At 63.4% G+C, this 56171-nt stretch carries 51 protein-coding genes and 1 tRNA gene (2 of these 52 only partly in view); 17 read left to right on the plus strand and 35 right to left on the minus strand.

Annotation, left to right across the window (positions count from 1 at the left end; translation table 11 throughout):
* Together katG and GOW72_RS00040 are read right to left on the minus strand one after the other, a co-directional pair.
* Positions 1–981 carry the 5' portion of a catalase/peroxidase HPI gene (gene katG / locus GOW72_RS00035; protein WP_170364241.1) on the minus strand. 1227 nt of this gene lie to the left of the window's left edge, so 981 of the gene's 2208 nt are visible here — the first part of the coding sequence; the start codon lies at positions 979–981; the stop codon falls past the left edge of the window.
* Between the two features lie 60 nt (positions 982–1041).
* A complete protein-coding gene (locus GOW72_RS00040; RefSeq protein ID WP_170364243.1) occupies positions 1042–1287 on the minus strand; it encodes a hypothetical protein in 246 nt (81 codons plus the stop codon).
* Between GOW72_RS00040 and GOW72_RS00045 the strand changes: the two genes are divergently transcribed.
* Positions 1286–2905, plus strand: coding sequence for a GMC family oxidoreductase (locus tag GOW72_RS00045; RefSeq protein WP_170364245.1), 1620 nt, complete (start codon positions 1286–1288; stop codon positions 2903–2905). The two genes, GOW72_RS00040 and GOW72_RS00045, sit on opposite strands and share 2 nt — an antisense overlap.
* Here the strand turns inward: GOW72_RS00045 and GOW72_RS00050 are convergent, their stop codons facing one another.
* Complete coding sequence (locus GOW72_RS00050) at positions 2906–3766, minus strand: SDR family oxidoreductase (protein ID WP_170364247.1); 861 nt, start codon at positions 3764–3766, stop codon at positions 2906–2908.
* An 87-nt stretch (positions 3767–3853) separates the two neighbouring features.
* On the opposite strand from GOW72_RS00050, the gene GOW72_RS00055 reads away from it, so the two are divergent.
* Complete coding sequence (locus GOW72_RS00055; protein WP_170364249.1) at positions 3854–4489, plus strand: class I SAM-dependent DNA methyltransferase; 636 nt, start codon at positions 3854–3856, stop codon at positions 4487–4489.
* Positions 4490–4495: 6 nt separating this feature from the next.
* Here GOW72_RS00055 and GOW72_RS00060 read toward each other — a convergent pair whose 3' ends face one another.
* Genes GOW72_RS00060 through GOW72_RS00070 form a run of 3 tightly spaced genes read right to left on the minus strand, consistent with a single transcriptional unit; the run spans position 4496 to position 8498 of the window.
* Positions 4496–5275 carry a carnitinyl-CoA dehydratase gene (locus GOW72_RS00060; protein WP_425328538.1) on the minus strand — a complete coding sequence of 260 codons (780 nt, stop codon included), beginning with the start codon at positions 5273–5275 and terminating at the stop codon, positions 4496–4498.
* Positions 5276–5277: 2 nt separating this feature from the next.
* Positions 5278–7341: an acetate--CoA ligase family protein gene (locus tag GOW72_RS00065; protein WP_170364253.1), complete on the minus strand. Its 2064-nt coding sequence runs from the start codon at positions 7339–7341 to the stop codon at positions 5278–5280.
* On the minus strand, positions 7338–8498 hold the full coding sequence (locus GOW72_RS00070; protein ID WP_170364256.1) for an acyl-CoA dehydrogenase family protein: 1161 nt from the start codon (positions 8496–8498) through the stop codon (positions 7338–7340). The genes GOW72_RS00065 and GOW72_RS00070 overlap by 4 nt, the downstream gene beginning before the upstream one ends.
* 78 nt (positions 8499–8576) lie before the next feature.
* Here GOW72_RS00070 and GOW72_RS00075 point away from each other — a divergent pair, with 78 nt between their 5' ends.
* Complete coding sequence (locus tag GOW72_RS00075) at positions 8577–9524, plus strand: GlxA family transcriptional regulator (protein ID WP_170340569.1); 948 nt, start codon at positions 8577–8579, stop codon at positions 9522–9524.
* Here the strand turns inward: GOW72_RS00075 and GOW72_RS00080 are convergent.
* Together GOW72_RS00080 and GOW72_RS00085 are read right to left on the minus strand one after the other, a co-directional pair.
* Positions 9521–10510 carry a sterol desaturase family protein gene (locus GOW72_RS00080; protein ID WP_170364258.1) on the minus strand — a complete coding sequence of 330 codons (990 nt, stop codon included), beginning with the start codon at positions 10508–10510 and terminating at the stop codon, positions 9521–9523. The two genes, GOW72_RS00075 and GOW72_RS00080, sit on opposite strands and share 4 nt — an antisense overlap.
* Positions 10511–10521: 11 nt before the next feature.
* On the minus strand, positions 10522–11277 hold the full coding sequence (locus tag GOW72_RS00085; RefSeq protein WP_170360988.1) for a class II aldolase and adducin N-terminal domain-containing protein: 756 nt from the start codon (positions 11275–11277) through the stop codon (positions 10522–10524).
* A 114-nt stretch (positions 11278–11391) separates the two neighbouring features.
* Between GOW72_RS00085 and GOW72_RS00090 the strand changes: the two genes are divergently transcribed.
* A complete protein-coding gene (locus GOW72_RS00090) occupies positions 11392–12276 on the plus strand; it encodes a LysR substrate-binding domain-containing protein (RefSeq protein WP_170342477.1) in 885 nt (294 codons plus the stop codon).
* A 2-nt stretch (positions 12277–12278) separates the two neighbouring features.
* Here GOW72_RS00090 and GOW72_RS00095 read toward each other — a convergent pair whose 3' ends face one another.
* Positions 12279–12704, minus strand: coding sequence for a VOC family protein (locus tag GOW72_RS00095; protein WP_170364260.1), 426 nt, complete (start codon positions 12702–12704; stop codon positions 12279–12281).
* A 127-nt stretch (positions 12705–12831) separates the two neighbouring features.
* Between GOW72_RS00095 and ade the strand changes: the two genes are divergently transcribed.
* The 3 genes from ade (at position 12832) to GOW72_RS00110 (ending at position 16512) form a co-directional block, all read left to right on the plus strand.
* Positions 12832–14634: an adenine deaminase gene (ade, locus tag GOW72_RS00100; protein ID WP_170364262.1), complete on the plus strand. Its 1803-nt coding sequence runs from the start codon at positions 12832–12834 to the stop codon at positions 14632–14634.
* Positions 14631–16094 (plus strand): AMP nucleosidase, encoded by a 1464-nt coding sequence (locus GOW72_RS00105; RefSeq protein ID WP_170364264.1) that lies wholly within the window; start codon positions 14631–14633, stop codon positions 16092–16094. The genes ade and GOW72_RS00105 overlap by 4 nt, the downstream gene beginning before the upstream one ends.
* 130 nt (positions 16095–16224) lie before the next feature.
* Positions 16225–16512, plus strand: a complete 288-nt coding sequence (locus tag GOW72_RS00110; RefSeq protein WP_170340577.1) for an HU family DNA-binding protein — start codon at positions 16225–16227, stop codon at positions 16510–16512.
* Positions 16513–16598: 86 nt separating this feature from the next.
* Here GOW72_RS00110 and GOW72_RS00115 read toward each other — a convergent pair whose 3' ends face one another.
* Positions 16599–17795 (minus strand): BCCT family transporter, encoded by a 1197-nt coding sequence (locus tag GOW72_RS00115; RefSeq protein ID WP_170365941.1) that lies wholly within the window; start codon positions 17793–17795, stop codon positions 16599–16601.
* Between the two features lie 184 nt (positions 17796–17979).
* Between GOW72_RS00115 and GOW72_RS00120 the strand changes: the two genes are divergently transcribed.
* Positions 17980–18867 carry a DMT family transporter gene (locus tag GOW72_RS00120; RefSeq protein ID WP_170364266.1) on the plus strand — a complete coding sequence of 296 codons (888 nt, stop codon included), beginning with the start codon at positions 17980–17982 and terminating at the stop codon, positions 18865–18867.
* Here GOW72_RS00120 and GOW72_RS00125 read toward each other — a convergent pair.
* Positions 18843–19364 carry a glutathione peroxidase gene (locus GOW72_RS00125; RefSeq protein WP_170363901.1) on the minus strand — a complete coding sequence of 174 codons (522 nt, stop codon included), beginning with the start codon at positions 19362–19364 and terminating at the stop codon, positions 18843–18845. The genes GOW72_RS00120 and GOW72_RS00125 overlap by 25 nt on opposite strands.
* A gap of 145 nt (positions 19365–19509) precedes the next feature.
* Between GOW72_RS00125 and msrB the strand changes: the two genes are divergently transcribed.
* Together msrB and msrA are read left to right on the plus strand one after the other, a co-directional pair.
* Positions 19510–19959, plus strand: a complete 450-nt coding sequence (gene msrB, locus GOW72_RS00130; protein ID WP_170360999.1) for a peptide-methionine (R)-S-oxide reductase MsrB — start codon at positions 19510–19512, stop codon at positions 19957–19959.
* A complete protein-coding gene (msrA, locus tag GOW72_RS00135; protein ID WP_005979692.1) occupies positions 19956–20468 on the plus strand; it encodes a peptide-methionine (S)-S-oxide reductase MsrA in 513 nt (170 codons plus the stop codon). Before msrB ends, msrA begins: the two co-directional genes overlap by 4 nt.
* A gap of 3 nt (positions 20469–20471) precedes the next feature.
* Here the strand turns inward: msrA and GOW72_RS00140 are convergent, their stop codons facing one another.
* The 8 genes from GOW72_RS00140 to GOW72_RS00175 all read right to left on the minus strand — a co-directional run bounded on the left by GOW72_RS00140 (position 20472) and on the right by GOW72_RS00175 (position 32689).
* Positions 20472–22475 (minus strand): hydantoinase/oxoprolinase N-terminal domain-containing protein, encoded by a 2004-nt coding sequence (locus GOW72_RS00140; protein WP_170365943.1) that lies wholly within the window; start codon positions 22473–22475, stop codon positions 20472–20474.
* A gap of 71 nt (positions 22476–22546) precedes the next feature.
* On the minus strand, positions 22547–23584 hold the full coding sequence (gene queG, locus GOW72_RS00145; protein WP_170361004.1) for a tRNA epoxyqueuosine(34) reductase QueG: 1038 nt from the start codon (positions 23582–23584) through the stop codon (positions 22547–22549).
* 75 nt (positions 23585–23659) lie between these two features.
* Positions 23660–24325 (minus strand): FtsZ-binding protein FzlA, encoded by a 666-nt coding sequence (fzlA, locus tag GOW72_RS00150; protein ID WP_170364267.1) that lies wholly within the window; start codon positions 24323–24325, stop codon positions 23660–23662.
* Positions 24326–24384: 59 nt separating this feature from the next.
* Positions 24385–25125 carry a monofunctional biosynthetic peptidoglycan transglycosylase gene (gene mtgA, locus GOW72_RS00155; RefSeq protein WP_170364270.1) on the minus strand — a complete coding sequence of 247 codons (741 nt, stop codon included), beginning with the start codon at positions 25123–25125 and terminating at the stop codon, positions 24385–24387.
* A gap of 40 nt (positions 25126–25165) precedes the next feature.
* Positions 25166–26083: a Hint domain-containing protein gene (locus tag GOW72_RS00160; protein ID WP_170364272.1), complete on the minus strand. Its 918-nt coding sequence runs from the start codon at positions 26081–26083 to the stop codon at positions 25166–25168.
* 176 nt (positions 26084–26259) lie between these two features.
* Complete coding sequence (gene gltB / locus GOW72_RS00165; RefSeq protein WP_170364274.1) at positions 26260–30792, minus strand: glutamate synthase large subunit; 4533 nt, start codon at positions 30790–30792, stop codon at positions 26260–26262.
* A complete protein-coding gene (locus tag GOW72_RS00170) occupies positions 30789–31226 on the minus strand; it encodes a GFA family protein (RefSeq protein ID WP_005979708.1) in 438 nt (145 codons plus the stop codon). The genes gltB and GOW72_RS00170 overlap by 4 nt, the downstream gene beginning before the upstream one ends.
* A 29-nt stretch (positions 31227–31255) precedes the next feature.
* A complete protein-coding gene (locus GOW72_RS00175) occupies positions 31256–32689 on the minus strand; it encodes an FAD-dependent oxidoreductase (protein ID WP_170361015.1) in 1434 nt (477 codons plus the stop codon).
* A 228-nt stretch (positions 32690–32917) separates the two neighbouring features.
* Between GOW72_RS00175 and GOW72_RS00180 the strand changes: the two genes are divergently transcribed.
* Positions 32918–33721: an undecaprenyl-diphosphate phosphatase gene (locus GOW72_RS00180; RefSeq protein WP_170361017.1), complete on the plus strand. Its 804-nt coding sequence runs from the start codon at positions 32918–32920 to the stop codon at positions 33719–33721.
* Here GOW72_RS00180 and GOW72_RS00185 read toward each other — a convergent pair whose 3' ends face one another.
* On the minus strand, positions 33722–34705 hold the full coding sequence (locus tag GOW72_RS00185) for a complex I NDUFA9 subunit family protein (RefSeq protein WP_170364276.1): 984 nt from the start codon (positions 34703–34705) through the stop codon (positions 33722–33724).
* Positions 34706–34916: 211 nt separating this feature from the next.
* On the opposite strand from GOW72_RS00185, the gene GOW72_RS00190 reads away from it, so the two are divergent.
* A tRNA-Leu gene (locus tag GOW72_RS00190) sits at positions 34917–35003 on the plus strand.
* A gap of 56 nt (positions 35004–35059) precedes the next feature.
* Here GOW72_RS00190 and GOW72_RS00195 read toward each other — a convergent pair.
* From GOW72_RS00195 to GOW72_RS00250, 12 genes are all read right to left on the minus strand, one after another.
* Positions 35060–36040 carry a hypothetical protein gene (locus tag GOW72_RS00195; RefSeq protein ID WP_170364278.1) on the minus strand — a complete coding sequence of 327 codons (981 nt, stop codon included), beginning with the start codon at positions 36038–36040 and terminating at the stop codon, positions 35060–35062.
* 91 nt (positions 36041–36131) lie between these two features.
* Positions 36132–36584, minus strand: coding sequence for an SRPBCC family protein (locus GOW72_RS00200; RefSeq protein ID WP_093963846.1), 453 nt, complete (start codon positions 36582–36584; stop codon positions 36132–36134).
* A 106-nt stretch (positions 36585–36690) separates the two neighbouring features.
* Complete coding sequence (locus GOW72_RS00205) at positions 36691–37503, minus strand: XdhC family protein (protein ID WP_170364280.1); 813 nt, start codon at positions 37501–37503, stop codon at positions 36691–36693.
* A gap of 12 nt (positions 37504–37515) precedes the next feature.
* Positions 37516–38706 carry a vWA domain-containing protein gene (locus GOW72_RS00210; RefSeq protein ID WP_170365945.1) on the minus strand — a complete coding sequence of 397 codons (1191 nt, stop codon included), beginning with the start codon at positions 38704–38706 and terminating at the stop codon, positions 37516–37518.
* Complete coding sequence (locus tag GOW72_RS00215; protein ID WP_244952329.1) at positions 38706–39506, minus strand: AAA family ATPase; 801 nt, start codon at positions 39504–39506, stop codon at positions 38706–38708. The genes GOW72_RS00210 and GOW72_RS00215 overlap by 1 nt, the downstream gene beginning before the upstream one ends.
* Before the next feature lie 168 nt (positions 39507–39674).
* Positions 39675–42092, minus strand: a complete 2418-nt coding sequence (locus GOW72_RS00220; protein ID WP_170361027.1) for an aerobic carbon-monoxide dehydrogenase large subunit — start codon at positions 42090–42092, stop codon at positions 39675–39677.
* A complete protein-coding gene (locus GOW72_RS00225) occupies positions 42089–42583 on the minus strand; it encodes a (2Fe-2S)-binding protein (protein WP_170361029.1) in 495 nt (164 codons plus the stop codon). Before GOW72_RS00225 ends, GOW72_RS00220 begins: the two co-directional genes overlap by 4 nt.
* Before the next feature lie 14 nt (positions 42584–42597).
* On the minus strand, positions 42598–43431 hold the full coding sequence (locus tag GOW72_RS00230; protein WP_170364284.1) for an FAD binding domain-containing protein: 834 nt from the start codon (positions 43429–43431) through the stop codon (positions 42598–42600).
* Between the two features lie 133 nt (positions 43432–43564).
* Entirely contained in the window at positions 43565–44641 is a 1077-nt protein-coding gene (locus GOW72_RS00235) for an MHYT domain-containing protein (protein ID WP_170365947.1), read from the minus strand.
* A gap of 141 nt (positions 44642–44782) precedes the next feature.
* A complete protein-coding gene (locus GOW72_RS00240; protein WP_170361033.1) occupies positions 44783–46321 on the minus strand; it encodes a tripartite tricarboxylate transporter permease in 1539 nt (512 codons plus the stop codon).
* Between the two features lie 9 nt (positions 46322–46330).
* Positions 46331–46762, minus strand: a complete 432-nt coding sequence (locus GOW72_RS00245) for a tripartite tricarboxylate transporter TctB family protein (RefSeq protein ID WP_170340610.1) — start codon at positions 46760–46762, stop codon at positions 46331–46333.
* Positions 46763–46840: 78 nt separating this feature from the next.
* Positions 46841–47809 (minus strand): Bug family tripartite tricarboxylate transporter substrate binding protein, encoded by a 969-nt coding sequence (locus GOW72_RS00250; protein WP_170361035.1) that lies wholly within the window; start codon positions 47807–47809, stop codon positions 46841–46843.
* A 157-nt stretch (positions 47810–47966) separates the two neighbouring features.
* On the opposite strand from GOW72_RS00250, the gene GOW72_RS00255 reads away from it, so the two are divergent.
* The 3 genes from GOW72_RS00255 to GOW72_RS00265 are packed head-to-tail and all read left to right on the plus strand — an operon-like array spanning position 47967 to position 51065.
* A complete protein-coding gene (locus GOW72_RS00255; RefSeq protein WP_093963855.1) occupies positions 47967–48638 on the plus strand; it encodes a response regulator transcription factor in 672 nt (223 codons plus the stop codon).
* Positions 48631–50028, plus strand: coding sequence for a sensor histidine kinase (locus tag GOW72_RS00260; RefSeq protein ID WP_170364286.1), 1398 nt, complete (start codon positions 48631–48633; stop codon positions 50026–50028). Before GOW72_RS00255 ends, GOW72_RS00260 begins: the two co-directional genes overlap by 8 nt.
* A complete protein-coding gene (locus GOW72_RS00265) occupies positions 50025–51065 on the plus strand; it encodes an ABC transporter substrate-binding protein (protein ID WP_170364288.1) in 1041 nt (346 codons plus the stop codon). The genes GOW72_RS00260 and GOW72_RS00265 overlap by 4 nt, the downstream gene beginning before the upstream one ends.
* Here the strand turns inward: GOW72_RS00265 and GOW72_RS00270 are convergent.
* From GOW72_RS00270 to GOW72_RS00280, 3 genes are read right to left on the minus strand one after another with little or no spacing between them, the layout of a single operon-like run.
* Complete coding sequence (locus GOW72_RS00270) at positions 51062–52570, minus strand: heme biosynthesis protein HemY (protein WP_170364300.1); 1509 nt, start codon at positions 52568–52570, stop codon at positions 51062–51064. The genes GOW72_RS00265 and GOW72_RS00270 overlap by 4 nt on opposite strands.
* Positions 52571–52580: 10 nt before the next feature.
* Positions 52581–53798, minus strand: coding sequence for a COG4223 family protein (locus GOW72_RS00275; RefSeq protein WP_170364303.1), 1218 nt, complete (start codon positions 53796–53798; stop codon positions 52581–52583).
* A 53-nt stretch (positions 53799–53851) separates the two neighbouring features.
* Positions 53852–54643: a uroporphyrinogen-III synthase gene (locus tag GOW72_RS00280; protein ID WP_244952292.1), complete on the minus strand. Its 792-nt coding sequence runs from the start codon at positions 54641–54643 to the stop codon at positions 53852–53854.
* 19 nt (positions 54644–54662) lie between these two features.
* On the opposite strand from GOW72_RS00280, the gene tsaD reads away from it, so the two are divergent.
* Together tsaD and GOW72_RS00290 are read left to right on the plus strand one after the other, a co-directional pair.
* Complete coding sequence (tsaD, locus tag GOW72_RS00285; protein ID WP_170364306.1) at positions 54663–55760, plus strand: tRNA (adenosine(37)-N6)-threonylcarbamoyltransferase complex transferase subunit TsaD; 1098 nt, start codon at positions 54663–54665, stop codon at positions 55758–55760.
* Positions 55757–56171: the 5' end (the start) of an NAD(P)H-dependent glycerol-3-phosphate dehydrogenase gene (locus GOW72_RS00290; protein WP_170364308.1), read on the plus strand. Its footprint extends 548 nt past the window's final position; the window shows 415 of its 963 coding nt (coding positions 1–415); its start codon is at positions 55757–55759; the stop codon falls past the right edge of the window. The genes tsaD and GOW72_RS00290 overlap by 4 nt, the downstream gene beginning before the upstream one ends.

The raw sequence follows: 56171 nt of genomic DNA on the forward strand, positions 1-56171 counted from the left end.
GAAATAGCCATTGTCCCACTTGATCGGGTTCGCGGTCCAGGCGCCCTCGATCCCGCTGGTCGTGGTGTCGTCACCCTTGCCTGTGCCGAATTTGTTGATCCAGCCAAAGCCCATCTCTTCGATCGGCGCGGCCTCGGGTTCGGGGCCGACCAGCGCCGGGTCCCCGGCACCATGCGCCTTGCCGAATGTGTGGCCACCGGCAACCAGTGCGACGGTCTCTTCATCGTTCATTGCCATCCGGGCAAAGGTGTCGCGAATGTCACGGCCCGAGGCCAGCACGTCCGGCTCTCCGTCCGGGCCTTCGGGGTTCACATAGATCAGGCCCATCTGCACGGCGGCCAGCGGATCTTCCAGATCGCGCTCGCCCGAGTAGCGGCTGTGCGGGTTTTCGGTCGGGGCCAGCCATTCGGTCTCGGCACCCCAATAGATGTCTTCCTCGGGCGCCCAGATATCTTCCCGGCCGCCGGCAAAGCCGAAGGTCTTGCCGCCCATCGATTCAATGGCGCAGTTGCCGGCCAGAATCATCAGGTCGGCCCACGAAATCTGGTTGCCGTACTTCTGCTTGATCGGCCACAGCAGACGACGGGCCTTGTCGAGGTTGCCGTTGTCCGGCCAGCTGTTGAGCGGCGCGAACCGCTGGTTCCCGGTCGAGGCGCCGCCCCGCCCGTCAGCCGTCCGGTAGGTGCCGGCGCTGTGCCAGGCCATGCGGATGAACAGACCGCCATAATGGCCGTAATCCGCCGGCCACCAGTCCTGCGAATCCGTCATCAGGTCATACAAGTCCTGTTTCAACGCGTCATAGTCGATCTTCTTGAACGCGTCGGCATAGTTGAACTCGGCCCCCAGCGGATTGCCGGCCGGCTGGTGCTGGTGCAGGATCGCCAGGTTCAGCTGGTTGGGCCACCAGTCCCGGTTCGATCGGGTTCCGGCGCCGTGCATGATGGGGCATTTGCCCGTGTTGGGGTTGTCGCTTCCGTCCATCTTAATCTCCGATCCTGGCTGGTGTCTGTCTGTTTGCGAGGCAACCGTGCGTATGGCACGTCAAAAAGGGGCGGACCGCAGTCCGCTGGAATACCCCGAGTCATAGCAAATCCCTGTCATGAGAAAAAATTTTGTTTTCGGATTGATTTGATAGGTATTGATTATGGCTCTGCCGTGATCTTTCAAACCGATCCCCATCCACATGACGCGGCGTTCCCCGCCGCCCCGATTGCGTTTTGCCGCCGGTGCTTCAAACTGCGGGCCGTGACGCGCGACACCGCGCGGGCCACAGGGGAGGATCGCCATGCAATTCGACTACGTCATCGTCGGCGGAGGGTCCGCGGGATGTGTGCTGGCCAACCGTCTGAGCGCCAATCCGGGCACGCGGGTCTGCCTGCTTGAGGCGGGCGGGGGTGGGAACAGTATTCTGGTGCGGATGCCTGCCGCTGTGGTCGCCATGCTGCCGGGGCGACCCAAGATCAACAACTGGGCCTTTGAAACGGTGCCGCAACCGGGGTTGAATGGGCGCACGGGCTATCAGCCGCGCGGCCGCGCCTTGGGCGGGTCCAGCGCGATCAACGCAATGCTTTATGTGCGCGGGCAGCGGCAGGATTATGACGGCTGGGCCGATCTGGGCTGCGAGGGCTGGGACTGGGACAGCGTTCTGCCCTATTTCAAACGGTCCGAGAACAACGAACGCGGTGCGGATGACCTGCATGGCGCCGACGGCCCGCTTCAGGTGTCCGACCAGAAAGAAGAACGCCCGATCACGCGCGCCTTCGTCGAGGCCGCCGCCCAGTTGCAACACAAGGTGACTGACGATTTCAATCGCGGCGACAACGAAGGCGCGGGACTGTACCAGGTCACCCAGTTCCACGACCCCGCCAAAAACGGCGAGCGGTGCTCGGCCGCCGCGGCCTATCTGTTTCCTGTCATGGACCGGCCTAACCTGACGGTCATCACCGGGGCTCAGGCGCGCGAGATCACCTTTGACGGCCACCGCGCCACGGGCGTGATCTATCGCCAGGGCGGCAAGGGCGCCGATCTCACCGTCACCGCCGCGCGCGAGGTTCTGGTCTGCTCGGGCGCGCTGAAATCGCCGCAACTGCTGCAGATGTCGGGCATCGGCGACCCCGAGGACCTGAGCCCGCATGGAATCGCCGTCCGCCACGCGCTGCCGGGCGTGGGTAAGAACCTGCAGGATCACCTGGATTTCATCCTGGCCTACAAGACAAAGGACACCGACAATTTCGGCATCGGCGCCGCCGGTACGGTGGGGCTGGTCAAACACCTTTTGCGGTGGCGCAAGACCGGTGTGTCGATGGCGGCCACCCCCTTTGCGGAAGGCGCGGCCTTTCTGAAGACCTCTCCCGATCTGGACCGCCCCGACATCCAACTGCATTTCACCATCGCGCTGGTAGATGACCACGCGCGCAAACTGCACCTGGGCTACGGGTTCAGCTGCCATATCTGCAAACTGCGCCCCGAAAGCCGCGGCACCGTTTCGCTGCACAGCGCCGACCCCTTTGCCGCCCCGGCGATCGACCCGGCCTTTCTGTCCGACCCGCGCGATTTGGACACGATGATCAAGGGCGCGCGGATGACGCGCGAAATCCTCGAGGCACCGGCCCTCGCCAAATACCGCCACAAGGAAATGTTCGGAACCGACACCGCCCGGACCGACCCGGATTGGGAAGGCCATATCCGCGCGCGGGCCGATACGATCTATCACTCCGTGGGCACCTGCAAGATGGGGGTGGACGATTTGGCAGTGGTCGATCCGCAGCTGCGCGTGCGTGGGCTGCAGGGGCTGCGGGTGGTCGATGCCTCGGTCATGCCGACGCTGGTCTCGGGCAACACCAACGCCCCCACGATCATGATCGCGGAAAAGGCCGCCGACATGATCCTGGCGGATGTGGTCTGATCAGTCGCCGTTCAACGTCTGATCCGCGTGCAGCGCCTCAAGGCCCACGCGGTAGTTGGGATATTTCAACGTCACGCCCAGATCGGTCTTGATCCGGTCGTTCCGAACGCGCTTATTCTCGTTGTAGAAACTGCGGGCCATCGGCGTCAGGTCGGCCGTGTCGAAATCCACCGCAGGCGGCAGCGGCAGGCCCTGAAGTTGCGCGGCATAGCCGATCACGTCCTGTGGCGGCACCGGTTCGTCATCGCATACATTGTAGATCGCGCCCGGATCAGGACGTCGCATCGACGCCTCGAGCACCTGCGCAATGTCTTCGACATGAATACGAGAAAACACCTGCCCCGGCTTGATGATCCGCCGCAGACCGCCTTTTTTCAGCTTGGAAAACGGCCCCCGGCCCGGCCCGTAGATGCCCGCAAGGCGAAAAATGTGCAGCGGCAGGCCGGGGATCGCGGCCCAGTCCTGCTCGGCCCGCAACCGCCAGCGCCCGCGCTCGGCCGTGGGTGTCGCCGGCGTGGTTTCATCGACCCAGTCCCCCTGGTGGTCGCCATAGACGGCGGTGGTCGACAGGTACCCGACCCAGTCGAACTGACCGGCGCGCGCGGCAATCTCATCCCGCAGGGCGGCCAGAACCGGATCTCCCTTGGCCGTGGGCGCGGTCGAGATCAGCAGATGCGTGACCCCGTCCAGATCGGGGGCCTCGCCCGGCCAGACCAGCGGTTCGGCCCCGGCGGCGCGGATGGCGTCCTTCTCGGCGGCATCGCGGGTGGTTCCGACGATGCGCCAACCCTTGGGGGCCAGCCGGCGCGACAGGGCGCGGGCGGTATAGCCGTGCCCGAATGAAAAAAGCGTTCCAGTCATGGCCCCTTGATGATCGCGCCGCGGGCGGGATGCAAGCGCCGGATGGCCGCACTTGATTCGAATCCCCGCCTGCGCCTTCATGGTGTCATGAGTGATGACAAACCCAGCCTGCACGCGGCCTATGCGCTGAAAACTCCGGCAGACAACAAACGGCTCTATGCCGAATGGGCCGGAGATTACGATCGCGGTTTCGCCGCGCGCGAGGATTACCAGCTGCATATCCACACCGCCCGCGCCTTTGTCGGCGCCGGGGGACAGGGTCCGGTGCTGGATGTGGGCGCGGGAACCGGCCTGTGCGGCGCCGTTCTGGCCGATCTGGGCGTGGGGCCGATCGACGCCACCGACATCAGCGCCGAGATGCTGGACAAGGCGATGCGCAAGGACATCTACCGCGACGCGATCGAGGCTGACCTGAACGAAGGCATCCCGGTTCCGCGCGACAGTTATTCGGGCATCGTGTCGTCGGGCACCTTCACCCACGGCCATCTGGGCCCCGAGGTTCTGCCCGCCCTGCTGCGGGTGGCCCGGCCCGGGGCGCAATTCGCCCTGTCGATCAACGCCAAACACTTCGAGGCGCTGGGATTCGCAACCGCCTTCGACAAGCTGCAGGCCGAGGGCCGGATAGAACATCTGACCCTGACCCCGGTTCGCATCTATGGCGATCTGGCCGCCGGCCCCAACAAGGACGACACCGCGCTGATCGCCCTGTTCGAGAAATCCTGATCCGCCTCAGCGGCCCTTCCAGACCGGGTCGCGTTTCTCGGCGAAAGCGCGAGCCCCTTCCAGATTGTCATCGGAGCCATAGAGCACATCGACCGTGCGCAGCTGGCGTTTGGTGATGCGGTTCATGATGTCTTGGAACTTGGAATCCTCGGCCTCGCGGACGATCTCCTTGATCGAGGCATAGACCAACGGCGGGCCGCTCGCCAGCAGGCGCGCCAGCTCCCACGCCCGGTCCATCAACTGGTCCGCCGGGACGATCTCATTCACCAAGCCCCAGCGGTGCGCTTCTTCGGCGTCGAACCAGCGGCCGGTCAGCAGCAGTTCCATCGCAATGTGATAGGGGATGCGCTTGGGCAGCTTGACACTGGCCGCATCCGCCACTGTGCCCGAACGGATTTCCGGCAGGGCAAAGGTGGCGTGATCGGCGGCCAGGATCATGTCGGCGCTCAGGGCCAGCTCCAGCCCGCCGCCACAGGCGATGCCGTTCACGGCGGCAATCACCGGCTTGTTCATGTCGCGCAACTCCTGCAAGCCACCGAAACCGCCGACGCCGTAATCGCCGTCCACCGCATCGCCCTCGGCCGCGGCCTTCAGGTCCCAGCCGGGGCAGAAGAATTTTTCGCCGCCCCCCGTCAGGATCGCCACGCGCAGGTCAGGATCATCGCGAAAGTCGCGGAACACTTCGCCCATGACACGGCTGGTCGCCAAGTCGATCGCGTTCGCCTTGGGCCGGTCCAACGTGACCTGAAGGATTGCACCATCGCGGTAGGTTTTGATCGGGTTCATGGTCATGCCTTTCGGATCAGGGCATCAACGGCGACCACACTGTCGGCCGCGCAGATGAGAGGGTTGATTTCAACTTCGTCCACGACCGCCGCGTTGGCAATGACGTAGTTCTGCACCGCCATGGCCACCCGCACGACCGCATCGATATCCACGCCGGGCTTGCCCCGATATCCGCTCAACACGGGCGCACAGGCCAGCTTGCCCAGCGCGTCGCGGACCGCAGACGGCGTGGACGGGATCAGGATTGAGGTCGAGTCGCGCAGGATCTCGGTCAGAACCCCGCCCGCCCCAAGGGTCAGCACATAGCCATGCGCCGGGTCGCGGGTGACGCCGATCAATAGCTCGACAATCCCGGCCGGGGCCATTTCCTCGATCAGAACCTCATCGGTGCCGATTGATCTCGCGACCTCGGGCAGATCTTGTCCAGAAACGCCCAGCCGCACCGCGCCATGTTCGGATTTGTGCGCCAGGCCAACGCCTTTCACCGCAAAGGGTCCGCTCAGACCGTCCACCGCCATTTCCGCCCGATCCGCCCGCGCGACGACCGAGCGGGGAACCGGCACGCCGCAAGCGGCCAGTTCGGCCTTGGCCTGGGCCTCGGTCAGAGCGGTTGTGGCCGCATTGGCGGCGGGCAGCAAAACCGGCTCCTGCGGTTCGGGATGCGGGCGTGCTGCAGCGCGTGTCGCCGCCAGCGCCTCACGCAGCCCGGCAAAAGGCACAACACCGCCCGCCATCAACCGCTCGGCCACGTCCTCGGGCATCAGTTCCGGCAAGGTCGCGGCCACGGCAAAGGGCCTGCCGGTTTCGCGCGCGCAGGTCAACGCCGCACGGGTGGCGCAGTCCCAATCGGTGGGATCGGTGTGAGGGTAGTCAACGATCGAGATCGTCATCGCCACATGCGGCCCCGTCATCGCCGACCAAGCCCGCGCCATCGCGTCAGCGTCGCGCCAGATATAGGTGTGGTAGTCCAGTGGATTGGCCAGCGCCACCATCGGCCCCAGCGCCGCGCGCAGGCCCGAAACCTGATCTACGGTGAGCGGCGGAAAGTGCAGGCCGGTTCCCTCGGCCATGTCGGCGGCCAGGCTGGCCTCGCCACCGGAACAGCTGATCGTCGCCACTCCGGTCCCGTCCAGCGGCCCGGTGACATGCAACAGCTTCAGTGTTTCCAGAAACGCGGGCACGTCGTTCAGCCGCGCGATTCCCAACCGATCCAGAAATGCTTGCGCCCCGGCATCACCCCCCGCCAGCGACGCAGTGTGCGAAATGGTCGCCGCCTGCGCCTGTGCTGACCGCCCCACCTTGAGGGCCACGATCGGTACGCCCCGGTCACGCGCCTTGGCCGCCAGCGCGTCCCATTTGCGTAGGTCGCCGAAGCCCTCGACATGCAGGCCGATGGCGGTGATCCGGTCATCCTCCAGCAGCGCCATGGCGATTTCGGCCTGATGGGTTTGCGCTTGATTCCCGCAGGTCAGCATGAAGGCCAGCGGCAGCGCCCGGCGCTGCATGGTCATGTTGATGGCAATGTTCGAGCTTTGCGTCAGAATCGCGACGCCCCTTTCCACCGGGCGCATCCCGTGCTGGTCGGGCCAGATCGCCACCCCGTCCAACCCGTTGACGAAGCCGTAACAGTTGGGGCCGAGGATCGGCATGTCCCCCGCTGCAGTTACAAGCTGCACCTGCAAGTCGGCCCCATCGGCGTCCTCGGCCTGCGCCTCGGTAAAGCCCGAGGCGAAACACACCGCCCCGCCCGCGCCGATGCGGGACAGAACCTCGACCGCCTCGATGGTGGCGCGGCGATTGATGCCGACAAAGGCCGCGTCGGGCGCTTGGGGCAGGTCCTCGATCGTGGCAAAGACGCGCTCGCCTGCCACCGCGCCGGCCTTGGGATGCACCGGCCAGACCGGGCCCGTGAAGCCCAGTTTCCGCACCTGCCGGATGACCTCGGCGCACCATGCGCCCCCGCCGATCACCGCCAGCGAACGGAACCCCAGCATCCGCCTCAGCGCGGCGAGTTTTCCCGGCGCGAGCGCATCCGCCGCGCCGATCAGGCCCGGCGCCACGTTCATGCCCCCAACGCGCGCAGCAGGTCGCGGCTGATGATGTGGCGCTGGATCTCGCTGGTGCCGTCCCAGATCCGTTCCACCCGCGCATCCCGCCAGAACCGTTCCAGCGGATAGTCATCCATCAGACCCATCCCGCCATGCACCTGGATCGCCGCATCGGTCACCCGCGCCAGCATTTCCGAGGCATAGAGCTTGGCCGAGGCGATCTCGCGGTTGGCGGGCAGGCCCTTGTCCAGCCGGTCGGCGGCGGCCAGGGTCAGCAGGTCGGCGGCGTCGATCTCGGTGATCATGTCGGCGACCTGAAAGCTGACGCCCTGAAACTTGCCGATCTTCTGGCCAAACTGTTCGCGGGTGGCGGCATAGTCCAGCGCATAATCGAAAGCCCGCCGCGCCCGACCCACGCACATGGCCGCCACGGTGATGCGGGTGGCATACAGCCAGGTGTTCATCACCTCGAACCCGCCATCGACCTCGCCCAGCACCTGTGCATCCGGCAGGCGGCAGTCGTCGAAGTCCAGCACCATATTCTTGTAACCGCGATGGCTGACCGACTTGTAGCCGTCGCGGATGGTGAAGCCCGGCGTGCCGCGATCGACCAGAAAGGCGGTGATGCGCTTTTTGGGGCCTTTCGGCGTCTGATCCTCGCCCGTGGCGATGAAGACGATGATGAAATCGGCATGTTCCGCGCCCGAGATGAAATGCTTGGTGCCATTTACCACCCAATCGCCGCCATCGCGCACGGCCGAGCATTTCATGCCCCGCACGTCCGAACCCGCGCCCGGTTCGGTCATCGCCAGCGCGTCCATCTTTTCGCCACGCACGGCGGGCATCAGATAGCGTTCGATCTGATCGCCCTGACAGGCCATCAGGATGTTCTGCGGCCGCCCGAAGAAATGGTTCAGTGCCATCGACCCGCGCCCCAACTCGCGCTCGACCAGCGCGAATTCCAAGTGGTTCAATCCGGCACAGCCGACGCTTTCGGGGAAGTTGCAGGCATAGAAGCCCAGCTCGATCGTCTTGCGCTTGATCTCGTCAGCGATCTCTTTCGGCACCTCGCCGGTGCGTTCAACCAGCTCTTCGTGGGGATAGATTTCCTTTTCCACAAAGCTGCGGACGGTCGAGACGATCATCTCCTGCTCGTCGGTCAGGCCATATTGCATCGCGGGTCTCCGGTTTCTGGGCGTGCGATAATCCTGACGCAGCTTGAGGTCTCAATAATGCAGAACTAGACTTCGATCATGCAGAAATGGAGCAAATCACCCGCCGCACCGCAGCGATTCGGGGTACTTCTGTTCGACGGGTTCTCGAACCATTGCCTGGCCAACACGGTCGAGCCGCTGCGCGCGGCCAACACGCTGTCGGGGCAGCGACTGTATGACTGGCAATTCCTGTCACTGGATCCGAGGCCGGTCACGTCATCCTCAGGGTTGCAGGTGGCGCCCCACGCGGCGCTTACGGATGCGGATGGGGATATGCTGCTGGTGATGCCCTCCTACGGGTTTCAGGCACATGGAGGTTGGCGCACCCAGGCGGGGTTGCGTGCGGCGACGCGGCGCTTTCGCACCCTCGCCGGGCTGGACACCGGCAGTTGGCTGCTGGCCCAGGCCGGATTGCTGAACGGCCATCGCGCCACGATCCATTGGGAGGAGCTGACCGCGTTCACCGAGCGATTCCCCGAAGTCGAGACCTGCCGCGAGCGATATGTCATCGACGGTGACCGCATCACCTGCTCGGGCGCGATGGCCGCCTTCGATCTGGTGATGCACCTGATCGGGCAGGATCACGGTCAGGCGCTGGCACTGGAAGTCGCGCAGCTGTTCATGACCCGCGACTCCGCTCGGTCACATTCCGGCGGCGCTGGCTCGGCCAGTTCGCATGTCAACAAAGCGCTGGCACTGATGCAGGAAAATCTCGAGACCCCTCTGCCGATCCCCGAGATTGCCCGACGCGTGGGACGGTCGCAAAAAGCGCTGGAATCCCGAATGCGGGCGGACCTGGGGGCCGGGCCGGCCAAGGTCTATCGTCGGATGCGTTTGAACCTTGCGCGCAAGCTGGCCGCGGAAACCGACCTGAGTGTTGCCGAAATCGCTCTGCGCGCGGGTTATGAGGACCCCAGCGCGCTGACCCGCGCCTTTCGGGCCGAGTTCGGTCTCAGTCCACGAGCCCTGCGCAGCCGGGCCCGCTAGGTATACATCTGTTTCTTGTAGGCGCGCGTCCGCGTCGTCGCCTCGGCCGACCCGTCGTGGTAGGTGCCGAACCACTTGTCGAACGGGATCTCGGACGTGCCGTAGTTGCACTCGAAATACCGGTGGTGCAGCTGGTGAAAGAAATCGCCGGCCCGCGCGGCGTCCGTATCCCCCGCTTTCAGCTTCTCGAACCCCGAATGGGACAAGACCGGGCTGATCTGCTGGAAATAGACATGAAACAGCAGATGCAACGGGTTTGAGGGCACGATCAGGTGGATGAAATAGGTCGTGAAATACAGCAGATTCTCGTACCAGTGGTTCGAGATGCCCGACCACGGCCCAACATTGACGTTGCGGTGATGAACGGCGTGCACATGCTTGTACAGTTTCGGGTGATGCTCCAGCCGGTGCACCCAATAGAAATGCAGACCCGACCACATCGGAATGAACAGCATCCAGACCACGCACCAGACCGGCGCGCTGGCCCAAGTGACCGTTGGCGCATACCCGTTGGCCATCGCCCAGTAGATACCCCATTGATAGACGGTCGCCACCGTCATGGCGCTGCCCAGGGTCCACCAGATGTTGTCCCAGACCTGATTGCGGAAGGTGAAGGTTCCGTTGTCGCGGGTCAGGTCGCGGCGATCGAACTTTTTGTACATACCCTGCCCCTTGCGCATGTAGAGCCACCAATGCAGCCCACCCGCAACAAGGATCTGAGGCACCATGTTCAGCAGCCAGACGCGGAACATCCAGCCGGGCGCAAAGCTTTGCATCGCCTCGAGCGGCGGCAGGAACAGCACATAAGCAATCACGGCCAGCCCCATGCACAGGGTCAGCGCTGTGATCGACAGCCACGCCCCGGAATACCATTTCAAAACGGCGATCGGGCGCGGTGGCCAACTGAACAAAGGGTTCAACGCAACAGGGTCAGACGGCCGATAGTGCCAGCGGGCGGCTTCGGGATCATGCGGGGCATCGGTCATGACAAAACCCTCTAGGTGGCGTAGTCCGAGCCTTCCGCATCCAGAACGGCCTTTATTTCGCGCAGATGCGCCTCGGCCTGCCCCGGGTAGTCATCCAGCTCCTGCGCGGTCTTTTCGGCGATCTCGTCCGAAAGCACCCGCAACGGCCGGCCCGTCTGAAGGGCGCGTACATAGGTCTCGGCGGCGCGCTCGAAATAATAGAGTCTGTTAAAGGCATCCGCTGCATTGTTGCCAATCACCAGCACACCGTGGTTGCCCATGATCATGACCTTCTTTTTCGGGTCTTGCAGCATTGTCGCGCAACGCTCACCCTCGCTTTCAAAGGCCAAACCGCCGAATTCGTCATCAATGACATAGCGGTTGAAAAAGGTTGCGGTGTTCTGGTCGATCGGCGGCAGGTTGCTGTCGGCCAAGGAGGCCAGGACGGTGGCAAAAATCGAATGCACATGCATCACGCAACGCGCATGCGGGCATCTCCGGTGAATCGATCCATGCAGACCCCATGCGGTCGGGTCCGGTGCTCCGGGCTTGTTCATCGTGTCGGGATCGTTGGCATCCAGCAGCAGAAGGTCCGAGGCGCGGATGCGCGCGAAATGCATCTGGTTCGGGTTCATCAGGAACTGCGTGCCATCCTCGTTCACGGCAAGGCTGAAGTGATTGGCGACCGCTTCGTGCATGTTCGACCGCTCGGTCCAGCGGAAGGCGGCGGCCATGTCCACGCGCTCCTGCCAATGGTCGATATTCGGCTTCAGATTGGTGACGCTCATCCGGGGGCTCCATTCGGCTTGGACAGGTGGCTGGTGAAAACCGTGCCGGGCCGGGGCGCAATTGACCAACGAAAAAATTGGCGTTTTGGCATTAGCTGAACTTATGATTGGATTATGAAACCCCGGACTCCGCTTCCCCCGCTTGGCTGGCTGCGCACCTTCGAGGCCGCGGCCCGCCACCTGTCGTTCACCGGCGCAGCGCGTGATCTGAACATGACGCAAAGCGCCGTCAGCCAGCAGATCAAATCGCTGGAGGGATACTTGGGCCAGCCTCTGTTTCACCGCCGCCCCCGCGCGCTGGAACTGACCGAGGCCGGAATCACCTATCTACCCGTGGTGCGCGAGGCGTTCCGGACGCTGGTGCGTGGCACCCAGGCCGTTACCGGCCAGCAGGAAAACACCGTTCAGGTGCAGTGCAACATCACCTTTTCGGTGAACTGGCTGGCCCCTCGCCTGCCCGCCTTCCGCGCGCTGCACCCCGATGTCCACCTGAACATCTTCACCGAGTTGTGGGAGCCGCGCGAGATGGCCGAAGGCGCGGCGGTCGAGATCCGCTATTCCCTGCGCCCGGCCGACACGGTCCGCACCGAGCTTTTGCGCAGCGATCACTACTACCCCGTCTGTGCCCCCGACTATCCGGTCACGCTGGAAAACCTTCAGCAGCAACCGCTGTACGACTGTTCGAATCTTCTGTCGAACTGGGCCAGCTGGGCCGAAGATCAGGGCCTAAACTGGGAAAATTCGCCGATTACCTATGCCACGACCTATATGGTCGGCCTGTCCGTTGCGATGGCCGGCGGCGGGCTGTGTCTGGCCCATGACACGATCGCAAAACGCCTGCTGGACGAAGGCCGTCTGATCGCGCCGTTCGAGCATCGCGCGCCGATGCCAGAAGCCTATTACCTGCTGCTGTCGCCCCAAGCCGAGGAGACCCCGGGTGCCGTGGCCTTTGCCGAATGGATTAGGGCGGAAATCGCGGCCGAGCAACACCGCGCCTGACTTCAGCCGTCTTTGGGGCGGCTGGCGACCCAGGCATAGCCGTTCTCGCACAGGATATAGGTCTCGCGCAGGCCATGGGGCTTGTCGGTCGGCTCCTGCAGCACGACCGCGCCTGCGGACCTGGCGCGCTCCGCCGCCTCGTCCGGCTCGGTGTCGTACAGGTGAATCTCGATCCCGCCACCGCGTGGGGGCGTTTCGGGAACCAGCCCCAGCAGCGGGTTGGAATGATAGGTGCCGTCCGAATGCAACTGAAACACCTGATCGCCATAAGTGACGATGGCAAAATCCGCCGTCACCTGATGGGACTTCAAGCCAAAAACAGTCTCTAAGAAAGCGCATTCCGCTGGAACGTCGCGCACCAGCAGGTTCAGCCCGATCCCCCGCAGGCTGCGGCCGAAACTGTCGGCATCGATGGTTTCGTAATCCATGTCCCTACCAGACCCCGCATCGCGGCGCGGATCAAGCATTTGCTGCCCCGCGCCCGGTCGGATGACGGTTTCATGAAGGTGGCAAAGCAGGGGTTGCACCTTCCGATGCATTCGGGAAAGTTGTGCCATGGAATACGCACCCTTCCCCTCTTGGCCCGACGTCGCCCCCCGCCTGATCGCCGTTGCCGCTGGCCGCGAAGCCGCCGACATGGTCATTCGCGGCGGGATCTGGATCAACGTGCACAGCCGCGAGGCGCTGCCCGATCACTCCATCGCCATCGCCGCCGGACGCGTGGCCTATGTCGGCCCCGACGCCAGCCACTGCATCGGGCCCGACACACAGATCATCGAGGCCAAGGGCCGCTACATGATCCCCGGCCTGTGCGACGCGCATATGCACATCGAATCCGGCATGCTGACCCCGGCCGAGTTCGCCCGCGCGGTGATCCCGCATGGCACCACGTCGATGTTCACCGACCCGCATGAGATCGCCAATGTACTGGGGTTGGACGGCGTGCGGATGATGCATGACGAGGCGCTGATGCAGCCGGTCAACATCTTCACCCAGATGCCGTCCTGCGCGCCCTCGGCGCCCGGGCTGGAAACCACGGGCTACGAGATCACCGCCGAAGACGTGGCCGAGGCGATGACCTGGCCCGGCATCATCGGGCTGGGCGAGATGATGAACTTTCCCGGTGTGATCAACTCCGATCCCAAAATGCTGGCCGAAATCGCCGCCACCCAGCGCGCGGGCAAGACCGTGGGCGGACACTATGCATCCCCTGATTTAGGGCCTGATTTTGCCGCCTATGTCGCCGGCGGCCCGGCGGATGACCATGAAGGTACCTGCGAGGCCGACGCCATTGCCCGCGTGCGGCAGGGAATGCGGTCGATGATGCGGCTAGGCTCGGCCTGGTATGACGTGGAAAGCCAGATCACCGCCGTCACCGAAAAGGGGCTGGACCCGCGCAACTTCATCCTGTGCACCGATGACTGCCACTCGGGCACGCTGGTGAACGAGGGCCACATGAACCGCGTCGTCCGTCATGCCATCGCCTGTGGCTGCGACCCGTTGATCGCGTTGCAGATGGCCACGATCAACACCGCCACCCATTTCGGGCTGGAACGCGAGATCGGCTCGATCACGCCGGGCCGCCGGGCGGACGTGATCCTCAGTTCGGACCTGACCGAATTGCCGATCGAGATGGTCATCGCCCGTGGGCGGGTGGTGGCCGAGAACGGCAAGATCACGGTGGATTGCCCGCATTACGACTGGCCCGATCGGGCACGCAACACGCTGCATCTGGGCCATGCCCTGACCGCCGCCGATTTCGAGATCCCCGCGCCCGAAGGCGCCAACCGCGTCCGCGCCAACGTAATCGGCGTGGTCGAGAACCAGGCCCCCACCCAGGCGCTGAAGGCCGAGTTGCCCATTATCGGCGGGCTGGTCGAGGGCGAAGGCGATGTCTGCCAGATTGCGCTGGTCGAGCGGCACCGCGCCACGGGCGGCGTGACCAACGCCTTCGTTTCGGGCTTTGGCTATCAGGGCCGGATGGCCATGGCCTCGACTGTGGCGCATGACAGCCACCACATGATCGTGGTCGGCACCAACCGCGATCAGATGGCGCTGGCCGCCAATCGCCTGGCCGAAGTAGGCGGCGGCATCACCATCTTCCGTGATGGCGAAGAGCTGGCGCTGGTCGAACTGCCCATTGCGGGCCTGATGTCCGACAGCCCTGCCGCGGACGTCGCGGCCAAGGCGCAGAAAATGGTCGAGGCGATGCAGGCCTGCGGCTGTCAGTTGAACAACGCCTATATGCAGCACTCGCTGCTGGCCCTTGTCGTCATCCCCGAACTGCGGATATCCGATCTGGGACTGGTGGATGTCCGAACATTCGAAAAAATTGACCTTCTGGAACCCCTCGCATGACAAAAATAACAACTCCCGACCCACGGGACCCCGAGATTTTCACCGATGCCGCTGCGGCCGTTGCCCGGCTGGAAGAGCTGTACAACGAGTCCACCGCCTTTCTGTGCGACAGCTTTGCCGAGGCCATGGAAAGCGGCACGCCCAAGGTCCGTTACAGAGCCTATTACCCGGAAATCCGTATCCGTACGGCGTCCTACGCGCATGTGGACAGCCGCCTGAGCTTTGGTCACGTGTCCGAGCCGGGGGTTCATGCCACTACCGTGACCCGGCCGGATCTGTTCCGGTCCTACCTCACGCAGCAGATCGCGCTGCTGATCAAGAACCACAACCAGCCGGTGACCATCGGCCCCTCGACCACGCCGATGCCGGTGCATTTCGCCGTGGCCGGCAACCCCGATCTGGTGGTGCCGCATCAGGGAGCGGCCGGGTTCACCCTGCGCGACGTGTTCGACGTGCCCGACCTGACCACCACCAATGACGACATCGTCAACGGTGTGCACGAACCGCAGGATGGCGTCGGCCCGCTGGCCTTGTTCACCGCCCAGCGCATCGACTATTCGCTGGCCCGGCTGGCCCATTACACCGCCACCGATCCGGACCATTTCCAGAACCACGTTCTGTTCACCAACTACCAGTTCTACGTCTCGGAATTCGAAAACTACGCCCGCGCGCAACTGGCCGACCCCGACAGCGGCTATACCAGTTTCGTCTCGACCGGGAATGTCGAGATCACCGACCCCGACGCGCCGCTGGAACAGCCGCTGAAACTGCCGCAGATGCCGACCTATCACCTGAAACGCGCCGACGGGTCGGGGATCACGCTGGTCAATATCGGCGTCGGGCCATCGAACGCCAAGACCGCCACCGACCACATCGCGGTGCTGCGCCCACATGCCTGGCTGATGGTCGGCCACTGCGCGGGGCTGCGCAACACGCAGGCCCTGGGGGATTTCGTGCTGGCCCATGCCTATCTGCGCGAAGACAAGGTGCTGGATGACGATCTGCCCGTCTGGGTGCCGATCCCGCCGCTGGCCGAAGTTCAGGTCGCGCTGGAACGCGCCGTAGCCGAAGTGACCGAGCTGGAAGGCTATGAGCTGAAGCGGATCATGCGCACCGGCACGGTGGCTTCGGTCGACAACCGTAACTGGGAACTGCGCGACCAATCCGGCCCGGTGCAACGGCTGAGCCAGTCGCGCGCCATCGCGCTGGATATGGAAAGCGCCACGATCGCCGCAAACGGCTATCGGTTCCGTGTGCCCTACGGCACCTTGCTGTGCGTATCCGACAAACCGTTGCATGGCGAATTGAAGTTGCCCGGCATGGCGTCCGAGTTCTATACAACTCAGGTCAGCCGCCATCTGGCGATCGGAATCCGGGCGATGGAACACCTGCGAGGCATGCCACTGGAACGTTTGCACAGCCGGAAACTGCGCTCGTTCGACGAAACGGCCTTCCTCTGACGCAAAAAAGCAACGAAATCCCCATATTTTTTGGGGTTTCGGTGCTACTATTCGTTGTGTTCGCCCACAATATCCCGTTACAGTTACGCGGTGAGGCCCAATAGATCGGGCACGTTAAGGAGACCAAGAAATGGCAAAGCCTATGACGAAGACTCAGCTGGTTGCTGCTCTCGCTGAGGAAATGGGAACCGACAAGAAATCCGCGAACGCGGCGCTGGAGGCGATCACTGGCCTGATCACCCGCGAAGTTTCGGCCGGAGGCGCTGTGACCCTGCCGGGCGTCGGCAAGATCTACTGCCGCGAGCGCCCCGAGCGTCAGGTTCGCAACCCGGCCACTGGTGAGACCTTCACCAAAGAAGCCGACAAGGTTGTGAAGATGACCATCGCCAAGGCCCTGAAGGACAGCGTCAACAGCTGATCCGCGCCTTAGGGAAAACGATCAAGGGCCGCGATTTCGCGGCCCTTTTTCTTTGGTATTTGTTTACCGGGTCCGGCGGGCCGAGGTCAGTGAACAGTCTCGACCTTGTGGAAATCCAGATCCCGATCTTCGGGCATCGAGTCGATGCTCATCACCTCTGTGCGCTTGACGATCAGGACATAGACCACGCAGGCGAGGTAGAGGCCAACCACCACGGCGCCGATCCACTGAATCTGCAGCCACTGGCTCTGGAACAGAAGCGTCAGCACAAACAGAAGCACCACATTGCCGGCAACATAGGCCGTCTTACCGAAGCGTTCGACCGTCATGTTCAGGTTGTCGGTATAGAGCCTGATCAGCGAGTCCAGTGAGTTAATCACGAAGGTCACGCCGACGATCACCATCGCGATGTTGGTGATGCCTGCGGTGCTGATGCCGTTCAGGTGATAGTAATAAAGCACGCTGAACCAGATCGCCAAGGGGATCGACGGAAAGATCAGCAGCGCCGCCAGCAATTGCCAGGTGGTCAGCCCTCCGACAAAGCGCGAGGTGAACTGACCGATCATGATCGACCAGGCAAACCACCAGAACAGGTAGAAGGCGTGATAGTCGGTCAGAGGCAGTATGAACTTGTGGATATTGGCGAAATACGCCCCGATATTGCTGCTGGTTTCCACGAAACCCGCAACGCCCATACCGGCCGCGGCCCACATGCCAAGGATCAGCGCCAGAAACAGAAACGTCGAGCCGACAGAAAGAATCCGCACGTATTTCAGGTCAGTCGAGGAATAGGCCGCGGCCAGAATGACGACAAATACGATGATGTAAAACGTGGTCACCACGGACTCGCCATCACCAACTTCGGGCAGGTATCCGGGCAGGTAGATCAGGAACAGGCTGGCGGTGAAAGCGCAGGTCCCGATGATCACCACATTGTTGATCAGCTTGACCACCGGGATCTCAAAGAACTGCACTCGGGGCTCGATGACGCAGAAATAGAAGGCCGTCAGGAAATAGAAGGCCCAGATCAGGAAACCCCAGAACCCGAACTCGACCGCCAGCGGGTTTGCGAACGCATAGGCCGGATCTTCGGCATAGCCTCCGAATTCGGTGAGCGGGAACATGATCAGCCCGACATCCAGGCCGGATGTGAACAGGATCGCGATGAAAGTGAACAGATGTACAGGTGTCACGCCCACGCACCGCAGGTTCCACCATTTCACGACGAAGAACGCTACCAGCCCAAGAGCAAGCAGGACCCCGAATGACAGGATGTATTCCAATAGCACCGACAAACCTCCCTTTAGATGTCAGATCACCGAGCGGATATCTTTAATTGGCTAGTCAATCAATAAAACCGGCACCCACGGAAAACTTGCGCGCTCCATGTGTCTTTTTTGACGCTCGGGCGCTTGTGGCCCGAGAGAAAATCGGAAACAGTCGCCGCACATTCAAACAGGAGCGGTCATGGATCTGCGCGCCATCGCCATGGGGCTGGCCTTTGCCTTCATCTGGTCGTCGGCCTTTACCTCGGCGCGGATCATCGTCGCGGATGCTTCGCCGCTGTTTTCACTGGCGGTTCGCTTCCTGATTTCCGGCCTCCTGGGTGTCGCCATCGCCGCGGCCATGGGCCAGAGTTGGCGCCTGACGCGGTCGCAATGGTACGCGACCATCCTGTTCGGAATCTGCCAGAATGCCCTGTATTTGGGTCTGAATTTCTATGCAATGCAAACGGTCGAGGCGTCGGTCGCGGCGATCATCGCCTCGACCATGCCACTGCTGGTGGCTCTGGCCGGCTGGCTACTGTTCGGGGAACGGTTGCGCCCGCTGGGTGTTCTGGGTCTGCTGGCCGGGTTCGCTGGCGTGGCCCTGATCATGAGCAGCCGGATCGGCGCAGGGATCGACCTGTTTGGCGTTGCCCTCTGCGGGCTGGGCGCGCTGGCGCTGACCTTCGCCACGCTGGCCGTGCGCGGGGCGACCTCGGGCGGGAATTTCATGATGGTCGTCGGTTTGCAGATGTTCGTCGGCTCGGCGGTTCTGTTTGTCGCCGCCCCGTTGTTCGAGACGATCTATGTCCGTCCAACCTGGCCGCTGGCGCTGGCCTTCACCTACACGACCCTGTTCCCCGGCCTGCTGGCCACGTTGATCTGGTTCTTGCTGCTCAACCGGATCGGGCCGATCCGCGCAGCCACCTTCCATTTCCTCAACCCGGTGTTCGGGGTCACGATCGCCGCGATTCTGCTGGGTGAACGGTTGGGCGCAATGGACGCCGTTGGTGTTGCGGTTATCACGCTGGGCATTCTGGCCGTGCAGTTGTCACGCCAGCCAGTTCAGCGCAGCAGCGCCTCGACCTGACTGCGCAGCTTGCGAGAGTCCGGCCGGGTCGTCGACCCAAAGGTCGCCACGACCTCGCCATCGGGGCTCAGCAGGATCTTGTTGAAATTCCAGCCCGGCACGAACCCGGTTTCGGCCGCGACCGCCTTGTAGAACGGGTGGGCCTGCGGGCCGGTCACGGGGGTGATGTCGGTCATGGGCAGGGTCAGGTCATAGTTCAACTCGCAGAATTCCTTGACCTCACTGGCGGTTTCCAATTCCTGGTTGAAGGAATCCGACGGGACCGCCAGAACCACCAAACCTTCGGGTCCATAGGTGTCCTGCAGCTTTTGCAGCCCGGAATACTGCCCGGTAAACCCGCATTGCGAGGCCGTGTTGACCACCAGAACCGGCTGGCCGCGCCAGTCCGACAGCGACAGCGTGCCGCCGTCGATCGATGGGAATTCTCCGGACACGGGCGCGGCCTGCACCGTTCGACCGATCAACAACAAGGCAGACAACAGCAACATTCTGAACATGGCGTGACCTCCTCTTTGGTAATGATACGCTCGAAGCACGGCGGCAGATCACCCGCACGATCGCGCGAGCCGGGTGAAACAGGGCTTTGCTTTTGTCGCGGCGCACCCCAAATATCTCGGCAACGTATGCAATGCCGGAGGACCCATGCCCAAATATACCAAAGATCCATCGGTTGTCGCGGCCCTGTCGCCCGAGGAATTCCACGTTACCCAGCGCAACGGGACCGAACGCCCCGGCACCGGAAAACACCTGAACAACAAGGAACCCGGCATCTACGTGGATATCGTATCGGGCGAGCCGCTATTCGCCTCGACCCACAAATACGAATCGGGCTGCGGCTGGCCCAGCTTCACCAAACCCATCGTGCATGACCACGTCACCGAGCTGGAGGACCGCTCGCTGGGCATGATCCGGACCGAGGTCCGCTCGAAACACGGCGACAGCCACCTGGGCCATGTGTTTCCCGATGGTCCGCTGGATCAGGGTGGGCTACGTTACTGCATCAACTCCGCCGCGCTGCGGTTCGTCCATCGTGACGACATGGAGGCCGAGGGCTATGGCGAATACCTCGATCAAGTGGAGGACCCGAAATGACCGAACAACGCGCCGTTCTGGCCGGAGGCTGCTTCTGGGGCATGCAGGACCTGATCCGCAAGCTGCCCGGCGTTCTGCGCACCCGCGTCGGATATACCGGCGGCGACGTGCCCAACGCGACCTATCGCAACCACGGCACCCATGCCGAAGGGATCGAGATCTGGTTCGACCCCGCGAAGATCACCTATCGCGATCTGCTCGAGTTCTTCTTCCAGATCCACGACCCGACCACCGTGAACCGCCAGGGCAATGACATTGGGATGAGCTATCGCTCGGCCATCTACTACTGCGACGAAACGCAGAAACAGATCGCGCTGGACACGATCGCCGATGTGGATGCCAGCGGGCTGTGGCCCGGCAAGGTCGTGACCGAGGTCGAACCCGTGGGCGATTTCTGGGAGGCCGAGCCCGAGCATCAGGACTACCTTCAGCGTATCCCCAACGGCTATACCTGCCACTTCCCGCGCCCGGACTGGGTTCTGCCCAAACGCAGCAGCGCTGCCGAATAAAGGTCAGCCGACGGCCACCCGCGGGCGGCCGCTGGCTTCGACGGTCAGCATCGCCTCGACGAAGACATCCTTGCCCTCGATCCGGGCGGTGCGGATGTCGCGGTTGACGATCACGCGGATATCCTCGGCCCCGGCCTCGCGCACGGCGCTTTCGGTCTCGCGCCGCAGTTCGGCCTCCAGCAGGGCCAGCGCGGGTTCGGGTGTGGGGAAATCCTGCGGACCTTCATTCAGATGCACGCGGTACCGGCCTTCGGACGGAGCGGTCACCGTGCCCGCCCGCCGCATGGTCAACCGCCCCACGACGGCCCCGATCGCGTTGGCCACCCCGGCATGGTCGGGCAGCACCATGGTACAGCGCAGACGCTCACCGACCGCCGGGTAATAGCTCGGCGCCGAGGCACCCAGCCCGACCACATCCACGTTCAGCCTCGTATCCAACGCCAGCAGACCGCGATGCCCGCGCAAGCCCCGCCGTGTCAGCACATGGCGCGCCAGATCCTCGGGCGGCAGGCCGAACGCCTCGGCTTCTTCCGCAAAAGCAGTCTCTAACAAGGTCAAAACGGTCTGTTCGGTCAACTGATCCACGATCATCCCGGCCAGTTCATCGGCCGAGCCCGCGAGCCGGTCGCCCGACCCCACACGCCGACGCGCAATCAACTCCAGCGCCTTGCGCGCGGCATCGGCATCCCAATCGGACAGGCGCCCCAGAACGTGGCTGGCATCCGACGGCGTCACCCCCGAGACCTGAACGATCCCGCGGTCCACCAGCCGGGTCAGAGCGCCGTTTTCCATCCGCGTGCGCAACAGGGTGCTCAGGGGCAGAACCTTGTCCCCCAGCCGCTCCAGCAGCCCCACCTCGCGCGGGCCCAGACCCTCGGCGTGGATGCCGGGCACGCGGCGGGCGAAACGGGTGTCGTGCTCGCCCACCGTGGTCGCGCGCAACTGCTCGTCCAGCGCGGCATGGACCACCTCGGGCGCCTCAGCCGCGATCAGCGACACCGGCAGCACCCGGCGCGGACCCAGGAACACGCCGCCGCACAGGCCCTCGGTTACCACATGCACCTGGCTGTCACCGCCCAGACCATGCGTGCGCATCGCCACCGCCTCGACCATGGTGCGAAACCCGCCGACCCGGGCGCCCGCCGGGTCGACCGCCGGTTTGCCATCGCGGATCAGCGCCACATCGGTCGTCGTCCCTCCGATATCCGACACCAGCGCGTCCTGAACTCCGGTCAGCCAGCGCGCGCCCACGATCGAGGCCGCCGGACCGCTAAGAATGGTTTCGATCGGCCGTTCCCGCGCCTGCTCGGCGCTCATCAAGGCGCCATCGCCTCGCACCACCATCATCGGCGCGTCGATGCCCAGCTCGAGCAATACATCCTGCGCCCGGCCGATCAGGCGGTCGATCATTCCGATCAGACGTGCGTTCAGCACCGCCGTCACCGCACGTTTCGGCCCGTTCAGCTTGGCGGACAACTGATGCGAGCAGGTCACTGGCGCGCCGGTCTTCTCGGTGATGATTCGCGCGACCTCAAGCTCGTGCGCGGGGTTGCGGGTGGCAAACTGGGCCGCAACCGCGAACCCGGAAATCCCGGACTGCTGGTCCAGAAATTCGCGCAACGCCCCTGTATCCAACGGCGCGGCCTCGGCCCCGGCATGGCTGTGCCCACCCGCGATCACCAGCGCCGGGTCACCCTTCAGCGCATCGCGCAGCCCGTGCCTGTCCAGATCGCCGTCGCGAAACCCGACATAGATCAGCGCAACGCGCCCGCCCTGCCCCTCGACCAGCGCGTTCGTGGCCAGCGTCGTCGACAGCGACGCCATCGAGATCTGAACGGGCGCGACCTGCGCCTGGTCCAGCACCGCCCGGATCGCCCGCCCGACGCCGATCGCCAGATCCTCGCGTGTGGTCAGGGACTTGGCCGAGGCGATCACCTCTTCCTCGTCCCGGATCAGCACCGCATCGGTGTAGGTTCCACCGGTATCCACGCCCAAAGCCAACGCCATCGGGATCTCCATCCTGTTCGCAGTCACGGGTGTAGCGGTTTGAACCGACGCGTCCAGCCTGTTTGCGGCATTCACGACAGTTGTTCGACCGCCCAGCGCGCCGCGTCGGCCACCGTGGGGTCGGCATCCTCGATCAACGCCTGCGCGACCGGAATCAACTCCGACGACCCGGAATTGCCGATGGCATACAGAACGTTTCGCACGAACCGGTCGCGCCCGATCCGCTTGATCGGAGAACCCGAGAATCTGGCCCGGAACGCCGCATCGTCCAACCCGGCCAGTTCCGCCAACGGCGGCGCCATCAGGTCTTGGCGCGCGGCATATCGGATGTCACTGGCCGCCACCGCGAACTTGTTCCACGGACAGGCGGCCAGGCAATCATCACAGCCATAGATCCGGTTGCCCAGCTTGCCGCGCAACTCCTGATCCACCGGCCCCTTGTGCTCGATGGTCAGATAGGAAATGCAGCGCCGCGCATCCAGTTGATAGGGCGCCGGAAAGGCATCCGTCGGACAGGCATCCAGACAGGCCCGACACGACCCGCAATGATCCACTTCCGGCGGGTCCGTCGGCAGGTCCAGAGTGGTGAAAACAGACCCTAAAAAGGCCCAATTGCCCCACTCCCGGCTGACCAGATTGGTGTGTTTGCCCTGCCAGCCCAACCCGGCCGCATGGCCCAGTGCTTTCTCGGGCACCGGCGCGGTGTCGACGAACACCTTCACCTCGCCCCCGGCTTCGGCAATCAGCCACCGGGCCAGCCGCTTCAGCCGCTTTTTGACCAGATCATGGTAGTCTTTGTTCTGAGCATAGACCGAGATCGCCCCGCGATCGGGTCGGCCCAGAACCTCGGTCGGATCATGATCCGGCGTGTAACTCTCGGCCAGCATGATGACCGAGCGCGCCTCAGGCCACAGCTCCGCCGGATCCCCCCGCCAATGGGCCCGCTCGGCCATCCAGCCCATCTGCCCGTGATAACCGGCCGCCAGAAAGGCGGCCAACCGCGCAGGCACTTCCGGCACGTCCCAGGGTCGGCAGATCCGGCACGACACGAACCCCTCGGCCCGGGCCTGCGACACCAACCTGTCCTTCAATGCCGTCGCGCTGTTCATCTGGCCCAAAATATCCTCGGGGGTGAATTGGCCCAATGGGCCAAGAGGGGGCAGACCGCCCCCTGCCCCAACCTATCAGAAATCCAGGTCGGCGTAATGGGCGGGCGGGCGGAAGCCCGGCACCTGATCCGCCAGAATCGACCGGAAGGCCGGGCGAGACTTGATCTTGGCGTACCAGTCCTTGACCACATGGCTGCGATTCCAGTCCACGTCCGAAATATAGTCCAACGCCGACAGATGCGCGGCAGCCGCAAAATCGGCCAATGTCATCTGATCCCCCGCCAGCCAGCGCCGCTGATCCAGCAGCCAGGCCATGTAATCCAAGTGGAACTTGATTGCCCGCGCGCCTTCCTTGACGTTCTTGCTGTCGGGATAGCCCTGACCGGTCACTTTTTTGTTCACCCGCTCGTACAGCAGCTTGGATGTCACCTCATGGTGGAATTTGTCATCAAACCAACTGACCAGACGGCGCACCTCGAACCGTGCTTCCGGAGTTTTCGGCATCAATGCGGGTTCCGGCCGTGTCTCTTCGATGTATTCGCAGATCGCCGCGCTTTCTGACATCACCCGGCCATCCAGCCGCAGAACCGGGACCTTGGCCGCAGGGTTTCTGCGCAAGAAGTCCGGGGATTTTTCCCAGTACTTTTCCTCGACCAATTCGACTTCGATCTTCTTTTCCGCCAGGGACAGGCGGACTTTTCGACAAAAGGGGGACAGGGGAACGTGAAACAAACGCGCCATGTGGATCCATTCGAACCAATTGAGTACCGCTCAGCAATAGCCGCTGACGGGCAGAAGTTTCAATCCTCGAAGCAATCTGCGCGACCATCTGCGCGGATGGTGGCCGCTCCATCGCGGATCGCGGCGGCTCGTCTGCGGGTGTAAACCGACGGGTCCGTGACCGAACGGTTTCGCGGTGACGGAAGGATTGCCGCCAGCCGCGCCGCCTGCACCGGGCTGAGTTGGGCGGAACTGACTCCAAAATTCTTGCGGGCGGCCGCCTCGATCCCGAACAGGCCCTCACCGGTCTCCGCCACGTTCAGATACACCTCGAGTATGCGCTTCTTGCTCCAGAAGATTTCGACGACCGGGGTCATGGAGGTCTCAAGCGCCTTGCGCACCCAACTGCGCCCCTGCCACAGAAAGACATTCTTGACCACCTGCTGAGAAATGGTCGACGCCCCGCGGTTGCCACCATCTTCAAGCGCATCGCGGATCGCGTTTACGTCAAAGCCCCAATGCAGGCAGAAATTCGCATCCTCGGCCGCAACGACCGACCGGGCCATGACCGAAGACATATCCTCGATCGCGACCCATTCCCTGTCCACCTTGCCGAGGCGGCGCCACTCGGACCAGATCGTTTGGGTGATCGGCGGGTTGACCACGGTGTAAAGCAAAACAAGCGCCACGAACGCCGCGGCCAGAGCCCCAATGACACGCAGTACCCACCGCCGAATCCGAACGATGAGCGTTTCCGTTTTCCGAGACCGGGTTGCCTTTTTGGACTTACCGCGGGATTTGCGCGCTGCTTTCTTCGCCATGTTCCTGCTATACGCCGCAGCACTGGTATTTGGAACGGAATTATGACGCGATCAGCCGCCCTTCGCGCGGGCGCACCACCGGACGGGCGGTTTTCGGACCACCATCTTCCACCGCTGCCAACTGCGGGAACAGTCGCAACAGCTCGGCCTGGGTTTCCCGGTCAGACCGCGTAACGGCGTGCCCGGGATAGTAGCTTTCGCTTTTGGCGCCGTTGGCGATGACGATCTCGTGTTGGTCGAACAACAGGTGGAAATACTCGATCTCTCCACCTTCGACCCGCGTCACCGTCGTGCCGTTGACCAGGGAATGTGCGGCAACCAAAACCTCGGGGTGGCCGTAGAAATAAGCCGCGCGCCAATCGTCGATCAGCATCCGGTGCTGGGGCGAGAACAGAGTGTCACGGTCCAGTCCCAAAACCCCTTCGGCAAAGCGGATCGGTGCGGCGTTGCCCTCGGCCGCGACGGTGGTTCTGCCGACCCAGATCAGGGCCCGCGCACCATTGTCGACCGTCGTGACAAGGTCACCGGCCTGCAGATCCTCGACGCGGCGCAATCCATCGGGTGTCTTTATCATTGTTCCGGCAGTAAAACACGGCGGCCCAAGCTCACCCGGAACCACCAAGGGACCTTCGGTATTGACGAAAGTCGTCGAGACTAGCGTCCCCTCTTGCAGCACCTGACCGTCCGTCGGGGTGAACACGCGGCTGCCATCAGCCAGATAGAAGGTGGTTCCCGTGTAGGTGACGTTTCCCACACCGGACACGTTGATCGTCACCGTGTCGCCCGGCCAGGATCGGGTGACATCAATGCCGTTGACCGAGTCATCGTCGGAACTGTCGATGTCGCCATCGTCGTTCTGGTCGACCAGATTGTACTTCTCAACCGTCAGAAGGGTCCCCGTTGCCGGCGGGCTGGCCGGATCCATGGCAAAGAACTGGTCAAGATAGGTCGTGGGCATGCGACGACTCCCTGGCGAAATTGGCGGCAAGCGGAAGCATTGGCGAAATTTCCAAACTTTCCGTGTACAGGCCTAGCGACACGCAATGTTTTTTCAAGAAATCCGGAAACGGGAGGGCACAAAACGAAAACCCCGCGTGTCTTTTCAAACACGCGGGGCGGGCTTCACAGGCGGTCTTACTCGGCCGGAACCGCCGCTGCCTCGTGGCTCAGCGGGTAGCTGAGTTTGTTCAGCATTTCCTTCGGACAGACCTGCAGGAAGTTCGACAGCTCGACATCCCAGTGCTGCAGGATGTCGGCGGCCTTGCGGCTGCCGGTCTCCGCGGCGTGACGCTCGATCAGCGACTTCAGCTGGGTCTCCCAATGCTCGACCGTTACGGGGCAGGTCACCAGGGTTTCCATGTTCATCAGCAACTGCGCCTTGCCTTCGGGGTCGTACAGATAGGCCATACCACCCGTCATCCCCGCGCCAAAGTTCGCACCGATGTCACCCAGAATCACCGCAACGCCGCCGGTCATGTACTCACACCCGTTCGAGCCGCAGCCCTCGACCACCACGGTGGCACCCGAATTGCGCACGGCAAAGCGTTCACCAGCACGGCCAGCCGCGAACAGGTACCCGTCGGTCGCGCCGTACAGGACCGTGTTGCCGATGATCGTATTCCGGTCGGCCTGCAACGGGCTGACCTGCGGCGGACGCACGACGATGGTGCCGCCCGAAAGGCCCTTGCCCACATAGTCGTTGGCGTCACCCGACACTTCCAGTTTGAGCCCCGGCGCGGCGAAGGCGCCCAACGACTGGCCGGCCGAGCCTTGCAGTTTCACATGCAGGTGGTCCGGCTGGAACGTGTTGCGCATGCCAAAGTTCTGCACGATGTGGCTGGACACGCGGGTGCCCACCGTCCGGTGCGTGTTCTGCACGGCATAAGACAGCTGCATCTTCTCGCCATCCTTCAGGAACCGCGCAGCGTCGCGCACGATTTCAGAGTCCAGCGTATCAGGCACCGCGTTGCGGGGCTTGTCACGGTCATAGACGATGTTTTGCGCGCCATCGACGGTGATCAGCAGCGGATTCAGGTCCAGATCGTCCAGATGCGCCGACCCGCGGCTGACCTGCGCCAGCAGATCGGCCCGGCCGATGATTTCGTCGACCGACCGTGCGCCGAGGCTGGCCAGGATCTCGCGCACTTCCTGTGCGTAGAAGGTGATCAGGTTCACCACCTTGTCGGCATTGCCGGTGAACTTGGCGCGCAGGCTCTCGTCCTGCGTACATACGCCCACCGGGCAGGTGTTTGACTGGCACTGGCGCACCATGATGCAACCCATCGCGATCAGGGCGGCGGTGCCGATGCCGTACTCCTCGGCCCCCATCATCGCCGCCATGACGATGTCGCGCCCGGTGCGCAAGCCGCCATCGGTCCGCAGGGTTACCCGGTCGCGCAGGTTGTTCATCGCCAGAACCTGATGCGCCTCGGTCAGGCCCATTTCCCACGGCAGGCCGGCATATTTAATGCTGGTCGCGGGGGATGCCCCGGTGCCGCCATTGTGGCCCGAGATCAGGATGATGTCGGCCTTGGCCTTGGCCACCCCGGCGGCGATCGTGCCCACGCCCGAGGACGCCACCAGTTTCACCGTCACCTTGGCGCGCGGGTTGATCTGCTTGAGGTCATAGATCAGCTGCGCCAGATCCTCGATCGAGTAGATGTCGTGGTGCGGAGGCGGCGAGATCAGCGTCACGCCCTTGGTCGAGTGACGCAGGCGCGCGATCAGATCGGTGACCTTCATGCCGGGCAGCTGGCCGCCCTCGCCGGGCTTGGCACCCTGGGCCACCTTGATTTCCAGCTCTTCGCACTGGTTGAGGTATTCGGCGGTCACGCCGAACCGGCCCGAGGCCACCTGCTTGATCTTGGCCGAGGGGTTGTCGCCATTCGGCTCGGGCACGAAATGTGCGGGATCTTCCCCACCTTCACCCGAGTCGGATTTCGCGCCGATCCGGTTCATCGCCACGTTCAGCGTCTTGTGCGCCTCGGGGCTGAGCGCGCCCAGCGACATGCCCGGGGTGACAAAGCGCTTGCGGATCGAGGTAATCGACTCGACCTCCTCGATTGGGATCGGCTTGCCCAACGGTTTGAAATCCATCAGGTCGCGCAGGTGGATCGGCGGGTTCGCCTGCATCTTGGCCGAATACTGTTTCCACAGCTCGTACGACGCGCGGTTGCAGGCCATCTGCATCATGTGCATCGAGGTCGCTTCCCAGGCATGGGTCTCACCCGATTTGCGGGCCTTGTAGAAACCACCGATAGGCAGAACGTCCAGGCCACTCTCCCAGCCTTTGGCGTGGATGTCTTCGGCCTTGGACTGAATGCCGGTGACGCCGATGCCGGAAATCCGGCTGGTCATGCCGGGGAAATACTCGGCCACCATGGCGCGGCTCAGGCCCACGGCTTCGAAATTCAGGCCGCCGCGATAGGACGAGATCACCGAGATGCCCATCTTGGCCATGATCTTCAGCAGGCCCTGGTCGATCGCCTCGCGGTAACGCGCGACGTTTTCAGTCAGGCTGCCTTCCAGCAACCCGCGTTCGATCCGGTCGGCCAACGAATCCTCGGCCAGATAGGCGTTCACCACGGTCGCGCCACAGCCGATCAGCACCGCGAAATAATGCGGGTCGATGCATTCCGCCGAGCGCACGTTGAGCGAGCAGAAGGTCCGCAGGCCCTGACGGATCAAGTGCGAATGCACCGCGCTGGTGGCCAGGATCATCGGCATCGCCACTTTGCCGGGGCCGGAATACTGGTCGGTCAGCACCAGGTGACCCGCGCCCGAACGCACGGCCTCCTCCGCCTCGGCGCGGATGCGGGCCAACGCGGCGCTCAGCGCGCCGTTGCCGGGTTCGAAGGTGCAGTCGATCTCGGCCAGCGGCGCATCGAAATTCGCCACCAGTTCTTCCCACTGGGCGTTGCCGACAAAGGGGCTTTCCAGCACCACGATCTCGGTCTGGCTGCTGTCCTCATCCAGCACGTTCTTGAGGTTGCCGAACCGCGTCTTCAGCGACATCACGCGGTATTCGCGCAGGCTGTCGATGGGCGGGTTGGTCACCTGACTGAAGTTCTGGCGGAAGAAATGGCTGAGCGGTCGGTACTGTTTGGACAGAACCGCCGAGGGCGTGTCGTCGCCCATCGAGGCGATCGCTTCTTTGCCATCCTCGGCCATCGGTGCGAGGATCTGCTCCAGTTCCTCGACCGTGTAGCCCGCCGCGATCTGGCGCTTGCGCAGTTCCTCACCGGTGAACAGCGGCTTTTCGGCGACCTTCGCCAGCTTTTCGTCCAGATCGTTGATCTTGCTGACCCATTCGCCGAACGGCAGGGCCGCGGCCAGCTTGTCCTTGATCTGCTTGTCGCGGTACAGCTTGCCCTTCTTCATGTCGACGGCCAGCATCTGGCCCGGACCCAGCGCGCCTTTTTCCTTAACGCTGGCCTCGTCGATCGGGACCATACCCGCCTCGGACCCGGCGATCACCAGACCGTCGCCGGTGACTACATAGCGCATCGGGCGCAGGCCGTTGCGGTCCAGCCCGGCGCAGACCCAGCGGCCATCGGTCATGGCCAGCGCGGCGGGGCCGTCCCACGGCTCCATCACCGAGTTGCAGTAGGAATACATGTCGCGCCAGGACTGCGGCAGTTCCACCGCCTGTTTCGACCAGCTTTCCGGCACCAGCATCGTCTTGGCCATCGGGGCCGAGCGGCCCGCGCGCACCAGAACCTCGAACACCGAATCCAGCGCCGCCGAATCCGACGATCCGCCCGCAATGATCGGCTTGATGTCTTCGGCATAGTCGCCAAAGGTCGCCGAGGCCATGCGGATCTCGTGGCTTTTCATCCAGTTGATGTTGCCCTTCAGCGTGTTGATCTCGCCATTGTGGGCCAGCATGCGGAACGGCTGCGCCAGCCACCATTGCGGGAAGGTGTTGGTGGAATAGCGCTGGTGATAGATCGCAAAGGCGGATTCGAAACGCTCGTCCATCAGGTCGGGGTAGAACACAGCGACCTGCTCGGCCAGCATCATGCCCTTGTAGATGATCGACCGGCAGCTGAGCGAGGCCAGGTACAGACCCGAAATCCCCGCGGCGGCGGCGGCTTTCTCGATCCGGCGGCGGATGACGTACAGCTCGCGCTCGAACGTATCCTCGTCAACGCCCTTGGAATTCGAGATCAGGATCTGCTCGATCTCGGGCCGGGTCGCGTTGGCCTTTTCACCCAAGCAGGTGACATCCACCGGCACGTGTCGCCAGCCATAGATGTAGTAACCCATCCGCAGAACTTCGGTTTCCACGATGGTCCGGCAGCGCTCTTGCGCGCCGAAATCGGTGCGCGGCAGGAACACCTGCCCCACGGCGATCAGCTCGTCCATCTTGGGCTCGTGCCCGGTGCGGCGGATCTGGTCATAGAAAAAGGGGGCCGGGATCTGCACATGGATGCCCGCGCCGTCGCCGGTCTTGCCGTCGGCATCCACCGCGCCGCGATGCCAGATCGCCTTGAGCGCATCGATCCCGGCCTCGACCACCTTGCGGCTTTTCTTGCCGTCGACCGAAACCACCAGACCGACCCCGCACGAGGAATGCTCTTCCTGCTCGGAATACAGGCCATTTTCGGCCATCCACTTGCGCTTGGCTTCCTCGGCCCGGACCCAATCGGCATCATATTTCGTCATTGGCTGTCTCCTTCTTCCGACGGGGCGTACATGGCCATGACCTCGGCTTCGGTCATCTGGCGGCGCTCACCTGCGAACGCGTAACCCTCGGGCTTCTTGTCGATGTAAAGTTCAAGTTTCAGCGTGTTGCCGGCCGCGTTGTCGAACAGGCCGGCCGCGATCTGTGTCTGGCCGTGCATCTCGCCCGGCAGGGTGATCCGGTACCACAGGGCCGATCCGCATTCTTCGCAGAAGGCGCGTTCGGCCCAGTCCGACGATGTGAAGGTCTTGACCGGCCCCAGCGCCGCATAGCCCGGCTGGGCCGGAAAGGTGACCAGCGCGCTGCTGGTCCAGCGGCGGCACATGTCGCAATGGCAGGCGCCCAGCGCGTCGCGGGCAGGGGTCGCGGTTACGGTGACCGCACCGCACATGCATTGGCCTTGCAATTCGGGCATCCTGTCCCTCCTGTCGCTGGGCTGCGGGATCACTCGGCCGCAAGCGCGGCCTTGCCGTTGAACCGGTCGATGATGGCCTGGGCGCAGTCACGGCCGTCGCGGATCGCCCAGACCACCAGCGAGGCACCGCGCACGATGTCACCGATTGCATAGACGCCGTCCATCTCGGTCTCGCCGGTTTCGAACGCGGCCTTGATGGTGCCCCAGCGGGTCACGGGCAGGTCGGGCTGGCCGAACAGGGTGGGCAGGTCCTCGGGCTCGAAGCCCAGCGCTTTGATGACCAGATCGGCCTCTTCGACGTAATCTGCGCCTTCAATCACTTCGGGGGCCTGGCGGCCGGTGGCATCGGGCTGGCCCAGGCGCATCTTCTGCACCATCACGCCGGTGACCCGCTCATCGCCGACAAACCCCTTGGGCGCGCTGAGCCATTCAAAGATCACGCCCTCTTCCTCGGCGTTCTGTGTTTCGCGCTGCGAGCCAGGCATGTTCGCCCGGTCGCGGCGATACAGGCATTTGACCGAGGTCGCGCCCTGGCGGATCGAGGTGCGGACGCAATCCATCGCCGTATCACCGCCACCGATCACGACCACCTTCTTGCCCTTGGCGTTCAGGCGGCCATCGTCAAACTCGGGAACCTCGTCACCAAAGCTTTTGCGGTTCGAGGCAGTCAGGAAATCGATCGCCTTTTCGATACCGGGCAGGCCACTGCCGGGCATGGACAGATCCCGCGACTTGTAGACGCCCGTCGCAATGATCACGGCGTCATGTTTGGCGCGGATATCGGCGAACTTGGCAGCGTCGACGTCACAGTTCAGTTCAAAAGTGACGCCGCCCTCGGCCAGCAGGTCGTTGCGGCGTTGAACCACGTCCTTTTCCAGCTTGAAGCCCGGAATGCCGTACATCAGCAGGCCGCCCGCGCGGTCATAGCGGTCATAGACCGTGACCTGGATCCCGGCCCGGCGCAGCATGTCCGCCGCCGCCAGACCACCGGGTCCGCCCCCGATGATGCCGACGCTTTCGGGGCGTTCGGCGGTTGGAGCGACAGGTTTGACCCAGCCTTCCTCCCACGCGGTGTCGGTGATGTATTTCTCGACCGCACCGATGGTGACAGTGCCATGGCCCGATTGCTCGATCACGCAGTTGCCTTCGCACAGTCGGTCCTGCGGGCATATACGTCCGCAGATCTCGGGGAAGGTATTGGTGGCCTGGCTGGTCTGATAGGCTTCTTCAAGCCGTCCGGTGGCGGTCAGGCGCAGCCAGTCCGGGATATTGTTGTGCAGCGGGCAGTGCGACTGACAATACGGCACACCGCATTGGCTGCAACGGCTGGCCTGCTCGGCGGCTTTTTCGGCGGCGTATTCGGCATAGATTTCATGAAAGTCCGCTCTGCGATCGGTTGCGGCGCGCTTTTCAGGCATGTCACGATCGATCTGCACAAATTTCAGCATCGGTTGCTTGGCCACGGTCAGACTCCATGAATTGGCTTGGTCGGATTTCTTTATTCGAAGCCAATTCGGATGAAAAGTCAATTGTGCTGACCTAAATTGGAAAAAATCGGAAAGATCGATCTCTTTGGGCGACTTTCTGTTCATTTTTAGGACCACTTCGGACCTAAATCCTGACTTTCCTTTTGCTGATCGCGCTTATACGCCTTGAATGCAAAGAACACGGGCGCAAACACGGGCGGGCAGATGAGTCTTTTTCAGCTGATTCTGGTGGCGATCATCCAGGGGATCACCGAGTTTCTGCCGATTTCGTCATCAGGCCACCTGATCCTGCTGCCAAGCCTCACCGGAATGGAAGACCAGGGCCTCGCCATCGACGTCGCGGTGCATGTGGGCACATTGGGCGCGGTGGTTCTGTATTTCTGGAGCGACGTGAAACTGGCCCTTGCGGGCCTGCCACGTGCTTTGCGCGGGCGCATCGACACCCCACAGTCCCGAATGGCCCTGGCGTTGATCGTAGCCACCATCCCGACCGTCATCGTTGGTGCCATCCTGCACCTGACCGGCCTCAGCAGTGCGATGCGGTCCGTGGCGGTGATCGGGTGGACGATGTTGGGTTTCGGACTGCTGCTGTATTGGATGGACCAAAAAGGCCCCCAGACCAAAGAGGCCGGCGACTGGGGGCTGCGTGACGCGGTTATTTTGGGTCTGTGGCAGGTCCTGGCGCTGATTCCCGGCACCTCGCGGTCGGGGATCTGCATCACCGGCGCGCGGTACTTGGGGTATACCCGCGAGGACGGCGCGCGCATCGCGATGCTGATGTCGATCCCTACAATCATCGCCTCGGGCGCGCTGCTGTCGCTGGACGTGATCGGGCAGGCCAACGCTCAGCTGGCCAAGGACAGCGCCATTGCAGCCGTGTTCGCCTTTGTTTCGGCCCTGTTGGCGCTGAACCTGATGATGCGTCTGCTGCGTAGCGTCAGCTTCACGCCATATGTGATCTATCGCGTGATCCTGGGTACGATCCTGCTGATTGTCGCTTACAGCTGATCAGATGCGCAGGTTCCGGGCCGAGTTCTGGATGTCGTCGTACTGACCCGACGGGCGGAATTTCCACAGGTATTCCGGCAGAACCGATTCCAGCGAAGCAGGCTCGATCCCCAGATCGGCAAAACCCTTCGCTCCTTCGGAAACCACATTGTCACGGCGCAGGTTCTTCAACTGGTCGCGGGTCAGGATGTTGTTCGGAAACAGCTGGAAGCTGATGAATTTCAGCATGTCCAGAACCCCGGCCATGATCCGCCCAACCCAGAACGGCAGACCGATGATGATGCGGCGGCGGTGGATCACCTCGAGCATCTGCTGCATCAGCTCGCGGAAGGTCTTGGCCTCTGGCCCACCCAATTCGTAGACGCCCGGTGCGGCCTGACCCAACACGCCCTTGACTGCGGCCTGCGCCACATCATCCACAAACACCGGCTGGAACCGGGTGTCGGCACCAAAGATCGGAAGGAAGGGCGAGATGCGGGTCATGCCGGCGAAACGGTTGAAGAACTGATCTTCGGTCCCGAAGATCACCGAGGGCCTCAGGATCACGGCACCGGGCATATGGGTCAGCACAGCAGCCTCACCTGCGGCCTTGGTGCAGGCGTATTCGCTGTCGGAATTCGCGTCAGCACCGATGGCCGAAATGTGGACCATACGGGAAATGCCTTGCTCGGCCGCCAGACGGGCGATGCGGCCCGCGCCTTCGGCTTGCACGGCGCCAAATCCATTCTTGCCCAGTTCGTTCAGAACGCCCACGCAGTTGACGACCGCATCGGCGCCATGCATCGCACTGGCCACCGAGGCATCGTCGCGGATATTGCACAGAATGGGCTCGACCTGGCCCACGACGCCATAGGTCTTGACGAAGATTGCCTCGTTCGGACGGCGGACCGCCACCCGTACACGCCACCCTTCGTTCGCCATGCATCGCGCGATATAGCGGCCGACGAATCCCGATCCACCGTAAATCGTGACCAGTTTGGACATGGTTGGGCTCCTGCTGTGTAGGTCTTGTTCCGATCTACCGCTCCAAAGCCCGGCAAACAAGGCGCAATAACGCCGCGCATAAGGCAAAAAACACTGCCGGAACCGACGGGATCGCGCCGCGAGGAGGTGACCGAAAAAAAACTTTCGATAATCCGTTCGAATCCTGTTGACGCCCTCGGCGAGTAGGCTTAAACGCCCCTCCACGACACCTGCCCAGGTGGCGGAATTGGTAGACGCGCTAGCTTCAGGTGCTAGTGTCCGTATGGACGTGGAGGTTCGAGTCCTCTCCTGGGCACCATATCCCCGAAAAGATATAAAGACCGCGCAAACCACCCTCGAACGGGTGGTCGGCTCTCATTCCGTCTTCTGCAATTCCTCCATCTCGCGGCGACGGATCTTTGCCTGAGACCGCACCCGCTTGATGAATTGCTGGGGAAGGTCCGGTCCGCGCAGCGCCGCGTAGGCCTCGCTGGTCGGGTCGCCGATCAGGTCGGCGTATTTGACCCATGTGCAGAAGGCGAAGACATCGCGCAGGCTCACATGCTCACGGGTGTTGCTGTCCCGGGCCTGTGCCGGAAGCTTGATCGACCTGAAATAGGCCTTTTCGATAGCCGGCCATTGCGGATCGGGAACGAACTCGGGCGCGTCATCGGTTTCCGGAAATTTGAATGCCGGATACTTCTGCCCGTATTCCGAACATCCGTGCGAGATCTTGCTGCTGATTCCTTCAATCCCATGCTTGGCCTGAAGATCGCGGAACGCCTGCAGGCAGGCTCGCACGTCATCAACGGTGTCGCAATAGATATAGGCCTTGTACGGAAATTTGATCCCGTCGCGCAGCTCGATCATGCATTTGCGGGCGTTGTCATTGGGTAGATCCAGCTTAAGCAGCAGGGCATAGGTCTGGAACATTGCACGCAGGTCATGCGGCAAAATCTGCACCTTGTAGCAGTCATTGCAAAGAGCCGGGATGGCGCCGGTCTCTTTGAAGAAGTCCAGAAAAACTCCGCAATAGGCGTTCTGCCCGCGTACCTTGATAACGCGCCCGGAAAAGACCTGCCCGATCGGCACCGCTTGCGAAACTCCGCGGCTTCGCAATGCAGCCAACCATGCGCGGTACTGTTTGACCATGTGCTCGGGCTCAAATAGATCCGCCTGCCAATCGGCGCCCAGCGAGGTAACGATGTCCGCTTGTGCGGCAGAAAATCGCCCGGCCGAACCCGGAGCCTTGGGCGCATGTTCCAGCCGTGTGACCAGCTGACGAATCGAATTGAGATCACCTGGCTTCATCACCAGCCAATTCTCAAGTTCGGAAATTTTCGAGGTGGGGGGCACCATTGTCTCCTGCTGCATCAGCACCAAACACTATGCAGGTGCATACCCCCCTCACGCAATTCGTCAACCGGAACGGCGCCTGGCGCCTGCCTCAGGCAGCGGTTTGCGCAGCAACGACCTCGCCGAACCGGGTGAAGAACTTGCCCGAGAGCTTCTTGGCCGTTCCGGCGATGAGACGACTGCCCAACTGGGCGATCTTGCCCCCGACATCAACCTTGGCGGTATAGGTCAGAACGGTCTCGTCACCATCTTCGGTCAGCGTGACGTCCGCACCACCCTTGGCAAAGCCCGCGGCTCCGCCCTTGCCCTCGCCCACCAGCGAAAACCCGTCGGGGGCGTTGGTCTGGTCCAGCGTCACCTCGCCAGCGAACCGCGCCTTCACCGGGCCGATTTTCAGAACCACCTTGGCCTCAAGCTCGTTGGGGGCGGTCTGGGTCAGCTCTTCGCAGCCCGGGATGCATTCACGCAGAACTTCGGGATCGTTCAGTGCGCGATAAACCGCGTCCCGGGGGGCCGCGATGCGAATTTCGTCAGTCAGTTCCATTGGGTATTCCTCTGCTCAGCAACATCTGGGAAAGACGCGCAGCGCCTGTTCCGTGGCATCCTCGGGGGTTTGAGCGGGTCGGGGCGGCCATAGCCGCGCCACCCAACTACGCAAGTTTTTCATCATGAGTTGTCTCCTCGGCGGTGTCCGCATTTCGCCAGCGCACGATCTCGGCCAAGATCGACAAGGCGATTTCATGTGGATCAATGGCCCCGATATCCAGCCCGGCAGGCGACTTCAGGCGCGCAACCTTCTCGGTGTCCATGCCCTGCGATGCCAACCTGTCCGCCAGAACCTTTGCCTTGCGCTGGCTGGCCACCATCGACACCCGCCTTGCCGGCGTACCCAGCGCCGAGGCCAACGCCGCCCTGTCGTTCTGGCCTTGCGAGGCGACGACCACAAAATCGCGGGGCTCAACCCCCAACGCATCCACGTCGTCTGGGTCGAAACATGATTGCGCAACCTCGTCGCTGATCTCAAACGAAACGAACACGCGCAACCCGGCCAAGGCCGCATGAGCCGCCAACGCATGGGCAATCGGGGTATCGCCAAAGATCACCAGGCGCGGCGCGTGTTGATAGGGTTCGACAAGCAGGTCGACCGTACCGCCGGATGGGCAGCCACTCTTGAAGGTCTGAACGCCATCCGGATCGGTCATTGCCACCACCTTGTCCGAGGGTTTCACGCGGATCATCCGCGACGCACCGCTGGCCAGCGCTTCCTGTGCCGAGGCGCGCACCGCACGCTGGACACAGGCTCCGCCCAGATGGCCGAGGATGCGCCCGTCCCGGGTGATCGCCGCCTTGGCGCCCGCCTTGGCCGAGGTCGCATCTGCCGTCCGCACCACCGTTGCGACGCAGAACGCCTCACCGCTGCTGCGCAACTGGTCAATCGTGTCGAAAATGTCGAAACCAGGCATGATCGGTTCCTCTCACAACTTTTGAAACTCGGGCTCCAACGCGGCCAGCGCGTCGAGCGTGTTTGCCGGAAGGTGCGCATCAAGATGGGGCAAGGCGGCCTGCATGGCGGCGGCAACGGGCTGATAATTCTCCCAACCTTTCAGGGGGTTCAGCCAGACGATCCGGCGCGCCTTGCGCCGGATCCTCGCCAAAGCCGCGCCCAGCGCCTGCGGGTCAGAACTGCAATAGCCATCCGAAAGGATCAGCACGATGGTGCGCCCATTCAGCGCCCGCGCACCATATCCATCCAGAAACCTTTCGAGACTGCCGGAGATGTCCGTGCCGCCGCCAAAACCTTCGGCCATCAGCGACAACCGCCCAGCGGCGCGCAAGCTGTCGTGGTCCCGCAATGCATCGGTGACCCGCATCAACCGCGTGTGAAACAGATAGGCATCCGCATCCGTTCCGCTGGCCACAAGGCCCTTGAGAAAGGCCAGAAATACACGCGAATAGACGGTCATGGACCCGCTGACATCGCACAGCGCGACGATCCGCATCGGGCGTGGCGGTCGGGCACGGCGAAACAGCTCCAAAGGCTCGCCTCCGCGCGCAAGGCTCGCCCGTTGGATGCGACGCATGTCCAGCGCCGGACCCCGCCGCGCCTGTTTGCGCCTGCGCGAACGTCGATCCCGGATCGCCCGCGCCAGGGCAAGCGCCGCGGCTTCGGCCCGGCGCAGGGATTGCTCATCCATCAACTCGCGCAGATCGCGGCGTGACAGGTTGTCGGTCCGGGTTGCGATCAGCTTCCCGTCCGTTCCTTCGGCCTGTCCATCCCCGGAATCCGGGGTGCTGGCATCCTGCGCATCGGGGGAATCGTCAGCGGAATCTCCGCGATCTTCGGTCTGCCAGATCATCGGCTTGGCCGACTGGACCTTGACATGGGTGTTCTGTGCGACACCGTTCCGCTGCTTGCCCGCGTTGAACCAATAGGCATCGAACAAATCGTCAAAGCGCCGCCAATCCTCGGCATCCCCGGACATCAGGGCACACAAGGCATCCCGCGCCTGTCCGACATCGGTGGCCTCGACCGAGGCCAGTGCGGCCAGCGCATCTCCGGTCTCACGCGGTCCGACCCGCAAACCGTTCCCGCGCAGATGCGCCACGAATCCCGCCATACGGTCGGCCAATCCGTGCGCTCGCGATGGAAACCGTGTTACCTGCATCACGCGACCTTTCCGATCAGGCGATCCATCACCTCGGGTGGAACGGCATCATAGTCCGCAGCGGTCTTCAGCAGACAGACCAGAGTGGCCTGTACGGCCTCGGGTGATTGGGACAGATCGTTGACGCCAAGACCCGAGAGGGCCGCGGCCCAGTCGAGCATTTCGGCAATGCCGGGTGTCTTTTCCAGATCTTCCTTGCGCAGGTTCTGAACCACTCCGATGATCTGGCGCGCCAACAGCCCTTCGACTTCGGGCATCCGTGCCCGCAGGATGGCCATTTCGGTCTCGCCGGACGGATAGTTCAAAAAGCTGTACAGACACCGCCGCCGCAGCGCATCCGAGAGATCGCGCGTACCGTTCGCGGTCAGAATGACGATGGGTCGCGTTTTGGCGGAAATCGTCCCCAGTTCCGGGATCGTGATCTGAAAGTCCGACAGGATTTCAAGCAGGTAGGCCTCAAATTCTTCATCGGCCCGGTCAATCTCATCGATCAGCAGAACGGGCGGATCATCGGCGCTGATCGCCTCCAGCAACGGCCGCTTCAGCAGATAGTCGTCGGAAAACAGCTGGGCCTCGCTGGTTCCGCCGCGCGCCTCGGAGGCACGGATGGCCAGCAGCTGCCGCTGGTAGTTCCACTCATAGATCGCGTGACTGGCGTCCAATCCTTCGTAACACTGCAAGCGGATCAAACGGGTGTCGCGCCACGCCGCCAACGCCTTGGCCACTTCGGTCTTACCGACACCGGCCGGACCCTCCAGCAGCAGCGGTCGTCCCAGAGTCTGGGCCAAATGCAAAGCCATCGCCAACCGGTCGTCGGCAACATAGCCCTGCTGGGCCAAACCGTTCTGAACGTCACTCAGTGTCACACCAGGGTCCAATCTTCGTTTGACCAAAATATCCCGAGGGGGTCGGAGGGGGTCAGCACCCCCTCCGTTCGGTCGGACCGGGCCCCGCCGGTCCGAAACCGACTACCCGTGCATCCCCAAACCGTTGGCGATCTTCCAGATCCGCCAATGGTCATGCGGCATGTGGCTCTGAACCAGGCCAAAGGGCCGGAACGCATCGTGCACCGCATTCGAGAACGCCGGCACGCCACCCACATTCGGGCTTTCGCCGACACCCTTCGCGCCGATCGGATGATGCGGCGAGGGGGTCACCGTGTGATCGGTCGTATAGTTTGGCGTTTCCCACGCGGTTGGCAGGAAGAAGTCCATCAGCGTGCCGGTCTTGACGTTGCCCATCTCATCATAGGAAATCTCTTGACCCATCGCGATGGCCAGCGCCTCGGTCACACCGCCATGAACCTGACCTTCGATGATCATCGGGTTGATCCGGGTTCCGCAATCGTCCAGCGCATAGAACTGCCGGACTTCCCATTCGCCGGTATCGACATCGATCTCCATGACACAGACATAGGCGCCGAACGGATAGGTCATGTTGGGCGGGTCATAGTAGCTGACGGCCTCCAGACCCGGCTCCAACCCCGGGATGGCCTGGTTGTAGGCGGCAAAGGCGATCTCTTTCATCGTCTTGAACCGCTCGGGCGCGCCTTTGACCGCGAACCGGTCCACGTCCCATTCGACATCGTCGTCGTGAACCTCAAGCAGATAGGCCGCGATCATCTGCGCCTTGGCGCGGATCTTGCGTGCAGCCATGGCCGTTGCAGCCCCCGCAACCGGCGTGGACCGAGAACCGTAGGTGCCCAAGCCATAGGGCGCGGTGTCGGTGTCTCCTTCCTCCAGCGTGATGTCGTCGGCTGGAAGACCGATCTCGCTGGCGATGATCTGGGCAAAGGTCGTGGCGTGACCCTGGCCCTGTGAGATCGTCCCCAGCCGCGCGATGGCTGACCCGGTCGGGTGGATGCGGATTTCGCAGCTGTCGAACATCCCCAAGCCCAGAATATCGCAGTTCTTCACAGGCCCTGCCCCGACGATTTCGGTAAAATGCGTCAGACCAATCCCCAGAAGCTTCCGCGTCTTGCCGGCCTTGAAGTCCTCGACCCGCTGTGCCTGTTCGGCACGCAGATCCTCGTATCCAACCGCAGCCAGCGCCTTGTCCCAGGCGGTGTGGTAATCGCCCGAGTCATATTCCCATCCCAGCGCGGACTGATAGGGGAACTGGTCGGCCTTGATGAAATTGATCCGGCGCAGCTCGGCCGCGTCCATGTTCAACTTGATGGCCAGAACCTCGATCATCCGCTCGATGAAATAGGCGGCCTCGGTCACGCGGAAGGAACAGCGATAGGCCACACCCCCCGGAGCCTTATTGGTGTAGACGCCGTCCACGGCCAGATAGGCGGTCGGGATGTCGTAGGACCCGGTGCAGATGTTCATGAACCCGGCCGGGAACTTGGTCGGGTCGGCGCAGGCGTCGAACCCACCGTGGTCCGCGGTTGTATGACACCACAGGCCCGTGATCTTGCCGTCTTTGGTGGCGGCGATCTTGCCCTGCATCCAGTAGTCGCGGGCAAAGGCGGTGGACATCAGGTTTTCCATCCGGTTCTCGACCCATTTCACCGGCTGACCGGTGACGATCGAGGCCACGACCGAACAGACATAACCCGCATAAGCGCCCACCTTGTTGCCGAAACCGCCGCCGATATCGGGGCTGATCACCCGGATATTGTGCTCGGCCAGGCCCGAAATCAGGGACACGACGGTGCGGATCGCATGCGGCGCCTGGAAGGTGCCGTACAGCGTCAGCTTGCCGGTCACCTTGTCCATGCTGGCCACGCAGCCGCAGGTCTCAAGCGGACACGGGTGGGTCCGGTGGTAATAGACCATTTCCTCGGCCACCACATCGGCTTCGGCCAGAACGGCTTCGGTCGCGTCCTTGTCGCCCTGTTCCCAGGTGAAGATGTGGTTGTGATGCTTGCGCGGCCCGTGGGCGCCTTCGGTCTGACCTTCCAGATCTTCACGCAGCACCACGTCAGATTTCAGCGCCTCGAACGGGTCGGTCAGAACCGGCAGTTCCTCGTATTCGACTTCGACCAGTTCGACGGCATCTGCGGCGACATAGCGGTCTTCTGCAACCACATAGGCCACCTCCTGGCCCTGGAACAGGACCTTGCCGTCGGCCAGCACCATCTGCTTGTCGCCGGCAAGCGTGGGCATCCAGTGCAGACCCAGCGGCGCCAAGTCCTCGGCCGTCAGAACGGCCACGACACCGGGCACGGCCAGAGCGGCCTCTTTGTTGACACTGACAACGCGGGCATGGGCATAGGGTGAACGGACAAAGGCGCCGAACAGCATTCCGTCCAGCTTGATGTCATCGACGTAGTTGCCCTTGCCTTGGGTAAAGCGCACGTCCTCGACGCGTTTGCGAGAACTACCCATCCCCTTGAGGTTGGCGGCGCGTTCTTCGGGGGTCATGGTCTGGTCGTTCATTCCGCGGCCTCCTTCTGCGCGTTCAGCAGGTCAGCCGAGGCCGAGATCGCCTTGACTATGTTCTGGTACCCGGTGCAGCGGCAGAGATTGCCGGCCATGCCAAAGCGGATTTCTTCTTCGGTCGGGTTGGGGTTTTCCTGCAGCAGGCGATGCGCGCGGGTGATCATGCCCGGCGTGCAGAAACCGCACTGCAGCCCGTGATGCTCGCGGAACATTTCCTGCAACACACCAAGGCTGCCGTCGTCATTGGTCAGCCCTTCGACGGTGGTGATATCGGCCCCGTTCACCTGCGCCACGAAGGTCGTGCAGGATTTGACGGATTTGCCATCAATATCCACGGTGCAGGCTCCGCAGTGGCTGGTTTCGCAACCGATATGCGGGCCGGTGATTTTCAGATCCTCCCGCAGGAAGTGGATCAGCAACGTGCGCGGCTCGGCCAGGCCCTCGACCTGCTTGCCGTTCACGGTGAGTTTGACATGCATCTTCGACATCTGTGTTCCTCCCCTCAGCCCGCGCGGCTCTGCGCACGGTCGATGGCGCGGCGCAGCATCACGGCGGCCACGTGTTTCTTGAATTCGACGGGGCCGCGGTTGTCGGCCACCGGGTCGATCGCCTCGAGCATCGCGGCCACGCACCCGTCGACATCGCCCGAAGCCAGTGCCGCGCTGGCCGCGTCAGACCAGACGGGCGTGTCGGACAGGTTGGTCATCGCCACCGATGCCTGACCGTTGCCAACCATCACTGCGGCAGCCGCGGTTGCGTAGTCGCCGATCTTGCGTTTCTGCTTTTCATAGGCCTGCCCGACACCGGGGCCGGGAACAGGGATGGAAATCCGTGTCAGGATCTCCTCGTCCTCGCGGGCGGTAAAATAGGCCGCCTCGTAGAAATCGCGGGCCGGGACGTTGCGGGTGCCGTCTGGGCCGGACAGTTCGAACGACGCGTTCAGGCACTGCATCAGACCCGGCATGTCATTGCCCGGATCCCCGTTGGCCACGTTCCCGCCGACCGTACCCATGTATCGCACCTGCGGATCCGCGATCTGCAGCGCCGCTTCGCGGATCAGCGGGATCGCGTCGGCCAGACCGTCGTGGGTGATCAATTCGTGCTGCGTGACCATCGCGCCCAGGGTCACAGTATCGGACCCGACCTCAATGCCTTTGAGTTCCTCGATGGCCTGCAGGTCGACCAGATGGCCCATCTCGGCCATGCGCAGCTTCATCATCGGGATCAGGCTGTGCCCGCCTGCGATCACGCGCGCTTCGTCCCCGTGTTCCTGCAGAATGCCGATGGCCGAGGCGACGTCGCCTGGCCGGTGATACTCGAAACCGGCTGGTATCATGTTTTCCTCCCTTGGCCCGTTCACGTCGGGGCCTTGGGATTAAGCAAAGTCCTGAGGGCGTGCGCAGGCTATCGCGCAGGAACGGGGGGCGCGGGTTGTTTCACGAAATGCGAATGGGCTGCACGAGTTGCGATCAGAGGCCCAGCGCCTCGCGGATGTCCGTCAGGCGGGATCGGCTGACCGGCACCTTGCTGAGCGCATCGACCTGGTCGAAATAACAGGTGCCGTTGTCCTTGTGCCGCTCAAACCGGGAAACGTGTCTGGGGTTCACAAGGTAACTTCGGTGGGCCCGCAAAAAGCCGTCTGGTTTCAGGCGGGTTTCGGCCTCGGTGATCGACCAAGGGCAGAACAGTTTCTCGGCGCCCATGTACAAAACGGTGTAGTGCCCCTCGGCCCGAATGGCGGCGACGCGCGCTGGTTCGGTGAAAAAGGTCTGGCCCTCGCGCTCGAACGGGACGCCGGCGCGCAGAGCCGGTTCCGGCTGCGGCGCTTCGACCGCCGGCTCGGGCCCGATAAAGGTGATCCCGGTCAGCAGAAATGCCCCGCAAATCAGGAACACCGCAACGGTCACCCCCATCGCAAGAACCTGATTGTTCAAAGCCGGGCCCGCGCCACCTGCGTTGTCACTGGCGGTAAAATCGGTCAGGCCCGTGGCGACGAAGTGCATGGTGAACACGGCCAGGCCGAAACAGACGGTGCCCAGCAGGATATTGCGCTGGGTGCGATTGTCGTAGGCAACCCAGATCGCCAGCACTGACAGCACCACCGAAGCCACGGTCGCGATCGCAACGTCTGATGCGGTGTAGACGGGGCGGCACAGCTCCATCCCGGCCATGCCGATATAGTGCATCACCACGATACCAAGACCCACGATCACACCCGCGCCGACAATCGTGCCCGGGCTACGCGCGCGAAAATGCAACAGCAGCAGCGCCAGCCCGACCATCAGAATGGCAACCAGGGCCGAGATCAGAGTGATCAACGCGTCATAATAAAAAAGGATCGGCAGTTGCAGGCCCAGCATGGCCACGAAATGCATCGACCAGATGCCGCCGCCCAGAATGACCGCAGCCAGGGCGACGACGAACTTCCGCCTCTGGTCATCCAGCTTTGAAGCACCATGCGTCAGATACAGGCCGGTGAACCCGGCCATGAGTGCGACGGCCAACGAGGCCGCTACGAGCCAAGCGTTATGCGAGTAATCCAGCATTTCGGTTTGCACGCCCTCCCCGACGCGAGAGTGACGTTAGCAAAGCGAAGTGTCTGGGACAATCGGCAGGCGGACCCTGCAGGTCACGGGCCGGCAAACGATCCGCCGCCCGACCATTTCGGCGGGCGGCGGACAGGCAGATCAATCGCTGATCGCGCCTTCTTCGTCACGACGCTGGTGCATCTTGGCCTTGACCCGGGCGCCCACGATCAGGGGCAGGACAAAGCCGATGATCGCGATCGCCCACAACCCGATGGACAGCGGGCTGTCGATCAGGGTCCACCAGTTGCCATTGTCGATGGTCACGGCGCGACGCAGGTTGTTCTCCATCGCGTTGCCCAGCAGGGTACCCAGAATGATCGGCACCAGTGGCACGTCCAGCTTGCGCAGGACCCAGCCCATCACGCCGAACCCGATCATCACCAGCAGGTCAAAGCTGGACCCGGAAATGCCGTAGATGCCGACAAAACTGACCATGGCCACGATCGGCATCAGGATGCGCGACGGGATCATCAGCACGCGGGTGAACAGGCCCACCATGGGGATGTTCATGGCCAGCAGCATGAAGTTGGCGATGAACAGCGCCGCGATCAGGCCCCAAACCACATCCGGATTCTGGGTGAACAGAAGCGGCCCGGGCGTGATGTTCAGCGCCAGCAACACCGCCAGCAGTACCGCCGTGGTACCCGACCCCGGAACGCCCAGCGCCAGCATCGGTACCAATGCGCCTCCGGCGGCGGCGTTGTTGCCAGCCTCGGGCGCGGCCACGCCGCGCGGATCACCGGTGCCAAAGGTGTTTTTCTTGTCCACCAGCCGCTTTTCCATCGAGTACGAAATGAACGACCCCAGTGATGCCCCGGCCCCGGGAAGAACCCCGGCGATGAAGCCCAGGAACGAGGTGCGCAGCATCGTCGGCGTGCAGCTCTTGATCATCGACATCGGAGGGTAGAGCTTGCCGATTTTCAGCTTGCTGCCCTCGGCGTCAGACCCGCCATGCCGGTGTTCGAGGAAAATGAACACCTCGGACAAGGCGAACAGGCCGACGATGGCCACTAGGAAATCGATCCCGTCGTACAGATGCACCTCGCCATAGGTAAAGCGCGGCACGCCCGTTTGGGTATCAACACCGATGGTCGCCAGCCCAAGCCCCAGCGCGGCGGCAAAAGCCGATTTGGCTTGGTTGGTCGACGACACACCGCCCAGCGTCATGAACGCTAGCGCGAAAAGGGCAAAATACTCGGCCGGGCCGAACAGCAGTGCCACTTTGACCAGCTGAGGCGCCAGCAGGATCAGGCCCCAGGTCGCCAGGAACGCGCCGACGAACGAGGCGATACCCGACAGCGAAAGAGCCTCACCCGCCAGACCTTTCTTGGCCATGGGATGCCCATCCAGACAGGTCATCATCGCAGGCTCGTCGCCGGGAATGTTCAGCAGGATCGACGAGATCCGCCCCCCGTACATCGCCCCGTAATAGACACTGGTCAGCAGGATCAGCGACGGCGTCGCGCCCAGCCCCAGCGTGAAGGCCAGCGGGATCAGGATGGCCACGCCGTTCGACGGGCCCAGCCCCGGCAGCGCGCCCATGACCGTACCCAGAAAGCAGCCCAACAGGGCCAGCATCAGGTTCTGCCAAGTCAGCGCGATGGCGAACCCATCGGCCAAGGATGCAAAAGTTTCCATGATCGCCCCCTAGAAACCCAGCGGCCCTTTGGCCAGCGACAGGCCCAGAACCAGGTGGAAAATGACGTAGATGCCAACCGAGGTACCCACGCCGACCAGAACGCTTTCGATCGGGCCGGACCCCAATCGCCAGGCCAGGTAGGCCGCGGCAAAGGCCGTCGCGATGACGAAGCCCAGCTCGGGCAGCAATTCGGCATACAGGATCATGACCACCACCGCGGCGGCGATCTCAACCAGACGGCCAAGGGCCGGCCACTCCGGCTCGGCGTCCGGGCGCAGGGCGATCACCGCGCTGGACACGCCCAGAATGGCGGCGATGATCAAAGGAAAGGCCTTGGGCCCAACGGCATCGGACAGAAAGCTTTCTTCGATCGCCAGCGCGGATATCGCGAAACCAATGGCAAGAAGAAGTCCGACAACCCCGAAGATGCGGTCACTCATCGGTGTCTCCTGTTGTTCGGGAAAAAAGAGTGCGGGCGCCACGCTGTCGCGGCACCCGCCTGCACGTGAGTGGTGCGGTTACTTGATGATCCCGATCTCTTTCGAGATGGTCTGGATCTGACCGACGGACTCGGCAACGAAGTTCTGGAAGTCCTCGCCCTGCAGGTCCAGCGGAGCCAGACCGTTGGCGGCCATCACTTCTTTCCACTCGTCCGACGCATACAGGTCACCGATTTTTGCGACCCAGTCGTTGTAGGCCTCGTCCGACATGCCGCCCGGAGCGTAGAAACCGCGCCAGTTGGCGCCGATGGCATCCACACCCTGTTCCTTGGCGGTCGGGAAGTCAGCGAATTCACCGGGCAGACGCTCGGGCGCCAGAACCGCGATCACTTTGATGTCGCCGGAATCCACGAAACCCTTGGCTTCGGAAATGTCACCGGTAAAGGCCTGGACCGAGCCGGCCAGCAGCTGGGTCACCGCCTCGCCACCGCCGTCAAAGGCGATGTACTTGACCGAGCGGACATCGTCGATGCCATAGGCGTTGGCCGCGATCAGTACCTTCAGGTGGTCCCAGCCGCCCACGGCCGAACCGCCAGCAACCGAAACCGAAGCCGGGTCGGCTTTGATCTGGTCCAGCAGCTCGGGCAGGGTGTTGACGGGGCTATCGGCAGCCACGGCGATCACGCCATAGTCGGCGCCGATCGCGGCCAGCCAGCGGACCTGATCCATGGTGTTGCCCGGATAGGCGCCCTGGGCCAGACGGGTTGCGGTTGCGGCACTTGCGGCGACAATTAGGTTGTTGTCGTCATTGCGCTTGTTCACCACCTCGGCAAAGGCCACGCCACCGCCGCCACCGGCCAGGTTCACGACCTGCATGGTCTGGTCGATCAGGCCCAGATCCTGCAGCGACTTGCCCACCTGACGGCAGGTGAAATCCCAACCACCACCGGGGTTAGCCGGTGCAATACATTCCTGAGCGCTGGCGGCAAAGCCGGTCAGGGCGAATACGGCAGCGGCTACGACGCCGCCGGTTCCAAACAGTTTCATTTGGTTCTCCTCCTAGTGTCTTCTTGGCCTGCTGTTACGCAGACGAAACCGGTCCCTGCAGTGAGTCGGACGCGCAGCCCTTCCTTGCAGGTTGATTTTCTTTAACGAATAATGCTGTCACGAACCTGTCATGTTGCGACGGGCGTTCGGGGGGACAATGCGCGTATTGATGATCGAGGATGCCGAGGATCTGGCCGAGGGCGTTGTGGCCCATCTGGGCCGGTCCGGTGTCGTATGCGATCTGGCGACCTCGGTCGAGGCCGCACGCGATTTCCGCGCGGTCCAGGGCTATGACGCGATCCTGCTGGACATCAACCTGCCCGACGGGTCGGGCCTGGGCTTTCTGGACGAAATCCGTGGCGGGGGTGACCGCATTCCGGTCTTGATGCTGACCGCGCTGACTGCGGTCGAGGACCGGGTCGCCGCGCTGGACAAAGGAGCCGACGATTATCTGGGCAAACCCTTCGACCAACGCGAGCTCGAGGCGCGGCTGCGCGCGCTGGTGCGCCGAGATGCCGACCGCAAAAGCGAACAGATCACGCTGGGCCCGCTGGTCTATGCCCCCAAGGACCGTAGCGCCACGCTGGGCGGCAAACGCCTGAACCTGACCGCACGCGAGGCCGCCGTGCTGGACGCCTTGATCCGGCACGAGGGGCAGTTCCTGTCCAAGGCGCGGCTGTACGACTCGCTTTACGGGTTCGAGGATGCCGATGTGGGCGTGAACGCGATCGAGCTGTATATCGCCCGGCTGCGCAAGAAATTCTCGGGCAGCGGTGTAGCCATCACAACCCAGCGCGGGGTCGGGTACCGGATCGGTCTGCATGGTTAGGCCGCCCCTGCCCCACAGCCTGACCGCCCGGGTGCTGAGCGCGGTGATGCTGATCCTTGTTCTCGGCGGCGTGCTGGTCGGCCTGTCGATCTGGGCCAACGGCCGGTTGGCGGCCCGTCAGGCCTATGACCGGCTGCTGCTGGGCGCGGCCAGCGACATCGCCGAATCCGTGCGCATCCAGGACGGCCAGCCCATCGTCGATCTGCCGGTTTCGGCATTTGAACTGCTGGCCCAGGCCCCGGATGACCGGATCTATTACGCGGTGCGCGGGCCCGACGGGCGCTTTATCACCGGACTGGACCCGGACACGGTGATCGCACCCCCGCAGCCCGTCAGCCAAGCGGCCCAGTATTTCGCGGCAGACCTGAACGGGGAACCAGCCCGGTTCGTCCGTTTGCCCCGCCTGTTCGCCGAGCGCGACTTTTCCGGCGAAGTCGAAATCGTGGTCGGGCAGACCTTGCTGGCGCGGCGCGCGATGACCGCCGGGCTGATGCTGGATGCCCTGCTGCCGATGGCGGCTGCCGGCGCGTTGCTGCTGATCATGTCCTGGTTCGTCACCCGTTCGGCGCTGCGCCCGCTCGAGGCGATGTCGGACGACCTGATCCGCCGCGACCCCTATGACCTGACGCCCGTGGCCAGCGACGGTCTGCCGCGCGAATTGCAGGTCATGATCGCGGCGATGAACCGGTTCATGGGGCGACTGGACCGGCAGGTTCTGTCGATGCGCAACCTGATCGCCGACACCGCCCATCAGTTGCGCACCCCGGTCGCGGCGATCCGGGTCCAGGCCGAAATCGCGCAGGCGGATCCGGATGCCCCAGCTCGCTACCGCGCGCTGGACCGGCTGCTGAATCGCACGCGGTCGCTCGGGACACTTCTGGATCAGCTGTTGTCGCGCGCGATGGTCATCCACCGCATCGACAGCGCCCCGCGCCTGCTGGTCGATCTGCGCGAAGTGGCGCTCGAGGCGCTGGAGCAGAGCGACCACGAGGTGATCGCCCCCGGCGTCGAGGTGCATCTGAAAATCGGGGAAAACCCGGTCTGGGTGCGGGGCGATGCGTTTTCGCTGGGCGAGGCCACCAAGAACCTGCTGGGCAACGCGCTGCGCCACGGCAAGGCCCCGGTCAGCATCGGCGCCAGCCTGGAGGGTGGCCGCGCCGTTCTGTGGGTGCGCGACAGCGGTCCGGGGCCGGAAACGTCGGTCTCTGCCCGGCTGGGCGACCGGTTCAACCGCAACGCAGGCTCGGGCGAGGACAGCAGCGGGCTGGGTCTGTCGATCGTCAAATCCACCGCCGAAGCCTTTGACGGCACCGTCGAGATGACCCGCACCGATGACGGGTTTCGCGTATCGCTGAACTTTCCGGCCGCCACCGAAGGAACAGGCGCATGATACGGTTTCTGATCCCGCTGGCCCTGTGCCTGCTGACGTTGGGTACCCGCACCGCGGCGCAGGAAGCAGTTACCGAATTCGGCACCGGGCCCACCCCCCTGCTTGTGCGCTCGACCACGGATATCGGCATTATCCGCCCGGTGATGGAACAGTTCGCGGCGCAGAACCCAGACCTGACCATCACCTATGAACAATGGGGCTCGAACGCACTGTTCCAGCACAGCAAGACGGCCTGCAAGACCGGCCACAGCCCGGCCGATGCGGTGTTTTCCTCGGCCGTTCAGCAGATGGTCTGGTTGGTCAATGCCGCCTGCGCCCACCGCTACAGCTCGGCCCAGACGCAGGCGCTGCCCCCGGCCCGGCGCTGGCGGGACGAGCTGTGGGGGATCACCACCGAACCCGCGGTCATCGTCTACAACAAGGATCGTCTGGACGATCTGGAGGTGCCGCGCAGCCGCTTTTCCCTACTGGACGCGATGCGCACCCGCCCCGACCTTCTGCGCGGCCGGGTGGCGACCTATGACATCGCAGCCTCAGGGCTGGGATATCTGTTTGCCTATGGAGACAGTCTCGAGGCGACCACCTTCGGGTCACTGATCGAAGGTTTCGCGCGCATAGATGCCATCGCCACCTGTTGTTCCGCCGAGATCATTCGCGACGTTGCCGAGGGCCGGTTCCTGATCGCCTACAACGTGCTTGGCTCATATGTCGCGAATGCACAGGACCCCGCAGTTGGGGTTATCCTGCCCGAGGATTACACCCTCGTCCTGTCCCGCGCCTTTCTGATCCCGAAGAATGCAGGCAACAGCGCTGCCGCAGCACGTTTGCTGGATTTCCTGCTCTCTGCACAGGCGCAGGACTTGCTCGCAACCTCGGGGCTTGTGTCCCGGATGGACTCGGCCGAGACCGGACTGACGCCCAGCGCACGACGGTTCATCCCTTTGTCGCCCGCCCTTCTGGTGGCCAGCGACCCGAACCGCCGGGCAGAGTTGTTCAAACTGTGGAACGACGCGTTCGACGTCGAAACCGCCCGCTAGGCTGGTTTCGGTCCGGCGTCTTCGGTCTCAGGTTCTTCGGGGGCCTGGTCTGCCATGCTGGCATCGAAAATCTCAGGCTCGGGGATATCCGCGATCTCGGCGTCCTCGGCCATATCCGAGCGGTCTTCCAACGCCCCCACGATCAGAGGCAGCATGTGAACACCCGTCGCCGTGGCGATCTCAGGGGTTTTGGGGGTCTGCCAGCTGAGCGTGTCAAAGCTGTGACAGTTGGGGCAGACCGGCGCCCATTCAGCTTGGATGTCATGGCAGTTGTCGCAAACCCATTGCGGCCCGCGCGGCGCATTCAACGCTTTGGCCAGCCAGCCCTGAACCACCGCGTCCGAGGCCCCTTCGCCGCGCTCGATGGCGGCCATCAGGGTATAGGCTCGGGCATCGGCACCTTTCTCGACCACATCTCCAAGCGCCCGGCGGGCCTCGGGAAAGTCTTCGGCGACGATGTTCAGCTCCGCCAAAATCAGGCGGGTTTCCAGATGCTCGGGATGAATGCGCGTCAATGCCGTAAAGCGCTTGACCCGTTCCTCGGCGGTTTCGTCGGGCACGATCTCGGCAAAGGCATGGGCCAGATCCGGATGCGGCTGCGCTTCCCATGCCTTTTTGAGAATCTTTGTCGCGGCGCGCGGCTTGCCCTTGGCGATGTAAGCGCGTGCGGCCATGGCTGCCGCCGGCACCAGGTCGGGTGAGAGGCGGTTCGCCTCGATCGCGCGCTCCTGCTGTTCGACACTGGCGGTTTCATCCAGAATTCCCTTGGCCTCGGACAGCGCCAGAACAGCGTCGCGTCGCTTGTACACATCACGCGGAAGCGCGCCCGACTTCAACTTGGCGGTCAGGGTCGACCGTGCGCCGGCCCAGTCCTGCGCCTTGGTCTGCAGTTTCAGAAGCACATCCTGCGTTTCCTGATGCCGCGGCTTCAGCGCCAGTGCTTTCTCGGCGAGTTTGCGCGCGGTTTCATCATCGCCCTCGGCCAACTTCTGTTTCATGATTCCGCGCACGCCGACGAAACGTGTGGCCTGATCCGTCACCAGTTTCTTGTAGGTTTCCGAGGCCTTCTTGGTGTCACCGACCATTTCGGCCGCCTGGGCCACCAGCAGGTTCGTCAGTTCCGGCTTGTTCAACAGCCGTTCTGCCTTGTGCGCCATCGTCATCGCCGTCCGCCCCTCGCCCGAGGCCAGCGCCATCAATCCGTCAGCCAGCGCCTGATAGCCCCGTTTCTCGCGGCTGCGGTCGAAATAGCGCGAAAGGGCAGTTTCATCACCGTTGAGGAATTTCAGGGTCGCAATCAGCAGGCTGAGCAGCTTGAAGAACAGCCAAACCGCCAGAACCAGCAGGCCCAGAGCGATCACCGATTGCAGCGGGCTGAGCGTGACCTCGGTTCCCATCGCGGTGATCTGGATGCCACCGCTGGTTTCCATCAGAACGCCTGCCCCCATGGCCAGAAGGCCGACGATCGCGACAAAAACCAGGATCTTCAACAATGACCAGAGCATGGCAGGCCCCTCAGTTCGAGTTCACGCTTGTGACAAGCGCATTGGCGGCTTCGACCGCGGATTGGCGGGTTTTGGCAGCCGCGATCCATTCGGCCATGGCTGGCTGCGCCGATTCCGGAAGCGCGCCCAACTCGGTCAAGGCCGTGCCGATGTCACCTTTGCCCAACGCGGCCTCCGCTCGTGACAGGATGGCGTCGGGATCATTGCCATCTTTTGGCGAAACGGACCGGGCACCGGTCTGCCGCTGAAGAAAGGCGACAAGGCCCGTTCCCTTGTCGGCTTCGCGCGCATCTGCCAGCGCAGTTCGGGCGGCAGGCGCAAAACTCTCGCGCAGATCCGTCAGTGTCGGCACACCTTCGCCGGCCGGAGCAGACAGGGCTTCCGGCACCTGCACGCCGCCGGTCTGCAACTGGGCCACCAGATCAGCATAGGGTGCGCCGGCATCCAATTGACCCTGAATCTTGGACAGCACGGCCAGGTTCTCTGCCACCTGTGCCCGGGCCTGGGCCTGCGCGTCCAGGGTTTGCGCTTCGGCGACCATCTTTTCGACTTCGGCACGCTGGGCGGCCAGCGACTCCTGCAGCTTCTTCAGCTCGGCCTCGACGGCCGCAACGGTTTCGGGCGAGGCGGCGTCGGTCAACGGTCGTGCCTCAAGCTGTGCGACGCGTTGCGCCAAGGGGTCAACCTTGCCGGACAGATCGTCGACATTGGATTTGAGCGCGCCAAGATCTCTTTCGATCGGTGTCAGCTTGGCGCTCAGCGCCGCGATTTCAGCGGACGGGTCGGGAACTTCAGACAATTGCTTGCTCAGGTCAGCCAGTTGCTGAGCCTGGTCGGACACCTTGGTCTCAAGCGCTGCAATCGCCTCGGACGGATCGGACCCCGCCGGCCAAAGCAGGTCGCTGCGTCCGGCAGCGAACCCCAGCGCCGCCGCGATGACGCCACCAATCAGCGCCGGCATGAACCCGCTTCGCTTGGCCTCAGTTTGCGGATCGGTTGCCGTAGCCCGATCGGCTTCGGCTTCGGCTTCGGCTTCGGCTTCGGCTTCGGCTTCGGCTTCGGCTTCGGCTTCGGCTTCGGCTTCGGCTTCGGCTTCGGAAGGGCTTTGTTCAACCCGATCTTCCGGGTCAAGCGTGTAGGCGTCAGTCTTGGCGTCGACCGCTTCGGGCACCTCATCGACCTTGGGGTCGTCGGCCGGTTTCTGGTCTGTGTCTTTCTTGGCAGCCACCGTCACTTCCCCCTGTCGATTCCCATAAAACCTGACGCTCAGACGCGTCCAAGTTAATCCGCGCCCATCGCACCCTCAAGCCGGATCGCGTATTTAACGAGTTTTTTCACGGCTTTCCGCATTTTCTTGGGCGTCGGGCGTTTGGCAATCCGCAAACAGGCAATCGCCAAGTTTTCAAGGGGCTCGGCGGTCGGTCCGCTCATCGCGGCGACCAAAAGCGGCGCCGGTCCGGGCCAAAGGTCGGCAAATTGTCGCGCGGTCCGCGGCGAGAACAAGGGCGCAATCACCGGGGCCGAACCAACCGCAGCCGCCCGGGCCTCGGGCGTCAAAGGCAGAAAATGCTGGCGATAGACCGGCTGTTCCCGCACGGTCAGGCCCAGTTCGGTCAGCCGGGCCGCGATGTTTCCCCGGCTGTGTTCGCCGCGCAGATGCAGCAGCGGGCTGTCCGGGCGCTCTTTGAGCAGTTTGGCGACCAGTTCCTCGGCGGTTTCGCCGGCCATTCGGGCATCCCACCCGGCCTGGCGGGCCGTTTCGGTGGTGGCCGGCCCCACGCAATAGGCGGGTAGATCCCGGCGCACATCCTGCGCCGCGGCGGCCGCCACGCCATTGGCCGAGGTGAAGATCAGGCCCCGAATTCCAGTCGTGTCCACCGCCTGTTCCATCGGTCGGATATCCAGCAGCGGGGAATAGACCACCTGAACCCGCGACCGCAAACGTTCGGGCAGCTGCGCCACGAACCTTTCCGAGGCGGCGCGGGGGCGGGTCATCAACAGGTACACGGGCGGGCGTTCGGGCCTTGAGGATTGTTTGCTGCGGCGCGGGGTGATACCCCGCGACCAGATCATGATGCAATGGTTCAGGCCGATGGTGCAAACACTTACCGTTCTGGGATTGGAAAGCAGCTGCGACGACACGGCGGCGGCCGTGGTGCGGCAGACCGAGGGCGAACCGGTGCAGGTTCTGTCTTCGGTCGTGCATGGCCAGACGGACCTGCACAGTGCCTTTGGCGGCGTAGTGCCCGAGATCGCGGCCCGCGCGCATGCCGAAAAGCTGGATGTCTGCGTGCAGCAGGCTTTGGAGCAGGCGGGCCTGACCCTGCAGGACATGGACGCTGTGGCCGTAACCGCCGGGCCAGGGCTGATCGGCGGGGTCATGTCCGGCGTGATGTGCGCCAAGGGGATCAGCGCGGCCACCGGTCTGCCGCTGATCGGCGTCAACCACCTGGCCGGCCATGCGCTGACCCCGCGCCTGACGGACGGGATCGCCTTTCCCTACCTGATGCTGCTGGTGTCCGGCGGGCACTGCCAATACCTGATCGCCCACGGTCCCGAGCGGTTCACCCGGCTGGGCGGCACCATCGACGACGCCCCGGGTGAAGCATTCGACAAGACCGCGCGCCTGCTGGGCCTGCCCCAGCCCGGTGGCCCCTCGGTCGAGGCCGAGGCGCGCGAGGGCGACCCCAAACGCTTTCGCTTCCCGCGGCCGCTGCTGGACCGGCCCGGATGCGATCTGTCCTTTTCCGGTCTCAAGACCGCCTTGATGCGGATGCGCGACCAGATCGTGGCCGAAAAAGGCGGGCTGACGCGTCAGGACCGCGCCGATCTGTGCGCCGGGTTCCAGCAGGCGGTTGTGGATACGCTGGCCGAAAAGACCCGCCGCGCCATCGCCCTGTATCTTGAAACCAACCCGGCCGAGCCGGTCATCACCGTGGCCGGGGGCGTTGCGGCAAATACGGCCATTCGGTCTGCGTTAGAGTCTGTTTCCGCGGATGTCGGCGCGCGGTTTACCGCCCCTCCGCTGCACCTGTGCACCGACAATGCCGCGATGATCGCCTATGCGGGATTGGAACGGTTCCGGCTGGGCGCGCGTGACGGGCTGGACCTGACCGCCCGTCCCCGCTGGCCCCTGGACCAGACTAGCCCGGCCATGCTGGGCGGCGGGCGCAAGGGGGCCAAGGCATGAGCGTCTCGGTCCTTGGGTCGGGCGCCTTCGGAACCGCGCTGGCGATCTCACTGGCGGGCAAGGGTCCGGTCACCTTGTGGGCCCGGTCGGACGAACAGGCGCAGACGATGCAGGCGACCCGCCGCAACGACGCCCGCCTGCCGGGTGTCACCCTGCCCGACGCCATCACGGTGACCGCTGAAATCACGCTGGCCTGTCAAAGCGACGTGTTGCTGTTGGCGGTGCCCATGCAAAAGCTGCGCGATGTCCTGTCGGACCATGCGGCGGACCTGCAGGGTCGCACCCTTGTGGCCTGTTGCAAGGGTATCGAGCTAGCCACCGGCCTGGGTCCGATTGCCGTGATCGAACAGGTGCTGCCCAGCGCCTGCACCGCCCTGCTGACCGGGCCCAGCTTTGCCGATGACATTGCCC

The sequence above is a fragment of the Ruegeria arenilitoris genome (genome assembly GCF_013032855.1).
Lineage (GTDB): Bacteria > Pseudomonadota > Alphaproteobacteria > Rhodobacterales > Rhodobacteraceae > Ruegeria > Ruegeria arenilitoris.

What these genes read in the sequence shown, in the direction of transcription:
- GOW72_RS00090 (WP_170342477.1), top strand. Translation starts at nt 11,392, where the DNA reads ATGAAACCCCGGACTCCGCTTCCCCCGCTTGGCTGGCTGCGCACCTTC.
- GOW72_RS00185 (WP_170364276.1), bottom strand. Translation starts at nt 34,705, where the DNA reads ATGTCCAAACTGGTCACGATTTACGGTGGATCGGGATTCGTCGGCCGC.
- GOW72_RS00060 (WP_425328538.1), bottom strand. Translation starts at nt 5,275, where the DNA reads ATGAACCCGATCAAAACCTACCGCGATGGTGCAATCCTTCAGGTCACG.
- GOW72_RS00260 (WP_170364286.1), top strand. Translation starts at nt 48,631, where the DNA reads ATGGTTAGGCCGCCCCTGCCCCACAGCCTGACCGCCCGGGTGCTGAGC.
- GOW72_RS00215 (WP_244952329.1), bottom strand. Translation starts at nt 39,506, where the DNA reads ATGGCTTTGCATTTGGCCCAGACTCTGGGACGACCGCTGCTGCTGGAG.
- GOW72_RS00065 (WP_170364253.1), bottom strand. Translation starts at nt 7,341, where the DNA reads ATGAACGTGGCGCCGGGCCTGATCGGCGCGGCGGATGCGCTCGCGCCG.
- GOW72_RS00200 (WP_093963846.1), bottom strand. Translation starts at nt 36,584, where the DNA reads ATGGAACTGACTGACGAAATTCGCATCGCGGCCCCCCGGGACGCGGTT.
- GOW72_RS00140 (WP_170365943.1), bottom strand. Translation starts at nt 22,475, where the DNA reads ATGGCGTTGGCTTTGGGCGTGGATACCGGTGGAACCTACACCGATGCG.
- GOW72_RS00075 (WP_170340569.1), top strand. Translation starts at nt 8,577, where the DNA reads ATGCAGAAATGGAGCAAATCACCCGCCGCACCGCAGCGATTCGGGGTA.
- GOW72_RS00210 (WP_170365945.1), bottom strand. Translation starts at nt 38,706, where the DNA reads ATGCAGGTAACACGGTTTCCATCGCGAGCGCACGGATTGGCCGACCGT.
- GOW72_RS00055 (WP_170364249.1), top strand. Translation starts at nt 3,854, where the DNA reads ATGAGTGATGACAAACCCAGCCTGCACGCGGCCTATGCGCTGAAAACT.
- mtgA (WP_170364270.1), bottom strand. Translation starts at nt 25,125, where the DNA reads ATGGCGAAGAAAGCAGCGCGCAAATCCCGCGGTAAGTCCAAAAAGGCA.
- gltB (WP_170364274.1), bottom strand. Translation starts at nt 30,792, where the DNA reads ATGACGAAATATGATGCCGATTGGGTCCGGGCCGAGGAAGCCAAGCGC.
- GOW72_RS00245 (WP_170340610.1), bottom strand. Translation starts at nt 46,762, where the DNA reads ATGAGTGACCGCATCTTCGGGGTTGTCGGACTTCTTCTTGCCATTGGT.
- GOW72_RS00205 (WP_170364280.1), bottom strand. Translation starts at nt 37,503, where the DNA reads ATGCCTGGTTTCGACATTTTCGACACGATTGACCAGTTGCGCAGCAGC.
- GOW72_RS00105 (WP_170364264.1), top strand. Translation starts at nt 14,631, where the DNA reads ATGACAAAAATAACAACTCCCGACCCACGGGACCCCGAGATTTTCACC.
- GOW72_RS00250 (WP_170361035.1), bottom strand. Translation starts at nt 47,809, where the DNA reads ATGAAACTGTTTGGAACCGGCGGCGTCGTAGCCGCTGCCGTATTCGCC.
- GOW72_RS00095 (WP_170364260.1), bottom strand. Translation starts at nt 12,704, where the DNA reads ATGGATTACGAAACCATCGATGCCGACAGTTTCGGCCGCAGCCTGCGG.
- msrB (WP_170360999.1), top strand. Translation starts at nt 19,510, where the DNA reads ATGCCCAAATATACCAAAGATCCATCGGTTGTCGCGGCCCTGTCGCCC.
- GOW72_RS00085 (WP_170360988.1), bottom strand. Translation starts at nt 11,277, where the DNA reads ATGAGCGTCACCAATCTGAAGCCGAATATCGACCATTGGCAGGAGCGC.
- GOW72_RS00045 (WP_170364245.1), top strand. Translation starts at nt 1,286, where the DNA reads ATGCAATTCGACTACGTCATCGTCGGCGGAGGGTCCGCGGGATGTGTG.
- GOW72_RS00050 (WP_170364247.1), bottom strand. Translation starts at nt 3,766, where the DNA reads ATGACTGGAACGCTTTTTTCATTCGGGCACGGCTATACCGCCCGCGCC.
- GOW72_RS00240 (WP_170361033.1), bottom strand. Translation starts at nt 46,321, where the DNA reads ATGGAAACTTTTGCATCCTTGGCCGATGGGTTCGCCATCGCGCTGACT.
- GOW72_RS00235 (WP_170365947.1), bottom strand. Translation starts at nt 44,641, where the DNA reads ATGCTGGATTACTCGCATAACGCTTGGCTCGTAGCGGCCTCGTTGGCC.
- queG (WP_170361004.1), bottom strand. Translation starts at nt 23,584, where the DNA reads ATGAACAGCGCGACGGCATTGAAGGACAGGTTGGTGTCGCAGGCCCGG.
- GOW72_RS00040 (WP_170364243.1), bottom strand. Translation starts at nt 1,287, where the DNA reads ATGGCGATCCTCCCCTGTGGCCCGCGCGGTGTCGCGCGTCACGGCCCG.
- GOW72_RS00265 (WP_170364288.1), top strand. Translation starts at nt 50,025, where the DNA reads ATGATACGGTTTCTGATCCCGCTGGCCCTGTGCCTGCTGACGTTGGGT.
- msrA (WP_005979692.1), top strand. Translation starts at nt 19,956, where the DNA reads ATGACCGAACAACGCGCCGTTCTGGCCGGAGGCTGCTTCTGGGGCATG.
- GOW72_RS00070 (WP_170364256.1), bottom strand. Translation starts at nt 8,498, where the DNA reads ATGCAATATGGCCTGACCGACGAGCAGGAGATGATCGTCTCGACCGTC.
- GOW72_RS00180 (WP_170361017.1), top strand. Translation starts at nt 32,918, where the DNA reads ATGAGTCTTTTTCAGCTGATTCTGGTGGCGATCATCCAGGGGATCACC.
- GOW72_RS00270 (WP_170364300.1), bottom strand. Translation starts at nt 52,570, where the DNA reads ATGCTCTGGTCATTGTTGAAGATCCTGGTTTTTGTCGCGATCGTCGGC.
- GOW72_RS00255 (WP_093963855.1), top strand. Translation starts at nt 47,967, where the DNA reads ATGCGCGTATTGATGATCGAGGATGCCGAGGATCTGGCCGAGGGCGTT.
- GOW72_RS00160 (WP_170364272.1), bottom strand. Translation starts at nt 26,083, where the DNA reads ATGCCCACGACCTATCTTGACCAGTTCTTTGCCATGGATCCGGCCAGC.
- fzlA (WP_170364267.1), bottom strand. Translation starts at nt 24,325, where the DNA reads ATGGCGCGTTTGTTTCACGTTCCCCTGTCCCCCTTTTGTCGAAAAGTC.
- tsaD (WP_170364306.1), top strand. Translation starts at nt 54,663, where the DNA reads ATGGTGCAAACACTTACCGTTCTGGGATTGGAAAGCAGCTGCGACGAC.
- GOW72_RS00170 (WP_005979708.1), bottom strand. Translation starts at nt 31,226, where the DNA reads ATGCCCGAATTGCAAGGCCAATGCATGTGCGGTGCGGTCACCGTAACC.
- GOW72_RS00225 (WP_170361029.1), bottom strand. Translation starts at nt 42,583, where the DNA reads ATGTCGAAGATGCATGTCAAACTCACCGTGAACGGCAAGCAGGTCGAG.
- GOW72_RS00125 (WP_170363901.1), bottom strand. Translation starts at nt 19,364, where the DNA reads ATGTTCAGAATGTTGCTGTTGTCTGCCTTGTTGTTGATCGGTCGAACG.
- ade (WP_170364262.1), top strand. Translation starts at nt 12,832, where the DNA reads ATGGAATACGCACCCTTCCCCTCTTGGCCCGACGTCGCCCCCCGCCTG.
- GOW72_RS00120 (WP_170364266.1), top strand. Translation starts at nt 17,980, where the DNA reads ATGGATCTGCGCGCCATCGCCATGGGGCTGGCCTTTGCCTTCATCTGG.
- GOW72_RS00220 (WP_170361027.1), bottom strand. Translation starts at nt 42,092, where the DNA reads ATGAACGACCAGACCATGACCCCCGAAGAACGCGCCGCCAACCTCAAG.
- GOW72_RS00080 (WP_170364258.1), bottom strand. Translation starts at nt 10,510, where the DNA reads ATGACCGATGCCCCGCATGATCCCGAAGCCGCCCGCTGGCACTATCGG.
- GOW72_RS00110 (WP_170340577.1), top strand. Translation starts at nt 16,225, where the DNA reads ATGGCAAAGCCTATGACGAAGACTCAGCTGGTTGCTGCTCTCGCTGAG.
- GOW72_RS00230 (WP_170364284.1), bottom strand. Translation starts at nt 43,431, where the DNA reads ATGATACCAGCCGGTTTCGAGTATCACCGGCCAGGCGACGTCGCCTCG.
- GOW72_RS00280 (WP_244952292.1), bottom strand. Translation starts at nt 54,643, where the DNA reads ATGATCTGGTCGCGGGGTATCACCCCGCGCCGCAGCAAACAATCCTCA.